This is a genomic window from Moritella viscosa (genome assembly GCF_900120065.1).
Classification (GTDB): Bacteria; Pseudomonadota; Gammaproteobacteria; order Enterobacterales; family Moritellaceae; genus Moritella; species Moritella viscosa.
The window spans coordinates 1-53,021 of record NZ_FPLG01000112.1 but is presented as its reverse complement, the minus strand read 5'-3'; the positions used below and the strand labels follow the sequence as shown (position 1 = coordinate 53,021).

Genomic DNA, 53,021 nt, shown 5'->3' with positions numbered 1-53,021 from the left:
CAGAATCATTTACAGGGTCTGGATAAGACAAGCTGACGTAGCTTAATACTCTTTATGAATATAGATAAAACCAGCACTGTGGCCCCCTACTACGGTGTTGGTTTTAATTTATAACCTCACTCATCTTTCTACTACATTTCTCTCTATTTCTAATAAAATCAAAAGCTATAACACAATGTCATGTAAGCCAATTTAATATCCATCGATACGACATACTATGTGGTTATACATACTCATTATTTGATAGAGAAGAGAAAACAAAATGAAATATTATATATTACTGCTAATGACCATGTTTTTCAGCACCACAAGCGTTTTAGCCTCTGAATGGGAATTAGAAAAGTATGACGAAGAAAATGACATTAAAGTTTATACCCGATTAAAACCAAACAGTAATAGTGATTTTAAAGAATTTAAAGCAACCACCCATATTAAATCTCGAATTACACCGTTTATCGCGTTGCTCAACAATGCTGATTTAGCGTGTGAATGGATGTATAACTGTATTGAATTCAAATTTATTGATGAAGCATCCGCAACTAAAAAAACGTCTTATAGCATCAATAATGCACCTTGGCCTGTTACAGACCGCGACTTTGTTATTGATAGTGAAACACAACAAGATAAAGACAGCTATGCAGTCACTATTACCCTGTCATCCGCTTTTGATAAAGTAGCAAATGATGATAACTATGTACGTGTTAAAGACCTCCAAGGTAAATGGCAATTTATACCGCTAGATAACGGTATTGTCGAAGTTACTTACCAATTATTCTTAGACCCAGCCGGAAGTGTACCAAGTATGATCGCCACGACAACTGTCGTCGACACACCATATTATACCCTTCTCAATCTACGTAAAATTATTACTAAACCTGAGCTACAATCACAACAACTCGATCACATTAGTGAACCTCCAGCGAATGAATAAAACATAACAAGGATGATAATATCGACAAGCTTGCTAAAAGCTGTATTAATATTTTCATCCTTGTTAACATAGGATTATATAAAAGTGCCTCCCTGTTATCGATTTATGAGTTAGTCCGAATGATAAAACAACAATTACATATTGCCCTCGTTGAAGATGAAATCAATATCGCAGAAAATTATCGCGATACATTACAACGCATTGGCTATCGGGTTTCACTTTTTCATAACCGCCAAGACGCACTCGCAGCTTTTACCCTTGCATTACCTGATATGGCGATTATTGATGTAGGTTTACAAGATGAATACGAAGGCGGTTTTGAGCTCTGTCGTACATTACGACAATTATCAGAGACACTTCCAATTATCTTTTTAACCGCGCGTAGTAGCGAGTTAGATGAGATCTCAGCATTACGCCTTGGAGCTGATGATTATTTAACAAAAGACGTCAGTATTCATCAAGTATTGGCGCGCGTTTCGGCGTTATTTCGTCGTATTCAAGCACTAAAAAAGCCACAATCCGCAGATGAACAAGTACTCAGTAGAGGTTCATTGCGCATTAACATTGAACGTATTGAAACTTACTGGCAAGATCAGCCTGTGATACTCACTTTAACCGAATTTTGGATTGTGCACACACTTGCTAAGCACCCAGGTCAAGTTAAAAACCGAGACCAGCTCATGGATGCTGCACATGTGGTATTAGATAATAATACGATCACAACGCACATCAAACGAATACGTAAGAAATTTAGCCACATTGATAGCGAATTCAACGCCATAAAAACAGCTTACGGCATGGGTTATCGCTGGGTCATAGAGTGAAAATTCACTTTAGTCTAAAAACCCAACTACTACTTGTGGCCAGCTTAATGCTATTACTACCATGGGCGGGCTGCCAAAGTGTGAGCGTTTTAGAAACAAGTTTACGTCAAAGTCATAGTCAGTTACTTGATGTGCAAATGACCACTGCTGCACAGCAAATAGAACGTAAGCTTAATCAATCACAATATCCCAGCCTTAATACCAACCAAGGCAACTATTACGCCCCGCTCACTGACAGTAAAATGTTATTAGATGGGTTTGATGGTGAAGAAAGTGATTGGGAAAATATAACCACACCTTGGTTTCAACTTAATACCTATGATTACGTGGCTGGGCTACCAACAGAGGCTAAACCATCCACAGCAGTTAAATTTAAATTAGCTGCAAATGATAAATTACTCTACATCTTAATTCAGACCTCTGCTCTAACACCGCATTATTTTAACCCTATGCAACCAAAAAAGATCGCAGATCAGCTCAATATTCGCAGTATCAATAATACCGGGCTTATTTCACGTTGGCAGATCAATCCGCAAGGCTCAGGCAGGGTAGAAATGCATAACATGAGCCAAACAATTAAAACAAGTCGAGATGCGGGTACCTGGTTATGGCGAGATGGTCATTATAATATTGAAATCGCAATACCTATTAACTTAGCAAGCAATGCGATTGGGTTTGATCTCGTGCTTAATAACAAACAAAAAAATCAACACTTTAAATCGAAGCCAGCGACAACGTACGAGCGTAGCTTGGTTCGTGAAAAATCGGATTTAAATCAGCAACTCGCAAACTATATACAACCGGGTCTCAGTTTATATCTACTTAATAGTCAGTATTGGTTGGTTGGGCAAGTAAATGCAGAGCAAATAACAGGCGATAGTTTAGAAGATGACGATATCCAAGAAGAACCATCTTGGTTAACACACACCATCTACAACAAATTATTTACTTCAGGGTCATTACCTTATTGGCGAGAACCTACCAGCCTTGGCCGCTGGCGACGTCCGCAGCAATTAGAAAAAACAATCTGGTACCAAGACTCACCGATTAATAAACAACTGCACAGTAAAACCATTTATATCCATGGCCAACCTTTTTATTTTGTTGCAGTGCAAGATTCACGACAGAGTTTACTGTCAGCAAGCGTGGCGTTAAATCAGCTATTAACGCTACTTTTCACCATTATCGCCATCATTGTTTCTGGTTTATTTGCATTTGCATCCTCACTATCTTGGCGTATTGTTAAAATGAAACAAAACTACCGCGATGCAATCGATTGTGACGGTAAGATAATGGCAGTGCCACAAGCAAGTAAACTGCCCGACGAACTCGGTGATTTATCTCGTGTCATGCAACAACTAACCATCAATCAAGGTAAATACACGAATTATCTCGCTTCGTTAGCAGACAAACTTTCTCATGAATTAAAAACACCCGTTGCTGTCATTCGAACATCACTCGAAAATCTGGAACTATCAAATTTAGATCCAGAAGCAACAAAATACCTCACACGCGCAATGCAAGGTACTAACCGTTTAAGCCAAACATTAAATGCGCTAAGTGAAGCGAATAGGTTGGAGCAAAGCTTAGAATGTGCGCAATGGCAAATCGTCCCATTCGATGATATGTTAGAAGAATTAATCGAGGCTTATCGACAGATTTATAACCGTCATCAGTTTCAATTAAAGTATGATAATAACCTTGAGTATACTATTAATTTGGCACCAGAACTCATCGTACAATTACTTGATAAGCTCATCAGTAATGCCGTTGACTTCTCACCAGAAAATGACGCCATTGTTTTTGTCCTAACCAAGCAAGATAAACAACTAAAATTAACGATTGAAAATCAAGGTCCACATTTTAGTAGCGATAATGTCTCGCTGTTATTTGATTCAATGGTCTCCATACGCCAACAATCTGAGACACCACACCTAGGCTTGGGTTTACATATTGTTAAGTTAATCAGTGATTTCCACCTTGGTAACATAAATGCAAGAAACTTAGCCAGTGATAAAGGCGTTATATTTGAGCTATTATTACCTATAGAAAACAAATAACAGCGTTTAGCGAGGAGGAACCTAATGTTAATACGGCCTATCGCAAAACGTAATGGCATAACAGTGACGATTATTGCAGTCTTGTTCATTTTCAGCAGTGTAGTTTCGTTGTTAACAACATCCGCAGACACAGATAATTACCTTTACTTCCCTCTGTCAGCTGGCGCACTTATTATTGGCATATGCTTGTTAATTGTTGGGATCGTGAAAATTAATGACGTATATTACCGTTTCTCACTGACAAAAGAAGGGATTCATTACTTCACTTCACGAGGTGGTTTTACTATTCTCTGGCAAGATGTACAACGCATCGATATACCAAAGATAAATGATGGATTAGAGTTAAAAGAATTACCTTATATAGGTATCCGGCTCAAACAACGAGAGCACCTTATCAATAGCGCCTCATTACCCACTTTATCTCACATACTGTTAGAACAAAGGGCACTTATCATGCTCACAGATCCCAGTGCAACACTCTACAGTAATGCCGATAATATGCTTTACCCTGACATAAAAGTAACCCACAAATACCTCGGATTACAGGCCATGTTTATTAACCGAATGCAATTCCTCCACAATACGCTTGGTTATGATATTTACTTCCCGAACGATGATCTCGACCGTGCACCAGCAGAATTTGTTCAACTATTACGCGAGTTTAAATCAGATTGTTCTAGATCATTATAAATAGTAATAATTATCAATTAGAGTTGCAATTAACATATTTATATGGATAATACGAACTATTCTCATTAAGACATAGTCTATTATAAAAAATAAAAAGGATTTGCTGTGAAAAAATCTGCTCTCTGCTTTGCTATCTCTTCTGCGTTACTGTCTGCTACATTTACTGCACAAGCTGCAAGCGTAAAAGTTCTTGATAAAACACTTTCTCCTGCTGCAAACTTTCTTGCGTATACAGAATTTGAATTATCAGGTGAACCTCTTGCTGAATCACTAGGCTTAGACCTCGATGTTTTAGATCCTAACCAAGTTGATCAACCGACTGCATTCGATTACGCAGCGGGTATTGAAAGCTACGAGTATTCTGAAGAAGCTATGTATGCGTTAAACTACCAATCAACTATGGGTCCTCACCTAGTTAATGGTCCGATTAACCAAGCACGCGGTGGTTCTCTTGCTGACTTAGGTAAACGCTTCATCTCACTTGCTGGCGCAGTAGGCTTCCCAAGTGAAGAAATCCCACTAAACATGTATCCAATCTCGGTACCATACGTTTCAGGTAGCCCTGAATTTGCTGGTAAAGTAGATACAACAAAAGTTAATGGCGAAGAATTAGAAGTATTATCTGCAACAGGTAAAGCCGCGGTACATAACACTGTAATTCCAGCTTACTTCCGTGACTACAAAACGTTAGCATGGGACAACGCAAGTTTTGATAAAGCCTTAAACCCAGGCGCAATCGGTAGCATCTTCCTTAAAGAAGTAATGTGGTCACAAGATTTCCTAGGTGGCATGCACGTTACAACGACAGATGAAGAAGTTGAAGCAACATCAAGCACAATGGATCAAGACGGTAAACACAGTCTTGGTGTATCTGCTGCCGATGGTTTCAACGGCATGATCTTAACTGAAATGTCAATAGACAAACTACTGATCCTTCAACAGCAACTTGGCTTTGACGGTAAGAACCTAGGTGTTAAATTCGGTCCTGACTACGATGCATCTAAAAACCCAATTTGGTTTGCACACAAAGTAGCAGTCAAAGAAACACAAAAGAACAACGTAAATAACATCGGTAAATTAGCTGTTACAGATGGTTCATCATCACTACGTGATACTTGGATGTTATTATGGCCTGTAAGTGAATTCTATGCATTTACTGACCAACGCACAGCGAATACTGCACAGAACCCAGCATTTAAAGCTGTATTTGATGGCAAGCCATTTGCTGCAGCACCGAAACAAAATATCGATGGGAAAACAAACAACAATGTAGTTGCTGACGATGCATTCTCTCTTGCAAGCAACATTGCTAACCTATCGTTCCAAAACTTAGCAAATTTACACTTCAACAAAAAAGCTGGTACGTTTGTAACGAAATACGACGGCAAGCAAAATGCACAAGTTGAAACATTTGACGCTGCATACAGCATCGTAGCACTATCTATTTACCAACGTTCACAAGATGCACTACCTGTTGGTTATGCAGCTGCAGACGGCGGTGATGTTGATTTAGCAACACCTCAAGGTAAACAAGCGCTTGGTTTAATCAAAGCACAAGCAGATTACATCGTTAATACATTAGTCGCTAAAAACGGTCTAGTATACGATGGTGCTACAGTCGGTAAATCAGTAGATAAAAACCAATCACTTGATGCACAATTCGCTGCAATCCGTGGTTTAGTTTCTGCTTACTTAGCAACACAAGATAACACTTACAAGCAAGCAGCACGTTCTATCTTCCTAGCGGTAGAGAAAAACATGTTTGATGCAGAGCTTGGTACATGGGCACAAACACCAGGTAAAGCAACAATTCACACACCGTTAACTGCTGCGGCAATCTCGGGTGGTTTACGTGAAACTATACTTCACCTTGCCAATGAAGAAGGCGAGCATGTTCCAGCACTAGAACTACAACACTTAACAGAGCGCTACACAGCTTGGTTCAAGAAAGTAGTTAACGGTGGTCAACAATTATCAGAATGGGTTGGTGATTCAGGTGAAAACTTACTGAAAAACAGTTCAACTACCGATTCAGATAATGATGGCGTACAACAAGTAACAGCTGCTGGCGGTAAATACGGTACAGCACAAACTATGGCAGCAAAAGTGTCGGTTAGTGCAAACTAGTCTCACTCTTTTGGCAATGAAAAGCCATCTCGTAGCACACTTGTTAATTAACATGTATTGATTAATGAAAGTGTTGCGAAACTAAGATAAAAGTTGCAAAAAGGGATGAGGATTAACTCAGCCCTTTTTTGCGTTTTCATTACGTCGATATGAATAAGGTTTTATCATGTCAGTTCAAATAGCAACCCCAACCGGTGATAACATCTGGTCACGTTTACAGTCTCATTTTAAACGTTTCGCTTTTCATCATAAGAAAGCCGAAGCGATATTATATTTGATGTTCCTATCAGGACTTTTACTGTGGCCATTTATCACTATTCCATGGCAAGTAGAACGTACCGTACTACTCATGCATATGCTTGCAGGTATCAGTATCTTCCCTGTTTTTGTTGGTAGTTTCTGGCTGTCTCACCGAAATCTTATTCAAAACAGTAAAAAGAAATTCTTACGTCAAACCGGTACCATTATCGAATATTTACTCATTGTTTGTACTCTTACCGGCGTCTACCTTACTTTTTGGGGTAACACGGGTAATAACTTCAGTATACTCATGCAAGATATCCACTTTTACAGCTCATGGCTGCTTGCCCCGCTTGTTCTTCGCCACGCTTGGCGCTGGACTGTAATCAAATTCTTTAGGAAGTTTTAATATGTTTGCCAGTTTTTTAATCACTTTTCGTGAAGGACTTGAAGCCTTCCTACTCGTTGGCATTATACTTTCTTACTTAGCAAAGCTTGGCCAATCAAAGCACAACAAACTTATCTATCTAGGTGTTGCACTTGGTTTAATTGCCTCATTAATTGTCGCTTTCATTTTCCAGTTCGTTGTCGACCAGTTCGATTCACATGAATACCGCAATTTATTAATGGCGGGTATTTTAGGCTTTGCGACCTTGGTACTCACCTACATGGCCATTTGGATGCAACGCCAAGCCAAAACCCAAGTCTCTAACATGCAAGAAAACATTCGCGAGATCTTAACCACAGGCAATGTATTTGGTTTAATATTTTTAGCTTTCCTTGCGGTAATGCGTGAAGGCTTTGAAACCGTCCTATTTTTCTCGGCGCTAATGTATTCAGGTCAAGGCAATTTCTCACTACAAGATGGATTAATCGGTGCTAGTGTGGGCTTAATTGCTTCTCTGGTATTGGTTGTCGTTCTGATGCGCGGTACCCGTAAAGTACCACTGCAGGCATTCTTTAAATGGACAAGCCTATTAATCATCATTATTGCCGCAGGTCTATTGTCTTCAGCATGCAATATGCTACAAAGCGCCGATGTATTACCGGTATTCCAGACCGCCGTATTTGATATTAGCCATATCCTTGATGATCAAGGCGTATTTGGTACTTTCCTACGTGCTTTATTTGGTTATAATTCATCACCTAATCTATTACCATTGATTATCTGGGGCATATATTTAGCTGTATTTACCGTGTTCTGGCATCGTGGTTATCAAACACCAACAAAAGCAGCTGCTGCATAATTCAAAACAATAAAATGAGTGGCGAACATAAATACAATATCTTTATGTTCGCCATGTAAGAATAAAAAGCATATTAATCATTGAGTAAATAATGTCGAAAGAAATTGTAATTTTAGGTGCTGGTCCAGCCGGACTAATGGCCGCATGGGAATTTAATCAAGCTGGTTACAAAGTGACTATCCTAGAACGTGAAGAGTTTGTTGGTGGCATGTGCGCAACGCAAACCTTCCAAGGTGAAAAAGGTGAATACCGTTTTGACTACGGTGGCCATCGCTTTATTACTAAAAATCCGAAACTATTACAGTTTATCGATGACTTAATGACTGATGATCTACTGTATGCAGAGCGTACCAGTGTGATCCGTTTTAAAGGCCGTACCTACAACTACCCGCTTGCAATTGGTAACTTATTACGTAACGCACCGCTCAGTTTATTAGCCGGTGCGGCTGTAGACTTAGTATTTAAATTACCTTTCCAAAAGCGCCCAAGTGAACAAAGCACCAGTAACTTTGCTGAATGGATTGAAACTCGTTTCGGTACCACCTTATACAAAAATTTCTTTGAAGGTTATACCGGTAAGCTATGGGGCATCGACCCACGTCAATTATCTGCTGATTGGGCATCGCAACGTATTAGCTTGCTCGATTTAAAAGATGTGGCACGACGTTTAATCCCAACGCGTGGCGCAACACCGCGTACTTACGCAAAAAAATATCGTTATCCTAAACTCGGCTTTGGTCAAATGTACACCAAACTTGCAGAAAGACTGCAAGAACAAGGTGTCGATATTATTCAAGGCGCTAATATCACTGCTTTGAATCAAGGTAATAATTGTATTGATGCAGTTACATATGAACTTAACGGTGAGACACACTCAATTAACTGTGATCACGTTGTCGGAACGATTCCTTTACCTGTGGTTTGTACTTTAACAGGATTTGATTCTGGCCTAACTTATCGCTCGCTACGCTTTTTCAACATGCCGATGGCCACAGAAAACGTGTCACAAAATACCTGGCAGTATCTCTCTGACCCAGAGTTAATTGGTACGCGTTTGCAAGAACCTCGTCGCCGTTCACCATTTATGGCTCCCAAAGGACAAACATCAGTAATGATCGAGATCCCTTGTAACAAAGGTGACGATGTTTGGAACATGGACAACAACACGCTATTAAAACGTGTAAAACAAGATCTTAACCACCTAGATGTACCAGATGTAAGTACGGGTGAATTCTTTACCACTTACACCGAGTACGCTTACCCTATGATGGATGTAAGTTATAATGCCAAACGTGAAGCTGCAATTAAGCACCTTCACCAATTTGATAATTTAGTTATGACTGGTCGCCAAGGTACTTTCCGTTACATCTTTACTGATACTGCTATGGAAATGGGCTTAATGGCGGCTGAAGGCATCATTAAAGGTGAAGATAATCGTCGCCAGATCTTCGATCACCGTAACGAAAAAACAGTGATTGAAGTACAAAGTATTATGGATGATAAAAAAATATCAGAGGAAAAAAATGTCGCTTAAATTTATTAATCAAATTACTGTGAAATCATTTATCTTAAGCTTTTTTGTATTGTTATTCAGTGCGCAAAGCTTCGCTTATTCTTATGCAGCGGCAGGTAAAGAGCCATTAATTGAGGGTCGAGAAGCCTTGTTAAAAGCGTTATCGGCAAATGATTATGCTGCGGTACAAACTGCCTATGATTCAATGCAGAAAGAATTCGTTTATTTCAACGAACACCATGGACTAGCTGTCGATGAGCAAATGCAAACAGCAATCACCAACAAAGATCAGCAAGGTGTAGCTATAGCATTAATTACCACGATCAAAGCAGAAGTCATGCGCCGTCTCGACGGTGCAGAACAAAACATTAATGACTATCAAGTAGCTAAAGTGTTAGTGGTAAAAAGTAAATTGTTTATTGATTTACTGGCTGCCGATTTAACCGCTGATAATCGTCAAAAGGCCGATATTGCCATTCGCGGTGCCCTTGCATCAATTGGTAACCCAGGAGTATTTGGTGTGGGTCAAAAACCAGCAGATGTAACGCGTTACATCGAATATCGCTCTAATTTACAAGCAGCATTACAATTTACATTACCTGATGCACCAGAAAAATAATAAACCTTGGTGCGCTGATTTAGCCGTCTGTATTAGCTCAATAGCCTGCATTGCAGGCTATTTTTGTGTGCTCAGCTATTATAGTTTTGATATTAGCAGTGATGATGCGCTTTATTTTCAGCGTGCGTTAAGCCATTTTTCAGTATTAGAATTTAGCCCTCACTTTCCCGGTTATCCTGGCTTTGTTTGGTTAGAACGCATTATCAGCGCAATAAGTTCACATCCCAACAGTAATGTATTACTCAGTTTCCTTTCTGCAATAGCGTTAACCTTTAGTGTTTTTATGTATTGCTATCAACGTATGCGAATAAAGTCATTTGCATTATTCGCAGTACTGTTTTTTTTACTGCAAGGCAACATTTCAGAATTAGCCTTAAACGGTTTATCAGATGCTTCCGCCCTGTGGTTTTTTAGCTTATATTTATTATTAACCCGCTTTCATCTACCGCTAGGTGCAACCCCTTTATTAAAGACTAAATTACATCGTGTATTACAGTCTCTTTTCCAAATACAAACATTCACCGCGATTATTAGCGGGTTATTATTAGCGGCATGTTTAGCAACTCGACCGTCTTATTTACCCTTAGTCGCCAGCGCACTCCTGCTAGCTCTCTTTTACAATAATCAGGAGTACTCAAACTATAAGCAACTCGGTTGGCAGATATTAAGCATTACCCTGATAGGCATCATTTGTGCGCTTTACGTGTTCATGCAAGACGGTTGGGCGTATATTGAGGAAGGACAGCGATTCACCCAAGGTCATTTTACGATTTGGGGTAATACCACCAGTACAACAGATTCGCGGTTGAGTCAGTGGCTAACGACATTAACCAATACCTACTCCACTCTCGGGGTAATATTATTAACCTCGATACTAACCATTGGTTTATATCTACCAAAAACCCGTGGATTAAGTATTCTCGTGTGCAGTTGGTTTGCCTGGATCATCCGAGGCCAGAATCCAGACAATATCCGTCACTTAGCTGTTTTTAGCTTATTACTACCAATTATCTGCGCGCAACTCTTGGAACACGTTTACCAAACTCAACGTATTCGACCTGCTCTATATATATTAAGTATTACCTTGCTCGTGACACTGGGTTATCACAGTATCAAACAATTCACCCAACAAAAAAATGCCCCTGTATTTCAAGCAATACAGTTCTTTAACACAATAAATAATCAGCAAATCATCATCAGCAATTATAATATTGATAATTTACGACATAACTTGTCACAACATGTAATTTTAGACCGTCATTATCAAAGCAGTAGCAATTACCAAGCACAACAGCAAGGCTACTGGCGACTAAGCAGTAATAAACTAGATATTGATAAACGAAGTACTGATAAACCCGTTAACGGCGATTTAGTGGCATTGTTTAGAGGCCGCTTTCTTGGCGAACAAAGTTTACACCTATATTATTTTGATCTAAATCATTTAAACCCGCGATCATAGCTACAAATATTGCACTATGATTTCAACGCGATATAATGATAACGATTCTTAATAGTAATATCATTTTCCCCCACCAAGATGCCGTAGATTTATGAATATAAATATTTTCCCTAAACTAATGTTCGCCTTGTTACTATTAACAAGCCAATCACTTTATGCCAGCAGTATTTATTCAAATACGAAAAGTAACAGTTTATTACTATCTGTAGATGGTACGCAGTTTATTAGTGCAAACATGGATGCCGGTAGCGTCAGTATTCTTAACGCTAAAACAGGTGAATTGATTACAGAACAAGCGCTTGGTAAAGATTTACGTCGACTTGCATTAGATCCAATAAATAATCAATTATTGGTCAGTGACTATCTTGCTGATCAACTTTACCTCATTGACGCTAAAAGCCTGAAATTAATTAAAACAATCAAAACAGGCTATCGCCCGTTTGGTATTGTTTATGATGAATATAACAAGCAATACTACGTCACACTCTTTGAAGCTAAACAGCTAATAACCGTTTCAACTGATGGTGAAATAACCGCAACAACACAAACTGCTGATACACCACGTGGTCTTGCATTAGCTAACGATGGTCGTTTGTTTGTGACCCATAGCATGACTGGCCAAGTATCTATTTATGATACTCGACAGCCAACATTGCAATTAAATAAGATCATTCAACTTGCTGATACACCAGTACATTCCTCTCGTGCAACGCCACAAGGTAAACCGCGCGTATTAGATAACATTGCTATTTCCCCAGATGGCACACAAGCTTGGCTACCCCATGTATTGTGGTCGTTTACGCAAAACTTCCAGTTTCAATCAACCGTCTTCCCAACAATTTCGTTACTTGATCTAACACCAGGTAAAGAAAAAGAACTAGTTGATAAACGTAAACAATTATTCAAACAAATAAATATTATTGAGAACAACAATACCACGCGTATTGTGTCTAACCCACATGACGTGGCCTTCCGTGAAGACGGAAAAAAAGTATTTATTACCCTGTCGGGTTCAGAAGACCTGCTTGTATTTGATTTATCTCGTCAAGGAAAAATAGGTAAGAAATCTAAACGTCATCGCCGTACTAAATTACAAGGTGGTGTAAAAGCGACACAAATTTATCGCCATATACCAGGTACAAATCCGCGCAGTTTAATTGCCAAAGGTAGCACTCTGTACGTGCAAAACGCCATGTCGCACGATTTAGTGAGTTTTGATATTAGCGGTCAAGGTCCCTTCGCCAAAGTAAAACTGGTTAATGCCCAATTTGCCCAGTTAATTGGCCAAGATCCCATTGCACCAGAACTTCGTTTGGGTAAAACCCTCTTTAATCTTGCAAATAGTGATAAATTTGAAAATAGCGCTATGGCAGGTGATTATTGGATGAGCTGTAACTCTTGTCATGTTGACGGCTTTAACTTCACTAACAAATACTTATTAGCCGACGGTACCAAAGACGTTAAAGAAAATGCCATGACTGGACATGTGGGTTTAGCAACCATGATCGCAGGTGACCCTATTGAAGCCTATATCGATATGATTCAAAAAACCCAAGGAGGTATGGGAACCGACCCGAAAAAACCAGAACTACCAAAAGTTAATCCTAAATCACCACCTGTAGAGATCGTACGCTTAATGTCAGCATTGAATATGTACGTGACGACGAAAGAAAATTTACCTTACTTATCAACTTGGTTACGCTTTGATGACGAACGTAAATTCACCCACAAATCTGAATGGTTAAATTCAGCAAGTTGTGAATCTTGCCATAGTACCCTCTATAAGCAGTGGTCAGACTCGAACCATGGTATGCACATGGATAGTCCCTATTACCGTTTCCAAGAAAACCTAGCAGCAAAAGCAGAAGGTGAACCATTTAGAAACTTATGCCGTGGTTGTCATGCCCCACAAACCATTTTAAATAATAATACAGCGCCATTAACTCACCTTAATAGCATGTATGAAAAAGAGGGGCAGAGCCTACGTGATGCACTAAGAGAAGGCCTACCCGTTGATGAAACTGGCACCAGTTGTGTTTTCTGTCATCGAATCACCAAAGCGGAAGACGCTGGCGGTAATACTGACCTTACGGTTAACTTAAAAGATCGTGCTAAGTACCTGTTTGAGTTCTCTAACAACCCAGTGCTAAAATTCGCTGCTGAAGCACAGATAAATGCATCACCACAACAGCATAAAGACAGCTATTCAAACCCAGAACTGTACAAGAGCTCATTATATTGTGCAACCTGCCATAATGAATTCACCCCCGGCCAAGGTGCTAATGTGAATAACAATTATGGCGAATGGCAAGCATCTAGATTTAACGCACCGGACAACCCTGAGCAGAACAAAACATGTATCGATTGTCACATGCGCTTAGATATGACTGATTTTGATAACAAGGTACCAGGACAAGCCACAGATAATGGTCCAATTAAGCCCAACTTGATTGCACATAACTTTATTGGTGGTAACTATTACTTCTCTGATATGCGCTCTAAAGAGCATGGAAAACTCAGTCGTGATATCTTGCGTAACGCCCTACTACTCGACGTTGAAACCAGCAAAGATGGCCGTAATATTGAAGTCAAAGTAACAAACCATAATACCGGCCATAAAATGCCAGGCGGTGCGCGTCGTCAGGTATGGGTTGATCTCGTAGTAACGGATAGTAAAGGCGTGGAACGTTTGGTTAGCGGTCAGTTAAACGATGGCTTCTTACCAAAAGATAGCCGTGTGTTTGCTAAAAAATCCGGTTACATGCATGGCGAACCCGTTGGCCTTAAGTTTTGGCGCGTTGAGAAAATTCTAGCAGATACCCGTATTTCTCCAGATGAAACACGTGTTGAATCATTTGAACTGCCTGAAGATATCAGCTATCCAATCACAGTCATCGCAAAAATTAATTATCGCTCCTTCTCGAAGCCGCTAACAAGTAAGGTACAAGCAGCTTTCCCTGAGCAGAATATTCCTTTTGCCGATGTGATTGAATTAAATAAAGTCACCAAGGTATTCCAAGAGAGATAAGATATAATAAAGCCGTAATAATGAGTAAGACTATTACGGCTTTATTTATTCGATATACAGCAGTATTTCCGCGTAGTACCAACTAAACCCTCACACATAATATTGAGTTTTTACCCATATTTGCTAATTAATTCGCCTTTTTGATAATTATGCATAAGCTTATAGATGTCTTTGTAAATAAAGTAACCTCTATGCACGCATATATCGCTAAGCAACCGATCGTAAATCGTGCCCGTCACATAGTGGCTTATGAACTTTTATATCGGGATAGTTTAGAAAATACGTTTCCACTTATTAATGCTGAGATTGCAACAGAGCGATTGGTTCATGAGCATTTATTGAGTTCCAATATCGATAAACTTGTTGATAACAAACCTTACTTTATTAATTTCACGGAGAAAAGTATTCTGAATGGTTTACCCAAGAAGCTCATTAATAAACCCATTGTAATTGAAGTGCTTGAAGATGTTCCACCCACACAGGCAGTATTAAAAGCGTTAAATAAGTTAAAAGATGATGGGTTTACGATTGCACTGGATGACTTTATTTATTCTGAAGATTGGCTACCATTTTTTGGTGTTGTCGATATTATTAAGTTTGATATTACCCTCACCTCATTTAACGAAATAAGAGAATTAATACCATTGTTAGAAAAACATGATATTAGTATATTGATCGAAAAAATAGAGACTGAGGAGCAATTTAAACAAGCTAAAAAACTCCAAAGTACATATTTTCAAGGCTATCTGTTTGCAGAACCTGAAATTGTGCTAAACGACATTAATAAACCTAATTTAGAAATAATTAACGTTAATTAATTCGATTAACGGCTCGCATTACCATTCATGAAATGTTTACGACACAGTGAGACATAACGCTCATTACCGCCAATTTCAACTTGTTCACCTTCTCTTAATACCACACCACTATCACTGACTCTGGCATTCATGTGTGCTTTATTACCACACCAACAGACGGTTTTAAGTTCTTCAACTTTATCTGCAAGACACATTAGATGGTATGAACCTTCAAACATCTCTAATTTAAAATCTGTTTTCAACCCATAAACAATCACTGGAATATTGAGTTGGTCGACCACATTAGCTAATTGGTAAACCTGTTCTCGGGATAAGAATTGACCTTCATCAATGATAAATACATCAATCTTTTGATTTTCTAATCGCGTAGAAATAGTGGTAAATAAATTGGTCTCTTTCTCAAATACATCAACTTCTAGTTTTAAGCCAACACGCGCACCTATAACACCCTTGCCGTAACGACTGTCACACTCTGGTGTCATCGCTAATGGGTACATACCACGCTCAATATAGTTAAAGTGAGCTTGGATCAATTGTGTTGATTTACCTGAATTCATTGCTGCAAATTTGAAATGCAAAGATGCCATTTTATACCCTCAAAAAAAACGCCTGTATCAACAGGCGTATATAATTACTTCACATTAATACTGTTCATTATAAACAGCGTGTTATTAATGTCTTATTTATACTTTATGACTTAATCGCGACATAATAGCAACCACAATTGTAAATGCAATTGCTGAAGCAATAAAGCCCGATAGCACAGAACTTGTTATACCGAGTACCAAATAACCAATCGCACTTACTAACGCAATTGATAGCGCATATGGAAGCTGTGTCATTACGTGATCCATATGATGGCAGTTTGCACCCGTTGACGATAAGATCGTGGTATCAGAGATAGGTGAGCAATGATCGCCAAATACAGAACCGGCTAGCACTGATGCTAACACAGGTAACATTAACGCTACTTCAGTACCCGCAGCCATATCGCCAGCGATAGGTAACATGATACCAAATGTACCCCAGCTAGTCCCTGTCGCAAACGCCATAAAGCCTGCTAGGACAAACATAATAACAGGTAATAAGCTACTTGGGATAGAATCACCCACTAATGCAGCAAGATACTTACCTGTTTCCATAGAACCAATAGTCGAACCAATTGCCCATGCGAAGAATAAGATATAAACCGCTGGTAGCATTGATTTAGCACCGTGGAAACTTGCTTGTGCGAGTAATGAAATAGATACACCAGAAATAAGACTTAGCACAAGTGCTACAGCAAGACCTGATAATGCACCATACACTAACGAACTACCTACATCTGTATTTTCAAATGCACCTAAAATATCAAATGTTTTGCCATCAGCTGCGAGCGCGGATGCTCCAGAGTTAATCATAAAGAAGATAGTCGCAAAGATAAGCACTAAAATAGGTAGGATTAAGCCTGAAATATGACCACCTTCAGCTTCTTCTAATTCTACCGTAGAACCGGCAGGGCAGCCTTTTTTAGCATCAAACAGTTCACCATTTTTCGCCGCTTCTTCTTCTTTTGCCATCAAGCCAAAGTCAAGATTGAAGCAAACAACCGCAAATACCATTGCAATAGCAAACATAGCGTAGAAGTTCATTGGTATCATCTGAACGAATGCTGCTAGTGGACTTATATCCGTGATTGCATGACTGGCTAAAATACCACCAATAACAGCAATAATATAAGCACCCCAACTTGATATAGGCATTAATACGCACATAGGTGCTGCGGTAGAATCAAGCAGATAAGCTAATTTAGCACGAGAAACTTTATAACGGTCTGTCAGTGGACGACTCACACTACCCACAGCAAGGCTATTAAAGTAATCATCAACGAAGATGAAAACACCTAAAAAAGCTGTCAGCAGTGTACTACCACGACGCGTTGTGATTCGCTGTTTTGCCCAATCAGCAAACGCGCTTGTTGCACCGCTTACCATCATAACACTGGTTAACATACCTAATATGAATAGGAATACGATGATTGACAAATTCCAAGTATTGAACGAACCCACTTTCCAGAATGAGCCCTTGCTCGCATCACCCGACTCCCAAACTAAGCTCAATGCCAAATCTGAAAGGTGTTTCGCTGCATTAACAACATTAAAATCTGTTAAAAATAGTGCGCCAAGTAAGATACCACAACCAAGTGATAACAATACTTTACGTGTAAGAATTGCTAATGTAAGTGCAACTAGTGGTACAACCAGCGATAACGCTGAGTCTGAATAATTAATGAGTTCCATGATCCCTTTGACCTAATAATTTTTATAGGGAACGACTAAATAAGACAGATGAGATGTGCAATAAGGGTATTTACAATATGATAGATGTAAAGATAACCCATATGCTCTTCTATTTAGTAGCGCCCCATAGTTAATATAAAATTGACTATGACAGTGATGTCTCTATTCGAACACATCACCAGAATGAATTTTTTTAGCTTAAAATTCATTCTTCGGCGCAATTCCCTTTTGTGTTGTTATTATTGGAGCTACCTAAATAACACTACTTATGAATTGCGCACCTCTACTTAGGAGGAAGCCCGATAATAGCAGATAATTTCACCACTTCAAGACAACATAGGTGTTAACGTTCATAAAATAAACAACATGTGATATAAGGAGCTGATTGGTAAACTAATTATTTTTTCCAAAATAGAGTAAATCAACTTCAAATAATTGACCATTAAATGACTTTAAATAAAGTAAATTGACTTAAAGCAATAAACCATTTAATCGTTTAAAGTTAGATTTCTAAATCTATTTTACTTTATTAATCTATTTATTTAATTAATCGATCCTAGATAAGTTTTATAAATAAGTGTAAATATATTATTGGTATTTATTTAACTATTGTATATTAACCACATTAAAGTATATTAATCTTATTACAGTTGATTAATCCCCCTGTCTATATTTAGGTACTAATTATGAATGATTTTATTAAGGTGTTTTTAAATGCTCGTAGCTTACGCGCTGTAACAAAAGAATTAAGCGTTGTTCAACTCGAAGATGTTTTAATTAAATTCACTAAAATTGTTGAAGATAGAAAAGAATCAGAAAACGCTGAATTAGAAAAGCAACAAGAAAAACAAGCAATGATGAACGAGATATTATTGCAACTTAAAGAAAACGGTATCAGCCCTGAAGAATTAATGAATTTAACCGATTCAACAACTGAGAAAACGAAAACTAAACGAGGTCCTCGTCCTGCAAAATACGCTTATGAACTAAATGGTGAAACAAAAACATGGACAGGCCAAGGCCGTATGCCATTACCACTTCAAGACGTGATGAATGAGAAAGGTTCAATTGAAGAATTCTTAATATAGAGAGACTCGCGTGACTCAATTTTTATTACACCCACAACTTGTTGCTGATACAACCTTAGTTGGTGAGTTCCCGCTATGCCAAGTACTATTAACAAACGACGGTAATTTCCCGTGGTTAATTTTAGTACCTAAAATTAATGGCATCACTGAATTTCATGAATTAACGGATGAGCAGCAAGCTCAATTTTTAATTGAATCAAATGCAGTAAGTCGGTTATTAAAAGATGGGCTATATGCAGATAAAATAAATATCGCAGCATTAGGGAATATGGTACCGCAGTTACATATTCATCACGTAGCTCGTTTTAAAGAAGATGCTTGTTGGCCAAAACCTATTTGGGGTCAACTCCCCCCAATAAGCAGAACACCAGAGCAAGCAGCCCAGCTGATAACTATCATATCAACTACGCTGAAAGCTGGATTTATCAGCAGATAAAATTAACCCTTGCTATAACCATTCGGGTTATTTGATTGCCAGCGCCAAGTATCAACAGTCATATCTGATACTTGGCGTGTTGCTTTCCAACCGAGTTCTCGTTCAGCTAGATCTGTTGCAGCATAACATTGCGCAATATCCCCTTCACGTCTTGGTGCAATTTTATAAGCTATTGTCTTACCAGAAGCCTGTTCAAATGCTTTCACCATGTCTAATACACTATAACCTTGGCCCGTTCCTAAGTTATAAGTTACAAGACCTGGGTTTGTCATTAATTTATCTAACGCTTTCAAATGGCCTAACGCTAAATCAACGACATGGATATAGTCACGCACACCTGTTCCATCTGATGTTGCATAATCATCGCCGAATACGTTTAGCTCTGCTAATTTACCCACTGCCACTTGTGAAATATATGGCATCAAGTTGTTGGGAATATCATTTGGATCTTCACCAATTAAGCCGCTTTCGTGCGAACCAACAGGGTTAAAATAACGTAAGCGTGCAATATTCCAACTATTATCTGATTTGTATAAATCAGCAAGAATTTCTTCAACCATTAATTTTGAACGGCCGTACGGGTTCGTAGCGGAAGTAGGAAAACTTTCATCAATCGGCACTGATGCAGGATCACCATACACAGTCGCAGACGAACTAAATACGAAATTCTTAACGTTATTAGCAGCCATTACTTCACAAAGGTTAATCGTGGCAGCGATATTATTACGGTAATACGTTAATGGTATTTAATTGGATTCACCAACCGCTTTTAAACCAGCAAAGTGAATCACAGACGAGATCGCGTGTTCGGTAAATATTTGCGTTAACAAATTTGAATCTAATACATCACCACAATAAAAAGTTATCTCTTTATCTGTAATTGCACGTACACGATTTAATGACTCTTCACTTGAATTAGATAAGTTATCGATAACGACAACATCTTGCCCCGCGGTTAATAATTCTAAAACTGTATGGCTACCTATATATCCGGCACCACCTGTCACTAAAATTGCCATTCGAATTCCTTCTTAAGAACATAAAAATATAACTAAACTAAACTAAACTAAACTAAACTAAACTAAACTAAACTAAACTAAACTAAACTAGTTACTATTAGGTATTATTATTTATAAAAACACAAGAAATAGTGATCACCCTTCATTATTTAAATATACCGATGGACGCTTCAGTAATGGTACAAGCATAGATTCAAGTCCATTTAACTTCACCTCGTATATTAGCGCGAGTTGTTGCCCTAACTTAGAATTAGGAAAGCCATTACTGTGAAACCACACTAAATAAGGTTCAGGTAATTCAAGTAACAAACGCCCCCGATATTTACCAAACGGCATTTCTGTGTTGATTGCTTCAATTAACTGCTGTTGTGACATATAAAATCCATATTAACGAACTATTTAGTGTAAATGCACTTATTTTGTAAAAAGACAATATTAAACATCACACCATTAAATTATTTATCTGACTTGCCGCACGATTTATTCGTTCACACCTATTTATAATTTTTATTAAATAAATCTGCTGGCATCTGCGCAATTTGAAAATTAATCATATATTCAAATGCAGCCAGTAAAGGTTGATATTTTATTTTATCTTTTTCTAACGTTGAAAGTAATAAGTAACCAGCTTCAACAGTCGACAAACCTCCTTCGATCGAGGTTTGTCTAATTGTATATTGGCTTTCTTCTTCAGCGTTCAATCGCACAGCAGGTATACCCTGTAAATTCATCGATGTTTGGTACATTTTAAATGCTTTACGCCATGTACCATCCAATAAAATAAATGTGCGCTTCATATTATGTTTTATAATTGCACTGTTACTAACCATATCACTGCTTTTTGCAAGGCTCAATCGCTCCACATCAATACTCTCTTCACTTGGGTAGAGCAAATAACATTGTCGTGTTGGATCATTCAATATGTCATTTAACTGCGTATTATCAGTAAAGTTCTCGCCAATTATAATTTGACATTGTGGTAATGAAAGATTGAGAATACGGGCGGTTCCGATCGCATTTTTAACTTCACCTGGGTGTTGTAATATAATTAATTCAATATCAGAATCAATAACCGTTATGTGCTGACATATACAGGCTGATAATGCTTTATCACATACAGTACACTTTTTTCTTTTACTCACGACAAACCTAAATATTATGGATTAATAAGATATGCTAATTCAACATAGATGGCTAAACTGGTTCATTCTCGGGCTGTTATGCCTCATTATTTATGCCTTATCCACCGAAAATATAACCATCTTAGATTATAACAGGGAATTGATTCTCGATGGTGAATTATGGCGTTTAATCACGGGGAATTTTAACCATACAAATATCTATCATGTACTGCTAAACGTCTGTGCGCTGGCTGTTATTAGCGGACTACATTACCGTTATTATAGTGCAACGACTTACCTTGGTTTAATTTTAATATTATCCATTGGCGTTGGCGCAGGTATATTTTTTCTATCGCCTAACACGCATTTATATGTCGGATTATCAGGCATACTCCATGGCATTATCATTGTCGGCGCGATTATTGACGTGACAAAACAATATTATTCCGGTTATGTTTTAATTGCAGGTACAATCATCAAAATCATCAATGAACAATTTTTCAATAGCCCGATAGAGATGAGTAAGTTAATTCAAGCGCAAGTACTGACCGAGGCGCACCTGTATGGCCTTGTAACAGGATTAATCATTGCCCCACTGTTTGTTTATCTAAATAAAAAAAAGAGCGCCTGAGCGCTCTTATCGATATGAATATTGAATTAAAGAATCATTTAGCTCGCTAAACTTTCATTAATCTCAGTTAACACTTGCATTGGTGATTCAGCTTGTGTGATTGGTCGACCGATGACTAAATAATCTGAACCAGCAGTAACCGCTTCAACAGGCGTCATGATACGGCGCTGATCACCAGCTGCACTTCCTGCTGGGCGAATACCAGGCGTGATCAATAGGAAAGAATCGCCCAATTCTTTTTTCAGCATTGATGCTTCTTGTGAAGAACAAACTACACCGTCTAAGCCACTTTTTTGTGTTAGCGTCGCTAAACGGATAACCTGTTCAGCGGGGGTAATGTTAACACCCATTTGTGCGAGATCTTCTTGTTCCATACTTGTTAATACGGTAACAGCAATCAGTATCGGTGCTTTATCGCCATAAGGAACCAGCGCTGCTTTTGCAGCTTCCATCATACGTTGACCACCACATGCATGTACATTCACCATCCATACACCCAGCTCAGCAGCAGCGGCTACAGCTTTTGCTACTGTATTTGGAATATCATGAAACTTAAGGTCTAAAAATACATCAAAATCACGTGCAACTAATTTGCGAACAAATTCTGGTCCAAATAACGTGAACATTTCTTTGCCTACTTTCAGACGGCATTGGCTAGGATTGATTTTATCAACAAAATTCAATGCACTTGCTTCATCAGCATAATCAAGTGCGACAACTACTTTACTCTCTTGCAACATATTTTTTCCTAGGTCCGAGTTACTCATTATCGTATTACAAATTTGCTCTATCTACACTATTCGCCATCTAAGCCTCGAATAGGTTTCACACTGCCCCAACGCTTACACGATGGACAATGCCAGTATATTCGTTTAGTACTAAAGCCACATTTACTGCATCGATAAATCGGCTTCAATTTAAGCTGTTCACCAACAAGACTGCGTAACATAGCTAAACTTTCTTTTGCCTTACCTTCTTCTGCAGCTTGTTCTTGATACTGCATTAGATGATAAAAGCCTTTCATCGTCGGCGTGCGAACAATTTGATTTAATATCAACTTTTCAGCCGGCTCTAACCCCACACTGCTCACTGTAAAATCAGCTAATGCAATCGCAACACTAATACCCGCTTTATTGTTTTGGGCATCATTAAGGAAATGAATAAAACCATCTTCATTATTAATTTCAGTGTAGCAATCTTTTAGTTTCTGTAAAATTTCGGTGACAAAATCTATGTCCTGAGTCATTACGTGCTCAAGCCAGACAATGGCCTTTTTATAGTCGTTTTGCTCAATGTAAAAATCAGCCAACATGATACTAGCTCTGACACATTGCTTGTCATACTGTAAGGCTTTTTTAAGACTCGCTAAACGTTTTTTAGGCTCATTCACTAATGATGTAGAGGCTGCTAGCGCACAATAGAAATGTGCCACTTTACGTTCAACTTTCGTATCGCCCATTTTTTTTAATTTAATCCCAATCGCAATGGCTTGTTCCCATTCCTTGGTCTGTTCATAAATAATGATAAGTTGTGATAAAGCAGTTTGACGATGATCGTGTTCATCAATCAATTTTAAAAATAACTCTTCAGCGCGATCAACCAAACCTGCAGCAAGATAATCACGCGCAAGTTGTAATAATGCAAGATTACGCTGTTCATGTGTTAATGAAGGCCGTGCAATTAGATTTTGGTGGATCTTAATTGCCCTTTGTACTTCACCACGTTGACGGAATAAATTACCTAGCGCCAAGTGCGTATCAATCGTTTCACTATCAACATCAAGTAAATCAATAAATAAGTCTACCGCTTTATCAGGTTGGTCTGATAATAAAAAGTTAAGCCCCGTCACATACTCTCTAGACATGGTATGTTGCTTATCTTGTTGTAAATAGCGGCCATTTCTTCTACCCATATACCAGCCATACGCGGCGGCAACAGGAAGTAAAAGAAATAAAAGTTCAAACATACAGTAAATTAACCTTTAATTTCAGCAGTACGTAATCGTTCAAGTTCTGTAACTTGACGCTTTGATTTACGTTTCAATTTCGACAGTGATAATTTTAATTTCATTAACAACAGCCCCATACATACACCAGCCACGACTAAACCAGAAATAAATGCACCAACAAGCAGAGAAGATAATTTAAATGAATCTAGCGCAATTAGATAATTAAAATCAACTAACTGATCGTTACTCGAAGCAAATGCTGCAGCAAGCGCCAGTATACAAGCGATAATAATAAAAAAGATAAATGATTTCATCGACGTCCTCTGTGATATAAATAGCAATATAAGGATTATCGCCAATTAATGAGCCAAGTGCTAGTAATATATGGTGTAATCCATAAACTATGGGTCAGTGTGGAAAAAAAACAAAAAAAAACGACATACCTAAGTATGCCGTTTTTACAAGTATCAACTGCTATAAAGAAGCGTTAACACGATCTCGAAGTTCTTTACCAGGTTTAAAATGAGGAACATATTTCCCCTCTAATTCAACCTTTTCACCTGATTTAGGATTACGCCCAATTCGAGGTTCACGGTAATGTAGAGAAAAACTTCCAAAACCCCGAATTTCAATTCGATCACCAGTTGCTAAAGTATCTACCATCTGATCAAGTATAGCTTTCACAGATAATTCAACATCTTTAGTCGCCAGCTGCGAATTTGCAGTGCAAAGACGTTCGATAAGTTCTGATTTTGTCATATAATCTCCATATAAGAATATTGTCGACATCGTACTAATGAGGGATGAATAAACATCCCTCCGGCTGATTATTCGCCTTTAGCAGCTTTAAATGCTTCTGCCATAGCAGATAGACCAGACTCTTGCGGTTGGCTGTTTACACTAGCCATTGCTTCTTTCTCGTCAGCTTCATCTTTAGCTTTAACTGAAAGACTAATTACGCGGTTTTTACGATCAACACCAACATATTTAGCTTCAAGTGATTCGCCTACAGATAATACTAGGCTTGCATCTTCGATACGGTCACGAGAGATATCGCCAACACGGATGTAACCTTCAACACCTTTAGCTAGTTCAATTGTCGCGCCTTTAGCGTCAACAGAAGAAACTGTACCATTAACAATAGCATTCTTCTTGTTATTCGCTAGGTATTCGTTGAACGGGTCTTCATCAATTTGCTTGATACCTAAAGAAATACGTTCACGCTCTGGGTCTACTTGTAGAACTACAGCTGTGATTTCGTCGCCTTTTTTGTACTCACGAACTGCTTCTTCACCAGTAGCATCCCAAGAGATGTCTGAAAGATGAACTAGACCGTCGATGCCGCCGTCAAGACCGATGAAGATACCGAAATCTGTAATAGATTTGATCTTACCAGTAACTTGCTCGCCTTTGATACGTGAAGTTGAGAAGTTTTCCCAAGGATTAGCAATACATTGCTTAAGACCTAGAGAGATACGACGACGTTCTTCGTCGATATCAAGAACCATAACTTCAACAGAATCGCCAACGTTAACAACTTTAGAAGGGTGGATATTTTTGTTAGTCCAATCCATTTCTGAAACGTGAACTAGACCTTCAACGCCTTCTTCGATTTCAACGAAACAACCGTAGTCAGTTAGGTTCGTAACTTTACCCGTAAGCTTAGTGCTTTCAGGGTAACGTTTCGCGATAGCTACCCATGGATCTTCACCAAGCTGTTTAAGGCCTAGAGATACACGTGTACGTTCACGATCGAATTTAAGAACTTTAACATTGATTTCGTCACCAACATTAACGATTTCACTTGGGTGCTTAACGCGTTTCCAAGCCATATCAGTAATGTGTAGAAGACCATCAACACCACCAAGATCAACGAATGCGCCATAGTCCGTAAGGTTCTTAACGATACCTTTAACTTCTTGACCTTCTTGAAGGTTAGCAAGAAGTTCTTCACGTTCTGCACTGTTTTCAGTTTCGATAACTGCGCGACGAGAAACAACTACGTTGTTACGTTTTTGGTCAAGTTTGATTACTTTGAACTCTAACTCTTTGCCTTCAAGGTGAGTAGTGTCACGTACAGGACGAACGTCTACTAAAGAACCTGGTAAGAATGCGCGAATTGTGTTCACTTCAACCGTGAAACCACCTTTAACTTTACCGTTGATAACACCGATAACAGTTTCTTGATCTTCGTATGCTTTTTCAAGCTGAATCCAAGACTCATGACGTTTAGCTTTTTCACGAGAAAGTTGAGTTTCACCGAAACCGTCTTCAATTGATTCTAGTGCTACATCAACTTCTTGACCAACTTCAACTTCAAGTTCGCCAGCAGCGTTCTTGAATTCTTCAGCAGGAATAGAAGATTCTGATTTAAGACCAGCGTCAACTAAAACGTAACCGTTTTCGATTGCAACAACAGTTGCTTTGATGATGCTACCAGGAGCAGCAAGTTCTTGTAGTGACTCTTCAAAGAGTAAAGCGAAAGATTCATTCATAATGAGTTATTTGTACTTATAAAACGTTCACATAAGCAATCCGGCTAATGTGGGTTGTTAATCAAAAGTCATCATCATCCTTGATGCTTGACCGCTAAATAATCGATAGAATACCGACTACTTTAAATTTTACCTTCAGCAAAAGCCAACACACTAGCAACTACGTCTTCGATTGACATAGATGTCGAATCAATAACAAGTGCATCATCTGCAGGCTTTAGTGGAGCGACCAATCGGTTGCGATCTTGATGATCACGCTTCTTGATCTCCTCCAGAAGGGCTGGCATGTTAACATCGAAGCCTTTGTCTTGCAACTGATTAAACCGGCGAATGGCTCTTTCTTCAGCAGAAGCATCTAAAAATATTTTTACATTGGCATCAGTAAAGACAACAGTTCCCATATCACGGCCGTCGGCAATTAAGCCAGGCGCAACACGGAAGTCACGTTGACGTTGTAACAACGCTGCGCGCACAGCCGGATATACAGCGGTGCGAGAGGCTGCAAAACCTGCTTCTTCAGTACGAATTTCACGTGACACATTCTCGCCTTCAAGGATCACTTGCAAGCCATCATCAGTTGGTACAAAACGTACATCTAAGTTTGCAGCTAATACCGTGAGTGCTTCTTCGTTGTCTAAATTCACGTTATGGTGCATTGCAGCTAGGGCTAATACACGATAAATAGCGCCACTGTCTAGTATATGCCAACCTAGCTTAGCCGCAAGTAATTGGCATAAAGTACCTTTACCAGAGCCGCTTGGCCCATCAACTGTAATAATTGGTGCTACTACTGTCATAAATTCTCCAAACTCGATATCTAACATACAACTTTAAACAATGCTGTATGGATCTGGCCGCGATTATAACGGATCTTCATGAAAATAGTATGAAATAATAACCGTAAATAAAAAAATAGCGAGGTACCACTTCAGTAATACCTCGCTATTTAAGAACAATGCTAAATAACAGCATCAAATTGGGCAACGCTCAATTTAAGCTTGAACTAAGCCTGTAAATTGATCGAAATAATCTGGGAACGTTTTTGATGTACAGCCTGGATCATTAATCGTTACAGGTGTATCACTTAATGCAACTAATGAGAAACACATAGCCATACGGTGATCGTTATAAGTATCAATGGCAGCATGAATTAATTGCGCAGGAGGTGTGATTTTAATGTAATCATTACCCTCTTCTACTTCTGCACCCACTTTACGTAATTCTGTCGCCATCGCCGCTAAGCGATCAGTTTCTTTCACGCGCCAATTGTATACATTACGAATAACCGTTGTACCTTTTGCAAACAATGCGGTTGTTGCAATTGTCATTGCTGCATCAGGAATATGGTTCATATCCATATCAACAGCATTTAATTCACCCACTTCAGCTTCGATATAACTATCAGCCCAAGTGATTTTACCACCCATTGCTGCTATCACATCTGCAAACTGGATATCACCTTGGATTGATTTTTTACCAATACCCGTTACACGGATCTTACCACCTTTAATTGCCGCTGCTGCAAGGAAATAAGACGCAGAAGAAGCATCACCTTCAACTAAAAAATCACCAGCGGCTTGATATGTTTGCTTACCTTTAATGGTAAACGTCTGATAATTATCATGACTTACTGATATACCAAATTGCTGCATAATGTGAAGAGTAATCTCGATATACGGTTTAGATACAAGTTCACCAAGGATCTCAATCGTCGTATCATTCTCAGCCAATGGAGCAGCCATTAAGAATGCAGTCAAGAACTGACTAGATACACTGCCGTCAATCTTAATATTACCGCCTTTCAAGCCAGTACCTTTAATACGTACTGGTGGATAATCTTCATTTTTCAAATAAGTAACATCTGCGCCAGCTTGACGTAAACTATCCACTAAACTGCCAATTGGACGCTCTTCCATACGCGGTTCGCCGGTCAATTCAAACTCACCTTCGCTCAAACATAACGCTGCACATAATGGACGCATTGCCGTACCTGCGTTACCTAAAAATAACTCAAGTTTTTCATCTACAGAAAATGCACGACCTAAGCCAGTTACTGTACAAATTGTTTTACATGCAGAAAGATCATACTGCACACCTAATTTTGTCAGTGCGTTTAACATATGACGAATATCATCACTGTCTAATAAATTTGTTAATCGCGTTGTGCCTTCAGCCAGCGCTGCAAGTAGCAATGCTCGGTTTGAAACACTTTTAGAGCCTGGTAAGTTAATAGTACCAGATACTTTACTAATTGGTTTTAATGTTAATTTTTCCATAAATTTATTCACTTAATTTTTAATTAATACAACGAATAGTCGCTAGCCTTACTTGCTATGCGTCTAACTCCGCCAACACTGTCAGTAGCGCCTGCATGAATGTTTTATTTTCCAATTCAGTACCAATACTCACTCGCAAATGCTTTGTTAAGCCATAACCAGCAACAGGACGAACAATTACGCCCTTATGTAATAATGCCTGGTACACAATAGCCGGTTCTTGAACAAGTTCCACGGTAATGAAATTACCTTTAGACGGAATATAATCAATACCCTGCTCACTGAAAAATGTTTCTAACACAGCCCGTTGTTCATTATTTAACGCCACACTCGCGGTTAAAAAATCATGATCAGACAATGCCGCTTGCGCAGCCGCTAATGCAAAACTATTACAATTAAATGGCTGACGAACGCGGTTTAAAATATCCGCTATATCCGGATGTGACATGCTATAACCGACACGTAAACCCGCAAGGCCATAGGCTTTAGAGAAGGTACGTGTAATGATTAGATTTGAAAACGTATTTAACCAAGTAATTGACGGTGCTTGTAGCTCTTTATCTACGTATTCAAAATACGCTTCGTCCAATACTACAATTACGTTTTCTGGTACTTTATTCAAAAAGTCATACAAGGCTTCAGCTGTTAAAAACGTACCAGTCGGATTATTTGGATTGGCAATAAAGATAAGACGAGTATTATCTGTAATTGCGGCCAACATTGCAGGTAAATCATGACCCCAATCTTTGGCAGGTACAGCCACCCCCCTTGCTCCAATCGCTTGTGTCACTAATGGATAAACCACAAACGCATGCTCAGCAAAAATAACTTCATGCTCAGGCGTAACAAAACTGCGGGCAATAAGTTCTAGCACATCATTTGAACCATTACCTAAAGTAAATTGTCCTGGCGCAAGATCGTATTTATCTGCTAGCGCTTGCTTTAGATAGTAGCCATTTGCATCTGGATAACGGGTGATACCCGATAGTTCTTTCTCTAATGCAGCTTTAACTAATTCACCAACACCCAATGGATTTTCATTCGATGCTAATTTAACAATATCTGTTAACCCTAGTTCACGCTCTAATTCATCAGTCGGTTTTCCCGCTTGATAAGGGTGTAAACCTTGTACCCCTGTATTTGCTAAAGCAAAAAAATCACAACTCATAATAAATCCTTGTAGACGGCACTCTTATGTAGTTAGCACGCTTGTCATCGACATTAATCATGCTCAACACATTTTTCCATTGCCTTTAAATACGTATTAATTGTTCTATTGCTAAGAACGCTTTCTTATCTATTCACGATTAACGCTGTTGACGTTCAAATTTTTCCATAAAGCCAATAAGTGCTTTCACCCCTTCGATTGGCATAGCGTTATAAATACTTGCGCGCATACCACCAACAATACGGTGACCTTTTAATGCCATTAAATTCGCATCTTGAGATTGTTTTAAGAACGCAGCATCTAGATCACTCAATGCTAATGTAAACGGCACATTCATTTTTGAGCGGTTACCCGTCGCTACGTTGTTACTGTAGAAATCGCTGCTATCAATATAGCCATAAAGTAGCTTGGCTTTTTCTGCATTAATTTCTTCAATAGCAGACAGACCACCTTGTGCTTTTAACCACTTGAACACAAGTCCTGCTAAATACCAAGAATAGGTCGGCGGTGTATTAAACATCGAGTCATTTTCAGCCATCAACTTATAGTTAAAGATTGATGGGGTTTCTTGTTTGGCTTTATCGAACAGATCATCACGTACAATCACTACCCCCAAACCTGATGGGCCGATGTTCTTTTGCGCACCCGCATAAACAATACCGAATTTACTAATATCTAATGGTTTAGAAAGGATATTTGATGACATATCAGCAACAAGCGGAATATCACCTGTGTCAGGGATATCATTAATTTCAATACCTTCGATAGTTTCATTCGGACAATAGTGTACGTAAGCCGTTTTTTTGCTTGATACTTGCCATTGTGATGCAGGTTTAACTGCAACAATACCATCGGTACTTGGCATTAGAATATTGGATTCATTAATCTGGCAGTATTTCTTACCTTCAACAACCGCTGATTTTGACCATTGGCCAGTTAATAAATAATCTGCTTCAGTTTTATCACCAAGGATATTCAGGGGCACAGCAGCAAACTGACCGCGACCGCCACCTTGTGAAAAGATAACCTTGTAGTTGTCTGGAATGGCTAATAGATCACGTAAGTCTTGCTCTGCGGCAGAAGCGACAGCCATGTAGTCTTTACTACGATGACTGAGTTCCATTACCGATACGCCGGTATTATTCCAATTAATAAATTCTTTTTGGGCTTGTTCCATCACTGCATGTGGCAACATTGCGGGACCAGCGCAAAAATTATAAGTCTGACTCATATCCATAATCCTTGTTAACAAAGCAGCTTAAACGTTTTAAACCCTTATTGAATGACTATCTAATGTAAGCCATTAATGTTGTTTTTCAAAGCAATTATTTAATTACCTTTATCGCCTTCTTAGGCAAAGCGGATCTCGCGAAAAAGATAACTATTGTGCCGATAGCCATTGATAACATAGCCAATCCAAACTGAGCGTCACTCCCTATTCCCATTATGAGTAAAAACAGACCTATAACAATAAGTAATGAGCCAGTGAACATCGATACACGAGGATGTGTACTAACAAAATCAGTCTGTTTAGCCGATGCCTTTAAACCTTGATATTTATGCGAATGCTTTGCTGCTTTACGTTTATGTTTTCTTGTTGACATAACACACTCCAAAATTGACGAATTTAATATGCTATTGATTACTTTAAATAATTATGATTTAAGATAGCCATGGACTTACAGTCCTTTTACTCCCTCGATAATATCCATTGGTGTTAAAGCGTAATTATTCTTAGTATAGGTTTTTGCTGACATAGCGTGAGCGAGACTTGCCGTAATTGTCGCATTTATTATGCAGTATTCTTGCGCTAACAATGCCGAAATCAATCCCGTTAACACATCTCCAGATCCACCTTTACTCAGAATGTTACTTCCCAAAGGATTGATGTATATAATATTATTATAGGTGATAAGCGAGTTCGCGCCTTTTAACAACAGCACAGTTTTGGGATAATTTACAGCAAAGAGTCTTACATACTTAAATCGATTATTTTGCAGTTCTGCTACGGTTATTTCTGCAAGATTGGTTAATTTCAACAGAGAGCAGAACTCTTTAGGGTGTGGCGTTAACACCACATTCTCATGATTTAAAACCGTTAGAATAATTTCGTCATGAAATAAATCTGCATCAACAACTTTTGGAATCTCAATATCTAAAATCTGTTCTATTTCCGCTTTTATAAATTGGCCAAGTCCCATACCAATTGCGATCGCAGTGCATTTTTCAGGCAGGGTATGCTGTCGCATAATATGAAACGGTATATTTACATCTGCGTCTGTAATCACAGTGACCAAACCTGTGCCAAATGCAAAAGCGGCTTCCGCTGCAATGATCCCCGCCCCTGTTTTATTACCTAAAATGACGCTTAAATGCCCAAATGACCCTTTGTGCGAGTTTTGCTTTGTACGTAATGGCAATTGCATATCAGAGGGTTCTAAAAGATAGGTACTAGTTGTCGTTTCATAAAGACTACGGTGCACACCTAAGTCACTGACAATAATATGTCCCGTATAATCTTTCGCAACGTCACTGTAAAGTTGCGTTTTTAACGCTCCCATAGTGATGGTTATATTAGCGCAAAAACCGACTGTCGTTACTTCGCCCTGCTTGTTTATCCCCGAAGGAATATCACAAGCAATTTTATGCCCAGGCCGAGAGTTTAGTCGAGAGATCAGACGTTGCGACTCGTCATCCAGATCTCTGTTTAATCCGGAACCAAAAAGACAATCGACTATGACATCAGGCGCGTGTTCAAGTGATAGTTCGGATAAGCCACCGATGATCTTAATACCTAAAAGGCTGGCTCTTTTATATTGCAGTTTTGCCATTGCAGATTTCACATGATACGGCACAAGCATACTGACATCGTATTGAGAGTATAAAAGTCTGGCAAGCGCTATTCCATCAGCACCATTATTACCTGAGCCGCAAACGATAAGTACCTTTTCATTATTTGAAAACTTACCGTGTATATATTGCATCATCGACGCAGCGGCATGCTCCATCAGTAAATCTTCACTTAACCCAAACAGATCAACACATCGCTTATCTAAAGCGTTCACATCATCAAATACCTTTTGCATTCGTTACTCCATTATTGAACGTCTTTAGACAAGTATGCTTTATGATCAGCCTGCTTGCTTGTGTTTTAATGATCTTCGATTAAGGCTACCAAACACATTAATTAATGCGCCCAGAATAATTAAACTGCCTCCAATCCAAGTCCACAGAGAAGGTACTTCGCTAAACAATAACCAACCGAATATAATTGAGAAAACAACTTGCACATAAGAATAAGCCGTCGCTTTGCTCGCTACTTCTGTTTGCATCGCTTTGGTTAATCCCACCTGCCCTATTTGGGTGAAAATACCAATAAACATTAACAATACAAACGCTTCTATATTTGGCACAACAAAGTCATCACCAAGTAAGATTAATGACAAGGGTAATGCAACGAGTGGAAAATAAAATATAATCACAGAACTATCTTCAGTACTACTAAGACGCTTAACAATCACATAAGCAATCGCACTCCCCAACGCACCCAGCAGTGCAACTGCAACGCTGAATAAAGGTAAGTCGGCAGTCCCTGAAAATGTCAGGCTTGGGCTAACAATAAGTAATAGCCCTATAATACAAAACAGAATGCAGATAATAGTCGAGCGTTGAATTCGTTCTTTAAGAAAAATCAAGGCGAGTATTGCCGTAAATACGGGATGTAAATATTGTAAAATAGTGGCCTCAGCTAAAGGCAGAGTCGTCACTGCGAAATAAACACAGATGAGGGCTAATGAACCAACAGCACCACGCGCCATGAGTAATTGTTTATTATTACCCCAAACAGATATACGCTTACGACGCACGTCCACGTAGCTAATTATTAATGAAACCATTGCTCTTGCTGCCACAATTTCAAAAACAGGAATATCATAAGTACTGACTAATTTAACAAAGCTCGTCATAATCGAAAAAGCCAATGCTGACATCAGCATGAACCTTACACTAACAGGAATATTTTTTATAAATTGAACTGGCATAGGGAGTGATTAACTTCAGATGGTTAGAAAAAATGATCTTATAAAAGAAATTGCGTAAATGAAAGTAGTTTTAAATATTAACGACTACAGTTTAGGGTTATGTTTGCGTATACTGCGCGATTAAATTAATACCAACACTAATACAAAGATGGTGCAACAAAATGATTATTTTTACCACGAACTTAGGTGACATCGAAATTGAACTGAATATGGAGCAAGCGCCAGTCACGTCAAAGAACTTTCTACGCTATTGCAAAGAGGGTTTTTATGAAGGCACTATTTTTCATCGCGTGATTAAAGACTTCATGATCCAAGGTGGTGGTTTTACTGAAAAAATGCAGGAAAAGAAGACTCGTCCAGCCATTGCTAACGAAGCTAATCGAGGCCTCAAAAATGTGATTGGTTCAATCGCAATGGCGCGTACCGATTCGCCACACTCTGCAACAGCCCAATTCTTTATTAACTTAGATGACAATGATTTTCTTGATCATACGGCAACGACAAACGCTGGCTGGGGTTACACGGCATTTGGTACTGTTACCGCGGGAATGGATGTAGTTAACATGATTGCATTTTCAAGAACGACAACAGTAAAAGGTCATGAAGATGTACCGAGCGAAACTATTATAGTTAAAAAAGTAATCATCAAATAATGCATTAGGATGCCGTAACTTAATGATGGCATCCTCGTATTATCACTTAGAGTAACTACATCCCTATCTCATGATTCAATCAAACTCTTGTTGCTGAGGTAGATCATCAGTGATGTCATGCCATGCAGCCTTACTCCCCACGTAAACATGTCGTGTTGCTTTGACTTTTGGATCGGTATCGAGCGTCCCAAAAGGGAAACCAAGTATGTCAGGGTAAGCATCAAATTTTGTAAACAGACTCGAACCACATTCAGCACAAAAACCTTTATGTTCACCAGGTGAAGATTCGTAAAACTTAATGAATGTTTCACCTTCAAGAGTTTTCCAACTCTCGGTTTTTATCTTGGCTCTGGTTCTAAATGCCGACGCGTGTAATTTACGGCACATACTACAATGACAATTGAGTACATCGTCAAATTCGCCATCAATTTCGTATTGCACTTTATTGCACAAACAACTTCCTTTGTTGATCATCATTCTTCCTTAAATTTATAGATTACATAATTCACTGAGGTGTTTAATTTGTTGATAATGCCCCGTATTTTCTCCACCTGATGCATCAGGCCTATACCAAATCGCATTCAATCCAGCCTCAATGGCAGGCTCTATATCGCGATGTAATATATCACCGACCATGGTAACGTCGCTTGCATCAACACCAAGCGCTTCTACCACAGCTTGATAATAAGCCGCGGTTCCCTTACCAATACCTAAATTTGATTGGCAAAAAAATTCTAATATGTACCCTGCAAGCCCAACGCGTTCAAATGCAGATTTAATATCCTCTTCACTTGAGTCCGCAGCACCAGTCGCGACATAAAGTTTACAACCCTGTTGCGACAGTAAAGCCAACGTATCATGTGCCCCGTTTATCGCTTCAACATGCTCCCAATTACACATCTTACCTTTCATATGCGCTGGATTAACCATTAAGGTATCACCCCAATCAAACAGATAAATCTTAGCCATCATGCACTCCTTTCCGTTTAATCGTTTTGTGCTTATTCTTTACGATAGAGGGTATATTAAGCTTTACATACAATAACATGCACAAGTTTATCGACACTCTCACCAGTATTACTTAAACCATGTTCAGTAAATTCATGGACACTTTCAATGTTAAAACCCACTTCGCGTAGAAGATTACAAGCACTAGAGTCATCATACAATTCAAAACCATACTTCACAAAAGGAAGGTTTTTCATAAACTCTCGGTTTCCGAAAGCAATACAGAAAGTGCCGGATGGCTTCAATACTCGTCGAATTTCAGAAAGATGTTCATAAGGTTTGTCCCAAAAATATAAAGTGTGAACTGTAAACACCTTGTCAAAGTAACCAGCTTCGAAAGGAAGATCCGCTGAGTCACCACACTCAAATTTGGCAACCCCTTTTCTAACCTGATAGTCATTAAGCCTGCTAGCCTCGGCAACGAGCGCTGTTGAAATATCAATTCCCACATAATTAATGCCTTTGGCTTCTTGCAAGATTTCCTGCACGAATGCCCCATTACCGGGTCCAATTTCTAGCACCCTATTGTCGTCATTTAATTCTAATAGGTTTATGCATTCTCGATTAAGGTTATAATTTGCCTTATTCATACTAATACCAACTTCAAGCGCTTTATCTCCGCTCGGACATCGAAGTTGAGATGCTAAATGTTCAGGTTCCATATTGAACGTCCTTATAAATCATCAACAAAATTTAAGTATGCTTTACCGCAATCACTGAAAAAGTATGCCAATGCTTGATTTTTCCTATGGCCGTTTGCCCTTTTTCATCACGCTCATGAAATTCTATAATTTCAAATTCGCCAAACAAATTCAAGACTTGTTGCTTGTTCATCGGGTTTGTTGCACTACGATACCCTTTAGCCCAGCTATCATTTACACCCATAAAATCACCAGCAAACACACCACCTTTGGCTAAGCTAGATGATATTTTTATCCATGTGTTTTGAAAATCGCTAGGTTCGGCAAAATAAAGACTAGAGTGAGCTAAAACCAGACCATTCTTTGGGTAGTCATAGTCCTCAAAACTATCACGTGATATTTCGACCAAAGCATTATCAACAAAACGTTCATGACAAATTGCTAACGCATCTTCATTAATATCAAAACCAGAAACTTGATAGCCTAAATCACTCAGGTAATGAATATCACTTCCTATTCCGCAGCCACAATCTGTTGCTGTTTTATAATTAGATGTGTTTAGCTTCACCGCGGATTCTGTGCTTGGTCTATGTTTACGTATTAACGCCTTTTCGTAATATTGACGCCAAATATCTGCATTTTTTTCCATAAAGTCTGCTTATTTACTCTTGCTCAAGGCCATTATCATGATTAAAAGATCATGACGTGATCGACTAAATATTTAGACCCGTCCATCAAGTTATCCATGATAGGCGTTGCTATCTCCCACAATTCTGCTTCTGACATACTTTCAAACGTCATGTTATATCCTTATTTTTGTGTCAGAATCATTGAACTGAAATATATCATGGCAGTGCCCGAAAGCCTTTGAACCCAATTTCCTATTCTGGTATTTTTAGCCGATGATTTTATTTTCTCTATTGCTAAGGTTACACCGACAAACCACATAAATATGATGCTTGCATGAATTAAAACTAACGAAAATGCATTTAAATACGAAAAGTTGTCGGGTGATATAAATTGAGGAAAGGCCGCTAAATAGAACATCGACACTTTGGGATTTAGGATTTGAGTGATAAACCCTTCATTAAAATAACCAACTCCGTTCTTCTGAGCATTGATTTTTTTATTCGTTTCGGTATCGCAGCTCTTTGTTTTGTAAGAGCTAATAATTGCCTTTACACCGATATAAAACAGATACCCAGCACCGAGTATTTTAATGATGAAAAATAACTCTGCTGATTGCATCAATAATGCAGAAAATCCGAAAATAGACAGCGCGCCATGAAAGAAGGTTGCCGTGGTTAATCCGAAAATATTCAAGATGGAAGCTCGCGGCCCCTGTGACGACGCAGTTTTTAAAATCAACACGCCATTTGGGCCTGGTGATACAACTAAAAGTAACGCGATCAAGCTAAAAGCTAATATGTCATTCACTATTATTTACTCCTTTTTAGTGTCTATAAAAATATTCCTTCAATAACCAGTACACTTTGTAATATCGGTCTTCTAAGATAGGACGTTAACTAACGTCTTTACAGCCGGACTCAGCTGCAAGTTTCAACTCCCTAAGGGTATGAGGTAAGCCTTTGCTAATCCCAGTTCCGATCAAACGGCCAAATATTGGGGATAACAACCCTGTAAAAGACACCTTATGTAAAACAGCTGTATCTTTACCATTAGGTTCCAGTACATGCTCAAAGGTCATTTTACACAATGGCAAACGGCTAGTTACTGTGAATAATTTGTCTTTCACAACTTCCGTGAGTAATATTTTAGATTCAGGACCGTTTACAGGTTTTAATTTACCCATTGATCCAACTTTAAATGGTCCATCGATAGATGCACTTTTAACATCAGGATCCCATGATGACCAAGCGTCCACATTTTCATAAATCGCGAATATATTTGCAGCCGATGCATTAATACTTATTTTATGTTCAAATTCCATTCTGATTCCACTTGTTAATTTTTAGCTGTCATAATCTCTGTCACAATTTCAGTTTTGACCGAATTGGCGATGAAGCACTGTTGATGCGATTGATGATGCATTTTTTCAAGTTGCGCTATCGTCGGTTTTTTATCTCCCGAAAACTCAACATAAGGTCGAAGTGTTACCTTTGTCATTGAAATATTACCGTCACTGTCTTTTCCCATTATTCCAACAGCATCATCTATATATGAATCGACTACATACTTTCGTTTAGCTGCGATAGATAAAAAGAACAACATATGACAGCTAGAAAGGGATGCAACAAACGCCTCTTCAGGGTCTACATTTGCTTCGACAGAATAAGGTAAAGGTACAACGTGAGGAGAAGATGAGGCTTGAACAACTACGCCACCATCAAAGATCCATTCATGCCCTCGGCTGTATTTGTTATCAACATAACTTTCATTGTTATCTCTAACCCAATTAATTTTGGCAAAATACTCTGACATTTTAACTCCCTGTAAATAGTTTTATATGACCTAAATTCCAATAAATTCGCTATGTAAATTCAACTAGTGCAGACTTGTAAGCATTTCGAGCCTAAAAACTTAAGTACCTATCCATTCCCCCAAACAATGCCAATAGTTCTAAACCATATTTACTTTTAAATTCATCACAGGCATATACAAGCTCCAATTCGTTTGCAACGGTTAACTCGCAAAATAGATTAGCTAGCTCGGCGGATAAGATAAATGAAGATTGAGTAAATCGGTCTGTAAACTCAATGGTTACTGACTTACCAAATTGAGGGAAAACATAATCGCGATCGCACGAACAATATAAATATACCAAAGCCTCTGCGTCATGACCGATAACAGCCGAAATCTCTTCACGTTGTGATAAGGAAACCATACTGTCTTCAAAACCAGCGGTACCATATGCAGCATGAAACAATCCGGCCGTTCTCAGCATTCCATTAGCCCCCCAGTGCGCAAGTATTGATTCAGTTCCTTTTAAATGCGCCTCTAACGAACCATTTAGATGCTTAAAATCTCCGGCACCTAACGATTCTAATGCCTTAAATTCTTTATCCATACTGGCTCCCTTCACTCAAATGATGTTTATAACAAAGTTATTCATTTTTTAGTTCGTCAATAAAATTAACAACTTGCGTAAGTAAAACATTCACCGTCAATTCAATGCTATCACTTTGGCTCTGACTAACATGGAAAAAACCACCTTGAATCGATAGCTGACTTACCTCTAGTTCTTTTACAGATAACTTATTTAACCAATATGGCGCTAATGAACATTGAGCGGAACCCGTAGCAATATCTTCATTAATCCCGATGTTAGGAGGAAAATACCTAAGTACATAACCACCTGCTCCTTTTTGAGCTGTTATGATTACGGCGTGGTACTGACTGAAACTTTTTATAACATCAAAGTCAGGTACGAAGTCACGAACTTGCTTTTCACTATCCAGCACTAAAACCAAATCCCTTGTGCTGAATATATCAATGGCTTCCAAACCAAGTAATTTACTGTATTTTTTCAATTCGGGATTATATTCTGACTGCCAGCTTGGCATAGTCATCGTATAACCATAAGTACATTTTTTGACTGAAATCACACCGTGCTTACTAACAAACTGAATATCAAGATCATGGTCAGGATCCATTTCGAAAATAGCGGCTGCAGCGGCTAAGCTACCATGTCCACATAGATTAATTTCGACACAACCCGCAAACCAACGGATCTCATAACTATGTTCGATATAAACAATAAATGAAGTAACAGGTTGACCCAAGTTACGTGAAATAGTTTGTAATTCATGGTCTGGTAACCACGATGTTAGCTTAACAACAGCTGCGGGATTACCCATTGCGTTGTCACCAGTAAATACATTCAGTATATGTGCGTCGATAATCAATTCCTCCAATACATTAATGCCCAGTTAAATTATAAATCAGATACAAGCTTCCGATCAGCTGGATGGTTAACCCCATCATTAGTGACTATATCCTCGATATCAAAAGGATTAACGCCCTCGAGGCAACCAATGTTAAAACCATATTCACTTGGGTTCGAACGGCGTTGATGATGTGTATAAATGCCACAATTAGAACAGAAATAGTGTTTAGCTGTATTGGTATTAAATTGATACAAGCGCAGAACCTCAGCACCTCTAATAATACGAATACCACCAAGATCGACAGACCCTACAATGGCACCTTTCCGACGACAAATAGAACAGTCGCAACGCCTAGGCTTTTCAATGCCATTAGGTAACGATAATTCAAGCTCAACAGAACCACAATGACAGGTTAATTTATGCTTAGGCTGAATCTTAGCCTTCCCTACTTGCTTCAACATATTTAGAACTTCCCTATAAAATTAATACCGATGACTTTATTAACAGGCTATTTCAAATCGAATGAAGGACATTAATAAATCGGTGTCTATATCTTTAGACAATGTGTAATCTTGCTCCACAATATTTGATACTGACGACTTCCAAAAATGAAGCGCATCAACATTTTCAAGTAACACTCTAATCTGCCATTTCCCTGGGAATGACTGGGTTACTAACTCAAAAGCCTTCTTTCCGATACCTTTGCCTTTGAACGTTCGTAAAACAAAAAACTGTTCGATATCGTTAATAGATAAATCTAAAGGGTATTTACGAAGTAACACAAAACCAGCTAATTCCGAACCAGCATAAATAAAATAAGGAACGTGATCATCCTTATCCCAATAAGCATCAAATTGTGATTTATTAAAACCGAACTGACCATTTTCATGCAGAGACAACGCCAAAAAATAAGACATATCATAAACGTAATAATGAAATAAATTTTCTAATATGTTTCGATGCTCTTTCTCAATTTTAACTAATGAAACGTCCATACACACCCTATTCGTGAACACTCGAACAATAGCTAACAAGCGCAACCTTGAGCAGCCTCTGCTACAACTAAATTTACCGTAGATCGACCAAACCTTATAATAATGTCTAATCTTCTTTTAATGTGGCAAGTAATAATTCTCGTAACCTTGAAACCATAGATGAACAATTCTTATTTTTACTGTGCTATTTCCGCTGCCACAAAAGCCATTTCTATTTCATTATTTTGACTGTTCACTATGTTGAACCCAGCGTTTTGGTATGTTTTTATTGCACTTAAATTCGTTTGATACACCGTTAAAATAAGCGAATTACAGTTAAATAGTTTGAGATGACGCTTTGCTAAATCAAGTAATTTAAAAGCAATCCCTAGACCTCTGTTCTTGTTTACTACGTACATTTGGATGATTTCGACTTGTTTCGATGTTGAAGGAGTCAGTCCACACAAACCAACCAACTCGCTACCAATAAATGCACCTAACATAGCGCTATTTTTGCTTTCTTCTTCAATGAGCTTTTCAAAGTACAATTGAGGTAACTTAACTTGTTTTTCGTATCTCGAACCGAAACATTCAGGATGCAATTTCAAACTTTCTAATCTCAATTCACGATATACACGGCTATCCTCAGCCTCCAACACTCTACAATATACTTCCATATAACCTCGTTAAACACTTACCAACTCTACCTTGTCACCATCTACCAATATCACTTGCGCATTACTGAAAGGGATAAGATTAATCGCATCCATGTAATTTGACATTATTTTTTGCGTACTTTCTTGAAACGGAAAGTTTGTATAATGCGGTAACGGGTAAAAATCAATGACACTTAAAGAAGAAAAAGAGACTAGGTCTGCAACAGCGTTAAAGTCATCCATCTCTTTTACATATTCAATATTTGGAGACAGGATTACTGACCCCGCAGATTCGCCAATATACGGTTTACCTCGGTTAATTTGTTCCTTTATTAATTCATCGGCACCCGTTCTTCTTAGCTCTTTAAGCAAGAAAAATGTATTTCCTCCACTGATATAAATAAAGTCATTACTTTCTAGCTTACTTGATATTTCATTTTTTGTAGCTGTAGAAATTTCTAACACATCAATAATTAAACCTAGATCTTGCAACACCTTTTTACCTGTATCCACATAAAAAGTGACTTCTTCATGAATACTCGCTGTAGGGATGAATGTAACAGTCTTCCCCTTTAGCTCAGTTTTTTCTGATTGAACAAATAACTCGACTACATCAGTAAACGATGACGTTAAAAACAATCTTTTCATTACTTTTCCCTAAAACTAAACAAGATAATCCAGCTTAAAACTGAACGCATGACTAATTTAAATGACTGCTTCGCACACAATCATTAATATTATCAGTCATTTGTCATACTGTTACATTACTTTCTATAATTTCATTTAATAACGCAGGAAGCCACTCGCCCGCATTTCCTCTAAAGACCACCACTTCTATTTTTGAATCATGCTTTTTTCTTCTTCAGTCCACTGTGCTGCAAAAACCTCACAATCGGTAGCGCAATTAACCAAATAGTATTTCTCTAACCATCGAGCAGGCGTTGACCTTTCTACGCCAAAAAATCCTTAAACGCTCGGTACAATGGCTTCTTCACTCTTTTGCCAAATTTGATAGCAATAGTTAATATTCGATTCAAATTTTTGCTCAAACGCTAAACTAAATGAATCAGGAATTTCAGGGAAAACAATATCGTAATCGGTAATATCATCTAACTGTCTTAAAGCACTCTCAATTGAAGAGAAAACCATTACATTTTCATCCTCTGAAACAAAATCAGATCGTGATATTACGGCGTACTTACGATTTGGTAGCGACCCCATAGACTCAAAAGTTTTGCGTCCAACTAAAAGACATTGATTATATGTCATGGCTTTGAATAAAAGTTGCTCACCTTTGGTTCTCCATGGAATATCAGGGCCATTGCCGATGATGCCGTTCTGAGACTTTGCAGCCATTAATGATAACTTCATGATTAATCCTTTGGTGAATACCTAATTATGCTCGACTAGGATTTTTTGATAACAACATAAACACTTTCGAATTAAAAAAGAAGACATTACAAAAATACACCTTTACTTACAGTACCTTATTATACTTTAATCTAGTTGTATTGTTTTAAATTTAGTGTCATTTATAATCTGCCCATCAAAATAATCCATAATAAATATAAAGGTAAATAATGAAATCTATAACTGTACTTGGTGCTTTAGCTACAATCGTATTAACGACACATGTTCAAGCAAACCAAGACGTCTCAGGCTTCTACATTGGTGGTGGTTTAGGCTCGACATTTAGTGATTCTGATAGCAGTTCATTTTATTCTGATACCCATGGTAGTACACTAAAACTTATTGGTGGTTACCAGTTTAACCGTATCGTTGCAATTGAAACTCAATATACAAAATACGGAGATGTAACACCACTTCGCAACGAAAATGACTATAAATGGGCTCCCAGTACTATATCTCTAGCCGCTAATCTTGGTTACACTTTCCAAAATGGCTTACGTCCTTTTACTACAATCGGTTTGTCATCACTAAACCTAAACCAAACAACAAAAAAAATAGACGATAACAATGCCACAGCCGCACGTTTGGGACTCGGTTTAGAATATACACCAGCTAATTTATCTAATATAAACTTCCGTGCAGGTTATGAAGCTGATGCTTTCACACTTAATTCTCCTAGTAAGTCTGATACTGATGTTATTTTAAGTTCACTATACCTAGTTAGTCCGATTCAAATCTGACGATAGCCTACAGCGAACAGTAGGCTATCACTCTCATTAGTCGTTCTTAAATCCCCTCTTATTCTTTCGATAACCCATTCATAGACGCCATATATCTCATATCCTTTCCATAGCGATAAACCAACTCGGCTGATATTTAAATCGATCTCAAGAAAGTATGTAAATAAAGTAAACAATGTAAAGTAGTGCAATGTAAACAATGTAAATGATAACGATTCCCATTTACATTGAGTGTTAGAATGCGGATCTCATATACAACACATAACGAGACAGATAATAATATGAAATTAAAATTATTACCTTCGGCAATAGCCATTGCACTAACATCATTTTCAGCAATTTCAGATGATGGAAGTATGGTTGTCACTGCAACAGCTTTAGAGCAGCTGGTTCAAACTGAGATTAACGCTGAAACATTAGAGCAAAAACAAGCTTCCGACATCAAAGATATTTTAAACACGATGCCAAGTGTTACAGTTGATGGTAATGCCAGATACTCACGTAAGGTATTTATTCGAGGAATGGAAGACAAGTTCGCTGTTGTCACTATTGATGGCGCTCGTCAGGAAGGTCAACTTTTCCATCACTCCGGCGACCAAACTATCGATCCAGCCCTTTTGAAAGTGGCTGAAATTGAGCTCGGTGCTAATTCTGTACTTAATGGTTCAGGAGTCATCAACGGTTCGTTCAGCTACGAAACAAAAGACCCAAACGACTTACTTCAAGGTGATGATAAGTTTGGCACTCGTATCAAGACGAGTTATCAAAGTGCATACGAACGAACGGGCGTTGACGTTGCCGTATACACAAAGCTGAACGACAAGCTTCAGTTTATGGGTATCGCGAACTACTCAGAAGATGGCGACCTGTATATCCCAAACAAAGAGGATATTAGTTCCAAACAAGGCGAGCTAAAATCAGGCTTAGCAAAAGTCGTTTTTATTCCAAATAACAGTAACGAATTCAAGCTAATGATAAACCACTATAGTGATGGTGGTAAACGTCAACTTTCAGGTGAAAAGAGCGGCTCCTTATATGCAGACCAAGAGCATAATTACAATTCTATCAACCGAGATACGGTAACGCTTCAACACCACTACAACCCAGGCAATGATCTCGTTAATCTAAAGAGCAATCTATACTACAACCGCCAGTACATGAAACGCGACCCGCTGACAGATGACATTTGGCAAAAAGATGCTAACGGAAAATGGATCACAGATGGTCAAGTATCAATCCCAAATCGCGAATATAATGTAACAACAATCGGTGGTGATATTCGTAACGTATCTTGGATTGCTGATCATGAGCTAACATATGGCGTTGACGGTTACACAGCAAAACAATGGATTGATGCCGAGAGTGGCGAAGTACTCTCGGGCTCACAAAAAGGTGAAACTAAAAAATATGGTTTCGATGGCGGTAAGATTACAGCTTATGGCCTTTACATCCAGGACTCATTCGAAATTAACGATTTCCGTTTAACTTCAGGACTACGTTACGATATCCATAAACTTGGTGGTCTATATTCTGGTACGGTTGACCAACTTTCTCCAAAATTCAAAGGGGAATACCAAGCAACAGATGATCTACGACTACGTGTAGGCTATGGTCGTTTATTCAAAGGTGCTTCATTACCAGAAGCCTTAATGATAGGAGATCCAAGTAAGGTTACCCAAGGTGATACAAAGGCCATGACGGGTAACAACTATGAAACAGGCTTCGATTACAATTTATCTAACTTACTTGGGGCTGACGACTCAATAATTGGGTTCACTGCGTATAAGTATAACCTTGATAACCAAATGCACCCAACTAAGAACACTAGTTTAACTAACAAGTACGATGCTGAAGTATGGGGTATCGAAACTGTATTCACTTACAAATTAGAAGACCTTAGCATTTATGCTAACCACTCATATTCAGATGGCGATCAGAAGAACCTTAAAGACAACACTACTAGCCATATGAATAAAACAGGTATTCATAATATCAAAGCTGGTTTCAATTATGGCCTGAGCGAAGAGATCGTGTTTGGTTGGGATTCACGCTTCGTTCTAGGTAACGAATATACCGATGAAGAAAATGAAAAGGTTAGTCGATCTGGATTTGGTGTTCACAACATGTGGGCCGCCTACAACCCTACGTTTGCGAAAGACCTAACTATAAATCTTGGCGTAGACAACTTATTCAACAAGCAATATGCAGAACATACAGGCTTCGGTATTTCTTGGGGCTCAGATAAATACACCAGCTACGAAGTCGGTCGTAACTTCAAAGCAAGCCTTGCCTACGCGTTCTAATAGCGAAAGGTCTTAAATACAAGAGTGATGAAAAACTAAGTTTACAGACATATGTATACTTATAGATAAGTTCATACTTGAATTTGAGTTAATACCCCCTTCTACTTATGCAGAAGGGGGACTTCATTCATTTCAATACGGTCTAATTTTTTATTTCAAAGACAGCACATCTACATTTTCTGCAGGTGCTACTACCAACAATTTTCACTTATTTTCTTTGACATATTATAACCACTAATAGCAAAACCAACTTCCTGATATAACTTTAAAGCCCTTTGATTGTGGTAAGCAACTCTTAGTTTTATTTGTTCAATGCCAATTGATTGCAGTTGTAATTCAAGCGCCTTAATTGCCAACTTTCCATAGCCGTTATTACGGCTATTAGGGAATATGAAAAAGTCATAAATAAATGTGGATTTATCACTTACCTTAATCGAGTGCCATAAATAGCCAACAAGGTTCGATTCTGATTCAATACACAGCAGATCGTGTTCATTGGTTTCCAATCCCTTAGGAAAACAACGTATTAGGTCTTGCTGAGCTAATTCGACAGCCCGGTCCATTGAGTGACCATAATTTTTAGAAATCTCATGGCTGTAATCGTCAATGAAATAATCACAATACGCGGGATATTCATCTGATGTCATTGGTCTAAGTTGGATCATGCCAGCTCCTATTAAAAAGTGATTTCCTGCAAGTCTTGCTGTGGCAATGTACTATATCACCGACTTTTCCTGATATTTCGAATTTAACTAAGCCACTCCCCGACTGCGTCACCCATAGTTAATCCTTGCGCACCTTTCATCCACAGCATGAAATTACGATCAAACTTAAAATTTTCGCCACACTTTAACTTAAAGAACCGACGAACATTTTGCCTGTTCTTATAAGATGATGTAATCAAAGTACTGTTAGAAATAGTATCTTTATGCCAATCAAATTCATCCATGTTAAATCTGTTTCTCCAACCAAACTGAACTTATGTAATAACCGTCTTTCTTCGCGTATTCATTAAATATACCGATCTCTCTGAATCCAAAGCGTTTATGTAAAGCGATAGATGCATCGTTAGGCAAAGCAATACCAGACAAAGCACAATGAACGTTTTGTTTTTTTAACGCCGTAAATAGTCGATTATATAGCGATGAACCGACCCCCTTACCTTTAGCGTGTTCATCGAGATAGACAGTCACTTCCACCGTATCCTCAAATGCTGATGCAGGCCTATATAATTGAGAGCAAGCAAACCCTAAAACTAACGTATTTTCAACCGCTACATAAATTTGATGTTTTGAATCTAGCTTAAACAGCTGAAACCATTCGAGCCTATCTTCATAAGAAAATATCTGTTCTTCGAAACGAGCATTTGTGTTGATAATGTAGAAGTTAAAGATGTCCGTAATAGCGGGTACATCGGATAACTCGCCAAGTCTAATGTCCATGTTATATCCTTATGCTCGACAGTCTTCAATTTCGATTAAAAGATCAGTAACACCAACATCAATATCTAACTGATTTAAAATGGTACTTAGCTGGCCTCGATGATGGGTTTGGTGATTGAATAAGTGACTCACCAACGCACCAAAGTTTCTTTCACTAACCGCACCAGCTGTATTCGAGTACACAAAGGTATCCTCAAAGTCGTCACTTTTAACTTCGTGTGATAACCACTCAACAATCGATAAATCGACCAGTTCGCGTACTTACTTTAAAGAGGCCAGATCTGAATACAACATATCGCTCAACCCATTTGGCCGAGGCAATTCTGATAACTTATTCAGTGATAAATAACGCATTGAAAATGATAAAAACCGTTTAAGCCAAATCAAGTCCCCTACCAATATATGGTTGAGAGTACCTAAAATTGATTTAAAAAACGCAGACTTATCTTCAATAAGAGCTTCAGGTTGCAAAAACTCAATAGATTCATAAATCGGACAATTCATTCGTCGATTGTAGTTTGCTAATAATAGATAGTGTTCAGTTGATAACATGGAAACTCCTTTATCCGTAAAGAAATGCTTGTACAACCACCTATACCTTAATGAGTACACAATAACACTATGCGCATAACATCATGTTTATGCAACAAAAAGGTTACCCTGCAGTGGATTTTAGCTAGATAAGCTTAATTTAGCCCTACTTTTATAGGCTATATCCGTTGTTCACATTGAGTTCCATAGGAACATAACGAATGCCATTTATACTTAACTCCTCCGACATAGCTTTAAACCCTACTTTCCCATAAAAGCCAAGTGCATAAATTGATGCTTTGACTCGAATCAACCTTGCACTACTAACTTGCTTCATTTCTTCGACTAGTCGTTTAGCGACACCAAAACCATGATATTCAGTTTTAACATAAAGATGACCGATGTAGTTCTCTTCCCGCCAAGCTATATAACCGATGATTTCGTTACCAATAGTAGCTTTAACCGCCGAGTAAATTTCGGGATTTTTCACCTGTTCGATATCAGCCTTAAACGCAATTCTAATGGCTTTTTGACCTTCTGCATTAAGTAGAGGTACAACATGTTCTTCATTAACTGATTCACCTAATTCAAAGATCAAATCTAGATCCCTGTGAGTCACTTTTTCAAAAGTAAATTCCATTTTATCTCCTAGTACATAACGTCCAAATACCCACAAGCAATATCATATTTCACCTACCAAGACCAACCACTTTAGAGGTGGGCCATGTTAATCCAATTCTAGTTAGAGTCCGCGAACACCTAGCCGAAAGGCGAATATAATAAGGATCATTATAAATAACAAAATAAAAAGATTTATGACAAAAACAATTCCGTTATTAAGTTTAATATTAGGAATATCGGCTGCGATATAGTTCAGCATGTTCGATGCAATACTCACCTGCAAGTTCAGCTTTAACCTCTCCAGAAACGACCATTTCCGGTAGCTTTCCATAAGCAAAAACACTCAGTTCCTCACCAGATTCTAAACAAGTAACCCATATCGTGATTTTACGATAACCATCAGGTTCGTTGATTCGCTCCAGTACATCTATTAACTCTAGCTCATCGTTTGTCACTTCAAAAACTTGCCCTCTAACAGGCTGGCCTTTACCTGGATTTAAAATCAACCAAGGCGAAAAACGCTCACCGACCAAATAAAGTGGATAACTTTCCTTAGTATCAAAATTTTGACGATAACGAATTCCTTTATTTGTTTTAAAATTAGGGAAACTTTCTTTCAAAGTTCCAAATACGAAGACTTTGTGCACGAAATACTCCCTATTCCTAACGCTTAGCTAGAAGCCAAATACAGTGGACTAAAATGGGTCGAACAGCCTGCTGTATTGAGTCCTTTTGAAGGACTTATTATGTGAATTGATAACGACTACTTCAAATTTAAAGCTTCTGAAAAAGAAACAGCTGTAGCTTTAATCTTTCTCATTAAGCGTACATTTCTACTATCATATGAAGCTATACATCTCTCTGAGGTATCAAGACTACGTTTTTTTATTTCATCAGCTATCGCCCATTGCCAACCAGCATGATATTTAAATGTCTTATTAGCTAATTCTGTACATAGTTCAATATCACTAAATCCCCCTACGCGTTCATCAGGTTCACCTAAAAATACGGTGCATGCACTTAAACCCATAACACTAGAACACAATAACAATTTACAACCTTTCATTTTACTTTCCATTTTTGATATTAAATTTGTACCGATGATGATGAGCATAACGCCAAGTACCCTATCTAATCCATTGTAACATAAACATTTAAGCTAAATCTAACCAAAAACGCCGAGCGTTTAAGCCCCCTCTGAACGCCTTGTTTACATTTGGTATCGGACTACATCAAAACTAATAAATACGCATCCGACAAACTCATTTTGTGTTTTAGGATATACAAACTTTCAAACGGATATGCGCATTTTAGTGAAGTAGTTCTGACTTGATCTCGCGACCACAAAGGGGTTTCATTTTTGTTACATCTCTCTACTGTTTTAGTAGGAAATCAGACGCAATTTCCCAATATTCCTCTAACGAAGCTTTGACCAATTCCATTTGTTCTCCATATATAAACACTGCTAAAATGATTCAATATTTTCCTTTTTAATCAATTTTCGATATTGGCTCGGTGTTTCTTTCGTATATTTTTTAAACACTTGGTTAAAACTAGACTTAGAGTTAAAACCACAGTCATAAGCTATATTAATTAATTTTTCACATATTGGTCGTTCTTTCATTTCTTTAATAACAGCTTCAACTCTTAATTGATTTATTAATTGATAAAAGCTACCAGATGAATGAAAAGTTAATAACTCAGATAGCTGATGCCTACTTATTTTCATTTTTTCTGCAAGCTGCTGTTGATTAAAATCAGGTCGTAAGTAATGTTTATTTGTATTTAACTCTTGATCAAGCCTTTTTAATAAGTTTTGCTGTGCCATTGTATTTGGCTCTTTACCCTTTGAAGTAGGATTACTTTTTATATTTACCGATATATTTAAACGTCCAATAGGTGTTCCTATACGTATTAATAAATAGGTTATATAAAATATTCCGGCCACAGTTGATAAATCACTTAAAGCAAGTAAGTCATGTGATTTTTCTAGTTTCATTAAAACTGCTGTAATAGATACAATAAAAACACTAAATATCATCAAATAAGAAATTATCAACACCGTAAATAACCAGCAGAGTTGATTTAAACTATTTTTATCTCGCTGTTGTAACCAGAATTTAAAAACATACCAGCTGCTAAACACCAAATAGACACAAAAATGAACTGCTGTTGCTAGTGGAATAAAAGAAAATCTATCATCGAAAGGTAGCATTGATACCTGTTGTAAATTACCTGCTTGCATTGAGAAAAAAGACGATAGTTCGTAAGGCGATATTGCAGTATGCCCCCAAAAATACACTAAAAATGGTAATAGGTGTATCGCGTCCATTTTATTAAAGTGACGGTCTGAATTTATCATTTTTATGATAAAAGCCATCAAAACAGGGCCAAGTAATAAGTAACTATTTAGGCTTTTCCAAATTGTTACTAATAACATTGAGGAGTCAAATAAACCACTATCAATATAAAAACTAACACACATATTAATTGAAAGTAGTGATAAAAAAAATGCAAGAATTCTACTCGGCCCAGAAAAGCCAAAAAGGTATATAGATTGTATTATTCCTTGAATGCAACCTAATGCAACTAAATTACTAAAACTGAACAAAACAACTCCTTAATTTATCTTTCACATGTCCAACCCGGTCTATTTACACCTATACAACAAAAATATAAAACATATAAAATCAACCACTTGACCGTAAAAGTAAAATATTTAATCTATATTGGCCTATTTCGACGCAAAGCCTTTTAATAAAATATAACATGCAGTTCAACACCAATAAAACAGAGATAAAATATGAAAACAAAAATCGAATTAACGTTAAGTTACATTGTTTTTTCAATAGCCTTAATCTACGGTACTTTAGTATTTATTAAGTTTAATTTTCAATTTACACCAACCCAAATGAGTTATCCAGGTATGGTCATAGCATTCTTAATGTCTTGCATGCTAAATATAATCAAGTTGAAAGAAAACTCAATGAGCTCACGAATACACTTTGCTTCTGTATTTGCCAACATCCTAACTTTTAGCTACGCCACTGCTTTCGCAATACAAGACCCTTGGATAGGGAAAGTAATAACGACTATTTTGATGGGTTTCATTTTAATATTTTCTGTCATCAAACTGCTTCAGCTAAAAATGTAACTAGCAGGTCCTCCGCTTGATGTTAGAGAGTTCAAACTAACGCTTACTTAAGTGGAAAAATATAGTTGGCTAAAATATTGAATAAAGTGAAAACAGCCGACTGTATTTTCCATTTGAAGTTCTTATTGAGCGAAGAAACTACGCGGCAGAATAAACAAACCTGTGTTCATACTTGCCAATAGTATCACTATTATGGTGGTATCTTATTGGAGTATGACGTATTAACCCTATTTAAAATATTAATCCAAAACACCTGAATTTTTGAGATGCTCCTCAAGTCTAATTAGTTTACTAAATGCAACTAACCCGAACATGCCAAATGTCATACCAATTACACCGAATTCGTATCCACTAATGCCAAATGCTTCCATATTCATTATCCCTCTAAATTTTACAATATAGCTAAACCTAAAAGCCTGCTAACGCCTCAATAAGAGTCCTGATTTATTGAGGCGTTATGTTACGACTAACCACCTAAAAATATGATTTCATTATTAATTTTTAAATATTTTGAGCCTTAAGTCTGCCAGAAAGCCAAATATAGAAAAACGAAATACATAAAATTGATTCTATGACGATAGCGCCAATAATATCGCTACCAACAAACCCTCGATTTAACTCATACATTCCACTAAAAGCTAAACCAAGCATTGTCACACCGATACTTAAACAAATAGCCTGCCTAGCTTGGGTGTTAGGGATGTTCCGCCCAAAGAACATTAACACGCTAATACCTAGCATTAATATAGCTGCACGGCGGGAAATAAAGTAAGCAGCCTCTGTTCCTTCGACACCGAGATCATTCAAAAATGAATGCGCGGAAAAGAAAAGCAAGTAAAATAAGTAAAAGCAAAGTAATGAAGTAAACGTGCTCAATATTTTAAATTTATTCATAAAATCTCCATTTTTAAGAAAATCAATTATAAGTATACAGTTCTAAAATTTTAATTTAATAGATATCCATAATAGACACACACAAAAAT

60 protein-coding genes, 1 pseudogene and 1 riboswitch are annotated in these 53,021 nt (G+C 38.0%); of the genes and pseudogenes, 19 read left to right on the top strand and 42 right to left on the bottom strand.

Annotated features, from left to right (window positions below; genetic code table 11):
• Nucleotides 1-262 precede the first annotated feature (262 nt).
• From BT797_RS17850 to BT797_RS17795, 12 genes are all read left to right on the top strand, one after another.
• Nucleotides 263-931 carry an START domain-containing protein gene (locus tag BT797_RS17850; RefSeq protein ID WP_075473065.1) on the top strand — a complete coding sequence of 223 codons (669 nt, stop codon included), beginning with the start codon at nucleotides 263-265 and terminating at the stop codon, nucleotides 929-931.
• A gap of 119 nt (nucleotides 932-1,050) precedes the next feature.
• The gene (gene pdsR / locus BT797_RS17845; RefSeq protein WP_075473064.1) at nucleotides 1,051-1,755 is read left to right on the top strand and encodes a proteobacterial dedicated sortase system response regulator; all 705 of its coding nucleotides are present in this window, start codon (nucleotides 1,051-1,053) and stop codon (nucleotides 1,753-1,755) included.
• Complete coding sequence (locus tag BT797_RS17840) at nucleotides 1,752-3,815, top strand: ATP-binding protein (protein ID WP_075473063.1); 2,064 nt, start codon at nucleotides 1,752-1,754, stop codon at nucleotides 3,813-3,815. Before pdsR ends, BT797_RS17840 begins: the two co-directional genes overlap by 4 nt.
• A 24-nt stretch (nucleotides 3,816-3,839) precedes the next feature.
• Nucleotides 3,840-4,505, top strand: coding sequence for a DUF2982 domain-containing protein (locus tag BT797_RS17835; RefSeq protein WP_075473062.1), 666 nt, complete (start codon nucleotides 3,840-3,842; stop codon nucleotides 4,503-4,505).
• A 105-nt stretch (nucleotides 4,506-4,610) separates the two neighbouring features.
• Nucleotides 4,611-6,632: a hypothetical protein gene (locus BT797_RS17830; protein ID WP_075473061.1), complete on the top strand. Its 2,022-nt coding sequence runs from the start codon at nucleotides 4,611-4,613 to the stop codon at nucleotides 6,630-6,632.
• 166 nt (nucleotides 6,633-6,798) lie between these two features.
• The gene (locus tag BT797_RS17825; RefSeq protein ID WP_075473060.1) at nucleotides 6,799-7,281 is read left to right on the top strand and encodes a hypothetical protein; all 483 of its coding nucleotides are present in this window, start codon (nucleotides 6,799-6,801) and stop codon (nucleotides 7,279-7,281) included.
• Between the two features lies 1 nt (nucleotide 7,282).
• On the top strand, nucleotides 7,283-8,119 hold the full coding sequence (locus tag BT797_RS17820) for an FTR1 family iron permease (protein ID WP_045110714.1): 837 nt from the start codon (nucleotides 7,283-7,285) through the stop codon (nucleotides 8,117-8,119).
• Between the two features lie 91 nt (nucleotides 8,120-8,210).
• A complete protein-coding gene (locus BT797_RS17815; RefSeq protein WP_075473059.1) occupies nucleotides 8,211-9,653 on the top strand; it encodes an FAD-dependent oxidoreductase in 1,443 nt (480 codons plus the stop codon).
• Nucleotides 9,643-10,251 (top strand): hypothetical protein, encoded by a 609-nt coding sequence (locus BT797_RS17810; protein ID WP_045110716.1) that lies wholly within the window; start codon nucleotides 9,643-9,645, stop codon nucleotides 10,249-10,251. Before BT797_RS17815 ends, BT797_RS17810 begins: the two co-directional genes overlap by 11 nt.
• Nucleotides 10,235-11,710: a hypothetical protein gene (locus BT797_RS17805; RefSeq protein WP_075473058.1), complete on the top strand. Its 1,476-nt coding sequence runs from the start codon at nucleotides 10,235-10,237 to the stop codon at nucleotides 11,708-11,710. Before BT797_RS17810 ends, BT797_RS17805 begins: the two co-directional genes overlap by 17 nt.
• A 91-nt stretch (nucleotides 11,711-11,801) precedes the next feature.
• A complete protein-coding gene (locus tag BT797_RS17800) occupies nucleotides 11,802-14,738 on the top strand; it encodes a multiheme c-type cytochrome (RefSeq protein ID WP_052678333.1) in 2,937 nt (978 codons plus the stop codon).
• Nucleotides 14,739-14,929: 191 nt separating this feature from the next.
• Nucleotides 14,930-15,556, top strand: coding sequence for an EAL and HDOD domain-containing protein (locus BT797_RS17795; RefSeq protein WP_045110718.1), 627 nt, complete (start codon nucleotides 14,930-14,932; stop codon nucleotides 15,554-15,556).
• Between the two features lie 5 nt (nucleotides 15,557-15,561).
• Here BT797_RS17795 and BT797_RS17790 read toward each other — a convergent pair whose 3' ends face one another.
• A complete protein-coding gene (locus tag BT797_RS17790) occupies nucleotides 15,562-16,143 on the bottom strand; it encodes a thymidine kinase (RefSeq protein ID WP_045110719.1) in 582 nt (193 codons plus the stop codon).
• A gap of 96 nt (nucleotides 16,144-16,239) precedes the next feature.
• On the bottom strand, nucleotides 16,240-17,835 hold the full coding sequence (locus BT797_RS17785; RefSeq protein WP_075473057.1) for a Na+/H+ antiporter NhaC family protein: 1,596 nt from the start codon (nucleotides 17,833-17,835) through the stop codon (nucleotides 16,240-16,242).
• A gap of 109 nt (nucleotides 17,836-17,944) precedes the next feature.
• Nucleotides 17,945-18,129: riboswitch (Lysine riboswitch) on the bottom strand.
• Nucleotides 18,130-18,521: 392 nt separating this feature from the next.
• Between BT797_RS17785 and BT797_RS17780 the strand changes: the two genes are divergently transcribed.
• Together BT797_RS17780 and BT797_RS17775 are read left to right on the top strand one after the other, a co-directional pair.
• Nucleotides 18,522-18,923, top strand: coding sequence for an H-NS family histone-like protein (locus BT797_RS17780; RefSeq protein WP_045110721.1), 402 nt, complete (start codon nucleotides 18,522-18,524; stop codon nucleotides 18,921-18,923).
• A gap of 10 nt (nucleotides 18,924-18,933) precedes the next feature.
• Nucleotides 18,934-19,359 (top strand): HIT domain-containing protein, encoded by a 426-nt coding sequence (locus tag BT797_RS17775; protein WP_045110722.1) that lies wholly within the window; start codon nucleotides 18,934-18,936, stop codon nucleotides 19,357-19,359.
• Nucleotides 19,360-19,361: 2 nt separating this feature from the next.
• Here the strand turns inward: BT797_RS17775 and galE are convergent.
• The 3 genes and pseudogenes from galE to BT797_RS17760 form a co-directional block, all read right to left on the bottom strand.
• Nucleotides 19,362-20,378: pseudogene (gene galE / locus BT797_RS17770) on the bottom strand (UDP-glucose 4-epimerase GalE).
• A 135-nt stretch (nucleotides 20,379-20,513) separates the two neighbouring features.
• Nucleotides 20,514-20,753, bottom strand: a complete 240-nt coding sequence (locus BT797_RS17765) for a DUF3820 family protein (protein ID WP_045110724.1) — start codon at nucleotides 20,751-20,753, stop codon at nucleotides 20,514-20,516.
• Between the two features lie 119 nt (nucleotides 20,754-20,872).
• Nucleotides 20,873-21,520, bottom strand: coding sequence for a tRNA-uridine aminocarboxypropyltransferase (locus BT797_RS17760; protein ID WP_075473056.1), 648 nt, complete (start codon nucleotides 21,518-21,520; stop codon nucleotides 20,873-20,875).
• Nucleotides 21,521-21,551: 31 nt separating this feature from the next.
• On the opposite strand from BT797_RS17760, the gene rrtA reads away from it, so the two are divergent.
• Nucleotides 21,552-22,130 (top strand): rhombosortase, encoded by a 579-nt coding sequence (rrtA, locus tag BT797_RS17755; protein WP_075473055.1) that lies wholly within the window; start codon nucleotides 21,552-21,554, stop codon nucleotides 22,128-22,130.
• Nucleotides 22,131-22,168: 38 nt separating this feature from the next.
• Here rrtA and pyrF read toward each other — a convergent pair whose 3' ends face one another.
• The 12 genes from pyrF to BT797_RS17695 all read right to left on the bottom strand — a co-directional run bounded on the left by pyrF (nucleotide 22,169) and on the right by BT797_RS17695 (nucleotide 34,012).
• Complete coding sequence (pyrF, locus tag BT797_RS17750; protein WP_045110727.1) at nucleotides 22,169-22,870, bottom strand: orotidine-5'-phosphate decarboxylase; 702 nt, start codon at nucleotides 22,868-22,870, stop codon at nucleotides 22,169-22,171.
• Between the two features lie 56 nt (nucleotides 22,871-22,926).
• Nucleotides 22,927-24,096 (bottom strand): lipopolysaccharide assembly protein LapB, encoded by a 1,170-nt coding sequence (gene lapB / locus BT797_RS17745; RefSeq protein ID WP_075473054.1) that lies wholly within the window; start codon nucleotides 24,094-24,096, stop codon nucleotides 22,927-22,929.
• Nucleotides 24,097-24,104: 8 nt separating this feature from the next.
• Nucleotides 24,105-24,392 (bottom strand): lipopolysaccharide assembly protein LapA domain-containing protein, encoded by a 288-nt coding sequence (locus BT797_RS17740; protein ID WP_045110729.1) that lies wholly within the window; start codon nucleotides 24,390-24,392, stop codon nucleotides 24,105-24,107.
• A 160-nt stretch (nucleotides 24,393-24,552) separates the two neighbouring features.
• Complete coding sequence (gene ihfB / locus BT797_RS17735; protein ID WP_006034591.1) at nucleotides 24,553-24,837, bottom strand: integration host factor subunit beta; 285 nt, start codon at nucleotides 24,835-24,837, stop codon at nucleotides 24,553-24,555.
• 68 nt (nucleotides 24,838-24,905) lie between these two features.
• Entirely contained in the window at nucleotides 24,906-26,573 is a 1,668-nt protein-coding gene (rpsA, locus tag BT797_RS17730; protein ID WP_045110730.1) for a 30S ribosomal protein S1, read from the bottom strand.
• Between the two features lie 122 nt (nucleotides 26,574-26,695).
• Nucleotides 26,696-27,370: a (d)CMP kinase gene (cmk, locus tag BT797_RS17725; RefSeq protein ID WP_045110731.1), complete on the bottom strand. Its 675-nt coding sequence runs from the start codon at nucleotides 27,368-27,370 to the stop codon at nucleotides 26,696-26,698.
• A gap of 195 nt (nucleotides 27,371-27,565) precedes the next feature.
• Nucleotides 27,566-28,849, bottom strand: coding sequence for a 3-phosphoshikimate 1-carboxyvinyltransferase (gene aroA / locus BT797_RS17720; RefSeq protein ID WP_045110732.1), 1,284 nt, complete (start codon nucleotides 28,847-28,849; stop codon nucleotides 27,566-27,568).
• A gap of 55 nt (nucleotides 28,850-28,904) precedes the next feature.
• A complete protein-coding gene (gene hisC, locus BT797_RS17715) occupies nucleotides 28,905-30,017 on the bottom strand; it encodes a histidinol-phosphate transaminase (RefSeq protein ID WP_075473053.1) in 1,113 nt (370 codons plus the stop codon).
• Between the two features lie 139 nt (nucleotides 30,018-30,156).
• A complete protein-coding gene (gene serC, locus BT797_RS17710) occupies nucleotides 30,157-31,248 on the bottom strand; it encodes a 3-phosphoserine/phosphohydroxythreonine transaminase (protein WP_075473052.1) in 1,092 nt (363 codons plus the stop codon).
• 94 nt (nucleotides 31,249-31,342) lie between these two features.
• Nucleotides 31,343-31,621 (bottom strand): hypothetical protein, encoded by a 279-nt coding sequence (locus BT797_RS17705; protein ID WP_075473051.1) that lies wholly within the window; start codon nucleotides 31,619-31,621, stop codon nucleotides 31,343-31,345.
• Between the two features lie 75 nt (nucleotides 31,622-31,696).
• The gene (locus tag BT797_RS17700) at nucleotides 31,697-33,103 is read right to left on the bottom strand and encodes a bifunctional ADP-dependent NAD(P)H-hydrate dehydratase/NAD(P)H-hydrate epimerase (RefSeq protein ID WP_075473050.1); all 1,407 of its coding nucleotides are present in this window, start codon (nucleotides 33,101-33,103) and stop codon (nucleotides 31,697-31,699) included.
• A 45-nt stretch (nucleotides 33,104-33,148) separates the two neighbouring features.
• Entirely contained in the window at nucleotides 33,149-34,012 is an 864-nt protein-coding gene (locus BT797_RS17695) for a DMT family transporter (protein WP_211705534.1), read from the bottom strand.
• 206 nt (nucleotides 34,013-34,218) lie between these two features.
• Between BT797_RS17695 and BT797_RS17690 the strand changes: the two genes are divergently transcribed.
• On the top strand, nucleotides 34,219-34,710 hold the full coding sequence (locus BT797_RS17690; RefSeq protein WP_075473048.1) for a peptidylprolyl isomerase: 492 nt from the start codon (nucleotides 34,219-34,221) through the stop codon (nucleotides 34,708-34,710).
• A gap of 75 nt (nucleotides 34,711-34,785) precedes the next feature.
• On the opposite strand, the gene BT797_RS17685 is transcribed toward BT797_RS17690, so the two are convergent.
• From BT797_RS17685 to BT797_RS17620, 14 genes are all read right to left on the bottom strand, one after another.
• The gene (locus tag BT797_RS17685; protein ID WP_244534222.1) at nucleotides 34,786-35,163 is read right to left on the bottom strand and encodes a GFA family protein; all 378 of its coding nucleotides are present in this window, start codon (nucleotides 35,161-35,163) and stop codon (nucleotides 34,786-34,788) included.
• A 36-nt stretch (nucleotides 35,164-35,199) separates the two neighbouring features.
• Nucleotides 35,200-35,682, bottom strand: a complete 483-nt coding sequence (locus tag BT797_RS17680; protein WP_244893728.1) for an HAD family hydrolase — start codon at nucleotides 35,680-35,682, stop codon at nucleotides 35,200-35,202.
• A 53-nt stretch (nucleotides 35,683-35,735) separates the two neighbouring features.
• Nucleotides 35,736-36,380 carry a class I SAM-dependent methyltransferase gene (locus BT797_RS17675; protein WP_045110741.1) on the bottom strand — a complete coding sequence of 215 codons (645 nt, stop codon included), beginning with the start codon at nucleotides 36,378-36,380 and terminating at the stop codon, nucleotides 35,736-35,738.
• Nucleotides 36,381-36,411: 31 nt separating this feature from the next.
• Entirely contained in the window at nucleotides 36,412-37,008 is a 597-nt protein-coding gene (locus BT797_RS17670) for a methyltransferase domain-containing protein (protein WP_075473046.1), read from the bottom strand.
• Between the two features lie 161 nt (nucleotides 37,009-37,169).
• A complete protein-coding gene (locus BT797_RS17665; RefSeq protein ID WP_075473045.1) occupies nucleotides 37,170-37,796 on the bottom strand; it encodes a LysE family translocator in 627 nt (208 codons plus the stop codon).
• 85 nt (nucleotides 37,797-37,881) lie between these two features.
• Nucleotides 37,882-38,310: an SRPBCC family protein gene (locus BT797_RS17660; RefSeq protein WP_075473044.1), complete on the bottom strand. Its 429-nt coding sequence runs from the start codon at nucleotides 38,308-38,310 to the stop codon at nucleotides 37,882-37,884.
• A gap of 14 nt (nucleotides 38,311-38,324) precedes the next feature.
• The gene (locus tag BT797_RS17655) at nucleotides 38,325-38,801 is read right to left on the bottom strand and encodes an OsmC family protein (protein WP_075473043.1); all 477 of its coding nucleotides are present in this window, start codon (nucleotides 38,799-38,801) and stop codon (nucleotides 38,325-38,327) included.
• 91 nt (nucleotides 38,802-38,892) lie between these two features.
• Nucleotides 38,893-39,387 (bottom strand): DUF6817 domain-containing protein, encoded by a 495-nt coding sequence (locus BT797_RS17650; protein WP_075473042.1) that lies wholly within the window; start codon nucleotides 39,385-39,387, stop codon nucleotides 38,893-38,895.
• 37 nt (nucleotides 39,388-39,424) lie between these two features.
• Nucleotides 39,425-40,225, bottom strand: a complete 801-nt coding sequence (locus tag BT797_RS17645; protein WP_244534221.1) for a PhzF family phenazine biosynthesis protein — start codon at nucleotides 40,223-40,225, stop codon at nucleotides 39,425-39,427.
• Between the two features lie 29 nt (nucleotides 40,226-40,254).
• Entirely contained in the window at nucleotides 40,255-40,668 is a 414-nt protein-coding gene (locus tag BT797_RS17640) for a GFA family protein (protein WP_075473040.1), read from the bottom strand.
• A 39-nt stretch (nucleotides 40,669-40,707) separates the two neighbouring features.
• Entirely contained in the window at nucleotides 40,708-41,202 is a 495-nt protein-coding gene (locus BT797_RS17635) for a GNAT family N-acetyltransferase (protein ID WP_075473039.1), read from the bottom strand.
• 176 nt (nucleotides 41,203-41,378) lie between these two features.
• Nucleotides 41,379-41,858, bottom strand: a complete 480-nt coding sequence (locus BT797_RS17630) for a GNAT family N-acetyltransferase (protein ID WP_075473038.1) — start codon at nucleotides 41,856-41,858, stop codon at nucleotides 41,379-41,381.
• A 9-nt stretch (nucleotides 41,859-41,867) separates the two neighbouring features.
• A complete protein-coding gene (locus BT797_RS17625) occupies nucleotides 41,868-42,485 on the bottom strand; it encodes a Type 1 glutamine amidotransferase-like domain-containing protein (protein ID WP_075473037.1) in 618 nt (205 codons plus the stop codon).
• 318 nt (nucleotides 42,486-42,803) lie between these two features.
• A complete protein-coding gene (locus BT797_RS17620) occupies nucleotides 42,804-43,208 on the bottom strand; it encodes a dihydrofolate reductase (protein WP_075473036.1) in 405 nt (134 codons plus the stop codon).
• Nucleotides 43,209-43,417: 209 nt separating this feature from the next.
• Here BT797_RS17620 and BT797_RS17615 point away from each other — a divergent pair, with 209 nt between their 5' ends.
• Nucleotides 43,418-43,987 (top strand): porin family protein, encoded by a 570-nt coding sequence (locus tag BT797_RS17615; protein WP_075473035.1) that lies wholly within the window; start codon nucleotides 43,418-43,420, stop codon nucleotides 43,985-43,987.
• A 281-nt stretch (nucleotides 43,988-44,268) separates the two neighbouring features.
• A complete protein-coding gene (locus BT797_RS17610) occupies nucleotides 44,269-46,290 on the top strand; it encodes a TonB-dependent receptor domain-containing protein (RefSeq protein ID WP_075473066.1) in 2,022 nt (673 codons plus the stop codon).
• Nucleotides 46,291-46,481: 191 nt separating this feature from the next.
• Here BT797_RS17610 and BT797_RS17605 read toward each other — a convergent pair whose 3' ends face one another.
• The 9 genes from BT797_RS17605 to BT797_RS17570 all read right to left on the bottom strand — a co-directional run bounded on the left by BT797_RS17605 (nucleotide 46,482) and on the right by BT797_RS17570 (nucleotide 51,495).
• Entirely contained in the window at nucleotides 46,482-46,955 is a 474-nt protein-coding gene (locus BT797_RS17605) for a GNAT family N-acetyltransferase (RefSeq protein WP_075473034.1), read from the bottom strand.
• 83 nt (nucleotides 46,956-47,038) lie between these two features.
• Nucleotides 47,039-47,239 carry a DUF6434 domain-containing protein gene (locus BT797_RS17600; RefSeq protein ID WP_075473033.1) on the bottom strand — a complete coding sequence of 67 codons (201 nt, stop codon included), beginning with the start codon at nucleotides 47,237-47,239 and terminating at the stop codon, nucleotides 47,039-47,041.
• A gap of 1 nt (nucleotide 47,240) precedes the next feature.
• Entirely contained in the window at nucleotides 47,241-47,732 is a 492-nt protein-coding gene (locus BT797_RS17595; protein WP_075473032.1) for a GNAT family N-acetyltransferase, read from the bottom strand.
• Between the two features lie 9 nt (nucleotides 47,733-47,741).
• The gene (locus BT797_RS24320) at nucleotides 47,742-47,915 is read right to left on the bottom strand and encodes a DinB family protein (protein WP_244534219.1); all 174 of its coding nucleotides are present in this window, start codon (nucleotides 47,913-47,915) and stop codon (nucleotides 47,742-47,744) included.
• Nucleotides 47,916-47,993: 78 nt separating this feature from the next.
• On the bottom strand, nucleotides 47,994-48,284 hold the full coding sequence (locus tag BT797_RS24315) for a DinB family protein (RefSeq protein WP_244534218.1): 291 nt from the start codon (nucleotides 48,282-48,284) through the stop codon (nucleotides 47,994-47,996).
• Nucleotides 48,285-48,435: 151 nt separating this feature from the next.
• Nucleotides 48,436-48,903: a GNAT family N-acetyltransferase gene (locus BT797_RS17585; protein ID WP_075473031.1), complete on the bottom strand. Its 468-nt coding sequence runs from the start codon at nucleotides 48,901-48,903 to the stop codon at nucleotides 48,436-48,438.
• Between the two features lie 208 nt (nucleotides 48,904-49,111).
• Complete coding sequence (locus BT797_RS17580) at nucleotides 49,112-49,531, bottom strand: gamma-glutamylcyclotransferase family protein (RefSeq protein ID WP_045110759.1); 420 nt, start codon at nucleotides 49,529-49,531, stop codon at nucleotides 49,112-49,114.
• 116 nt (nucleotides 49,532-49,647) lie between these two features.
• Nucleotides 49,648-49,998: a hypothetical protein gene (locus tag BT797_RS17575; protein ID WP_075473030.1), complete on the bottom strand. Its 351-nt coding sequence runs from the start codon at nucleotides 49,996-49,998 to the stop codon at nucleotides 49,648-49,650.
• A 351-nt stretch (nucleotides 49,999-50,349) separates the two neighbouring features.
• Nucleotides 50,350-51,495 (bottom strand): helix-turn-helix domain-containing protein, encoded by a 1,146-nt coding sequence (locus BT797_RS17570; RefSeq protein ID WP_075473029.1) that lies wholly within the window; start codon nucleotides 51,493-51,495, stop codon nucleotides 50,350-50,352.
• Between the two features lie 192 nt (nucleotides 51,496-51,687).
• Between BT797_RS17570 and BT797_RS17565 the strand changes: the two genes are divergently transcribed.
• Nucleotides 51,688-52,038 carry a hypothetical protein gene (locus BT797_RS17565; protein WP_045110762.1) on the top strand — a complete coding sequence of 117 codons (351 nt, stop codon included), beginning with the start codon at nucleotides 51,688-51,690 and terminating at the stop codon, nucleotides 52,036-52,038.
• Nucleotides 52,039-52,277: 239 nt separating this feature from the next.
• Here BT797_RS17565 and BT797_RS24600 read toward each other — a convergent pair whose 3' ends face one another.
• A complete protein-coding gene (locus BT797_RS24600; protein WP_256597710.1) occupies nucleotides 52,278-52,409 on the bottom strand; it encodes a hypothetical protein in 132 nt (43 codons plus the stop codon).
• 130 nt (nucleotides 52,410-52,539) lie between these two features.
• Entirely contained in the window at nucleotides 52,540-52,932 is a 393-nt protein-coding gene (locus BT797_RS17560; RefSeq protein ID WP_075473028.1) for a hypothetical protein, read from the bottom strand.
• Nucleotides 52,933-53,021: the final 89 nt, after the last annotated feature.

What these genes read in the sequence shown, in the direction of transcription:
- BT797_RS17680 (WP_244893728.1), bottom strand. Translation starts at nt 35,682, where the DNA reads ATGATGGCTAAGATTTATCTGTTTGATTGGGGTGATACCTTAATGGTT.
- BT797_RS17595 (WP_075473032.1), bottom strand. Translation starts at nt 47,732, where the DNA reads ATGGACATTAGACTTGGCGAGTTATCCGATGTACCCGCTATTACGGAC.
- BT797_RS17630 (WP_075473038.1), bottom strand. Translation starts at nt 41,858, where the DNA reads ATGGAAGTATATTGTAGAGTGTTGGAGGCTGAGGATAGCCGTGTATAT.
- BT797_RS17805 (WP_075473058.1), top strand. Translation starts at nt 10,235, where the DNA reads ATGCACCAGAAAAATAATAAACCTTGGTGCGCTGATTTAGCCGTCTGT.
- BT797_RS17565 (WP_045110762.1), top strand. Translation starts at nt 51,688, where the DNA reads ATGAAAACAAAAATCGAATTAACGTTAAGTTACATTGTTTTTTCAATA.
- BT797_RS17700 (WP_075473050.1), bottom strand. Translation starts at nt 33,103, where the DNA reads ATGCAAAAGGTATTTGATGATGTGAACGCTTTAGATAAGCGATGTGTT.
- BT797_RS17825 (WP_075473060.1), top strand. Translation starts at nt 6,799, where the DNA reads ATGTCAGTTCAAATAGCAACCCCAACCGGTGATAACATCTGGTCACGT.
- BT797_RS17850 (WP_075473065.1), top strand. Translation starts at nt 263, where the DNA reads ATGAAATATTATATATTACTGCTAATGACCATGTTTTTCAGCACCACA.
- BT797_RS17640 (WP_075473040.1), bottom strand. Translation starts at nt 40,668, where the DNA reads ATGTTGAAGCAAGTAGGGAAGGCTAAGATTCAGCCTAAGCATAAATTA.
- BT797_RS17795 (WP_045110718.1), top strand. Translation starts at nt 14,930, where the DNA reads ATGCACGCATATATCGCTAAGCAACCGATCGTAAATCGTGCCCGTCAC.
- BT797_RS17800 (WP_052678333.1), top strand. Translation starts at nt 11,802, where the DNA reads ATGAATATAAATATTTTCCCTAAACTAATGTTCGCCTTGTTACTATTA.
- lapB (WP_075473054.1), bottom strand. Translation starts at nt 24,096, where the DNA reads ATGTTTGAACTTTTATTTCTTTTACTTCCTGTTGCCGCCGCGTATGGC.
- BT797_RS17560 (WP_075473028.1), bottom strand. Translation starts at nt 52,932, where the DNA reads ATGAATAAATTTAAAATATTGAGCACGTTTACTTCATTACTTTGCTTT.
- BT797_RS17835 (WP_075473062.1), top strand. Translation starts at nt 3,840, where the DNA reads ATGTTAATACGGCCTATCGCAAAACGTAATGGCATAACAGTGACGATT.
- ihfB (WP_006034591.1), bottom strand. Translation starts at nt 24,837, where the DNA reads ATGACAAAATCAGAACTTATCGAACGTCTTTGCACTGCAAATTCGCAG.
- BT797_RS17705 (WP_075473051.1), bottom strand. Translation starts at nt 31,621, where the DNA reads ATGTCAACAAGAAAACATAAACGTAAAGCAGCAAAGCATTCGCATAAA.
- BT797_RS17785 (WP_075473057.1), bottom strand. Translation starts at nt 17,835, where the DNA reads ATGGAACTCATTAATTATTCAGACTCAGCGTTATCGCTGGTTGTACCA.
- rpsA (WP_045110730.1), bottom strand. Translation starts at nt 26,573, where the DNA reads ATGAATGAATCTTTCGCTTTACTCTTTGAAGAGTCACTACAAGAACTT.
- pdsR (WP_075473064.1), top strand. Translation starts at nt 1,051, where the DNA reads ATGATAAAACAACAATTACATATTGCCCTCGTTGAAGATGAAATCAAT.
- BT797_RS17690 (WP_075473048.1), top strand. Translation starts at nt 34,219, where the DNA reads ATGATTATTTTTACCACGAACTTAGGTGACATCGAAATTGAACTGAAT.
- BT797_RS17810 (WP_045110716.1), top strand. Translation starts at nt 9,643, where the DNA reads ATGTCGCTTAAATTTATTAATCAAATTACTGTGAAATCATTTATCTTA.
- BT797_RS17605 (WP_075473034.1), bottom strand. Translation starts at nt 46,955, where the DNA reads ATGATCCAACTTAGACCAATGACATCAGATGAATATCCCGCGTATTGT.
- BT797_RS17695 (WP_211705534.1), bottom strand. Translation starts at nt 34,012, where the DNA reads ATGCTGATGTCAGCATTGGCTTTTTCGATTATGACGAGCTTTGTTAAA.
- BT797_RS17670 (WP_075473046.1), bottom strand. Translation starts at nt 37,008, where the DNA reads ATGGAAAAAAATGCAGATATTTGGCGTCAATATTACGAAAAGGCGTTA.
- BT797_RS17780 (WP_045110721.1), top strand. Translation starts at nt 18,522, where the DNA reads ATGAATGATTTTATTAAGGTGTTTTTAAATGCTCGTAGCTTACGCGCT.
- rrtA (WP_075473055.1), top strand. Translation starts at nt 21,552, where the DNA reads ATGCTAATTCAACATAGATGGCTAAACTGGTTCATTCTCGGGCTGTTA.
- BT797_RS17615 (WP_075473035.1), top strand. Translation starts at nt 43,418, where the DNA reads ATGAAATCTATAACTGTACTTGGTGCTTTAGCTACAATCGTATTAACG.
- BT797_RS17610 (WP_075473066.1), top strand. Translation starts at nt 44,269, where the DNA reads ATGAAATTAAAATTATTACCTTCGGCAATAGCCATTGCACTAACATCA.
- BT797_RS17815 (WP_075473059.1), top strand. Translation starts at nt 8,211, where the DNA reads ATGTCGAAAGAAATTGTAATTTTAGGTGCTGGTCCAGCCGGACTAATG.
- BT797_RS17675 (WP_045110741.1), bottom strand. Translation starts at nt 36,380, where the DNA reads ATGGAACCTGAACATTTAGCATCTCAACTTCGATGTCCGAGCGGAGAT.
- BT797_RS17575 (WP_075473030.1), bottom strand. Translation starts at nt 49,998, where the DNA reads ATGCTCATCATCATCGGTACAAATTTAATATCAAAAATGGAAAGTAAA.
- BT797_RS17740 (WP_045110729.1), bottom strand. Translation starts at nt 24,392, where the DNA reads ATGAAATCATTTATCTTTTTTATTATTATCGCTTGTATACTGGCGCTT.
- BT797_RS17620 (WP_075473036.1), bottom strand. Translation starts at nt 43,208, where the DNA reads ATGAAGTTATCATTAATGGCTGCAAAGTCTCAGAACGGCATCATCGGC.
- cmk (WP_045110731.1), bottom strand. Translation starts at nt 27,370, where the DNA reads ATGACAGTAGTAGCACCAATTATTACAGTTGATGGGCCAAGCGGCTCT.
- hisC (WP_075473053.1), bottom strand. Translation starts at nt 30,017, where the DNA reads ATGAGTTGTGATTTTTTTGCTTTAGCAAATACAGGGGTACAAGGTTTA.
- BT797_RS17765 (WP_045110724.1), bottom strand. Translation starts at nt 20,753, where the DNA reads ATGTCACAACAGCAGTTAATTGAAGCAATCAACACAGAAATGCCGTTT.
- pyrF (WP_045110727.1), bottom strand. Translation starts at nt 22,870, where the DNA reads ATGTTGCAAGAGAGTAAAGTAGTTGTCGCACTTGATTATGCTGATGAA.
- BT797_RS17820 (WP_045110714.1), top strand. Translation starts at nt 7,283, where the DNA reads ATGTTTGCCAGTTTTTTAATCACTTTTCGTGAAGGACTTGAAGCCTTC.
- BT797_RS17585 (WP_075473031.1), bottom strand. Translation starts at nt 48,903, where the DNA reads ATGGAATTTACTTTTGAAAAAGTGACTCACAGGGATCTAGATTTGATC.
- BT797_RS17655 (WP_075473043.1), bottom strand. Translation starts at nt 38,801, where the DNA reads ATGTCAGAGTATTTTGCCAAAATTAATTGGGTTAGAGATAACAATGAA.
- BT797_RS24600 (WP_256597710.1), bottom strand. Translation starts at nt 52,409, where the DNA reads ATGGAAGCATTTGGCATTAGTGGATACGAATTCGGTGTAATTGGTATG.
- serC (WP_075473052.1), bottom strand. Translation starts at nt 31,248, where the DNA reads ATGAGTCAGACTTATAATTTTTGCGCTGGTCCCGCAATGTTGCCACAT.
- BT797_RS17650 (WP_075473042.1), bottom strand. Translation starts at nt 39,387, where the DNA reads ATGGATAAAGAATTTAAGGCATTAGAATCGTTAGGTGCCGGAGATTTT.
- BT797_RS17660 (WP_075473044.1), bottom strand. Translation starts at nt 38,310, where the DNA reads ATGGAATTTGAACATAAAATAAGTATTAATGCATCGGCTGCAAATATA.
- BT797_RS17635 (WP_075473039.1), bottom strand. Translation starts at nt 41,202, where the DNA reads ATGGACGTTTCATTAGTTAAAATTGAGAAAGAGCATCGAAACATATTA.
- BT797_RS24315 (WP_244534218.1), bottom strand. Translation starts at nt 48,284, where the DNA reads ATGTTATCAACTGAACACTATCTATTATTAGCAAACTACAATCGACGA.
- BT797_RS17790 (WP_045110719.1), bottom strand. Translation starts at nt 16,143, where the DNA reads ATGGCATCTTTGCATTTCAAATTTGCAGCAATGAATTCAGGTAAATCA.
- aroA (WP_045110732.1), bottom strand. Translation starts at nt 28,849, where the DNA reads ATGGAAAAATTAACATTAAAACCAATTAGTAAAGTATCTGGTACTATT.
- BT797_RS17625 (WP_075473037.1), bottom strand. Translation starts at nt 42,485, where the DNA reads ATGAAAAGATTGTTTTTAACGTCATCGTTTACTGATGTAGTCGAGTTA.
- BT797_RS17600 (WP_075473033.1), bottom strand. Translation starts at nt 47,239, where the DNA reads ATGGATGAATTTGATTGGCATAAAGATACTATTTCTAACAGTACTTTG.